49 protein-coding genes (2 of these 49 cut by a window edge) are annotated in these 57671 nt (G+C 70.8%); 22 read left to right on the forward strand and 27 right to left on the reverse strand.

From position 1 onward, the window contains the following. From ACTWNK_RS26555 to prcB, 5 genes are all read right to left on the reverse strand, one after another. Positions 1–446, reverse strand: the start of a protein-coding gene (locus ACTWNK_RS26555; RefSeq protein ID WP_474307261.1) for an FKBP-type peptidyl-prolyl cis-trans isomerase. Its footprint begins 475 nt before the window's first position; 446 of the gene's 921 nt are visible here — the first part of the coding sequence; the start codon lies at positions 444–446; the stop codon falls past the left edge of the window. Positions 447–556: 110 nt separating this feature from the next. Further along, a complete protein-coding gene (gene pafA / locus ACTWNK_RS26560; RefSeq protein ID WP_474307262.1) occupies positions 557–1915 on the reverse strand; it encodes a Pup--protein ligase in 1359 nt (452 codons plus the stop codon). 85 nt (positions 1916–2000) lie between these two features. Next, complete coding sequence (locus ACTWNK_RS26565) at positions 2001–2525, reverse strand: hypothetical protein (protein ID WP_474307263.1); 525 nt, start codon at positions 2523–2525, stop codon at positions 2001–2003. Between the two features lie 171 nt (positions 2526–2696). Beyond that, positions 2697–3473 carry a proteasome subunit alpha gene (prcA, locus tag ACTWNK_RS26570; RefSeq protein ID WP_474310986.1) on the reverse strand — a complete coding sequence of 259 codons (777 nt, stop codon included), beginning with the start codon at positions 3471–3473 and terminating at the stop codon, positions 2697–2699. 26 nt (positions 3474–3499) lie between these two features. Continuing rightward, entirely contained in the window at positions 3500–4348 is an 849-nt protein-coding gene (prcB, locus tag ACTWNK_RS26575; RefSeq protein WP_474307264.1) for a proteasome subunit beta, read from the reverse strand. Positions 4349–4525: 177 nt separating this feature from the next. On the opposite strand from prcB, the gene ACTWNK_RS26580 reads away from it, so the two are divergent. From ACTWNK_RS26580 to ACTWNK_RS26600, 5 genes are read left to right on the forward strand one after another with little or no spacing between them, the layout of a single operon-like run. After that, complete coding sequence (locus tag ACTWNK_RS26580) at positions 4526–5905, forward strand: extracellular solute-binding protein (RefSeq protein ID WP_474307265.1); 1380 nt, start codon at positions 4526–4528, stop codon at positions 5903–5905. Between the two features lie 10 nt (positions 5906–5915). Continuing rightward, complete coding sequence (locus ACTWNK_RS26585) at positions 5916–6791, forward strand: carbohydrate ABC transporter permease (protein ID WP_474307266.1); 876 nt, start codon at positions 5916–5918, stop codon at positions 6789–6791. Then, complete coding sequence (locus ACTWNK_RS26590) at positions 6788–7612, forward strand: carbohydrate ABC transporter permease (protein ID WP_474307267.1); 825 nt, start codon at positions 6788–6790, stop codon at positions 7610–7612. The genes ACTWNK_RS26585 and ACTWNK_RS26590 overlap by 4 nt, the downstream gene beginning before the upstream one ends. Further along, positions 7609–8667, forward strand: coding sequence for an ABC transporter ATP-binding protein (locus ACTWNK_RS26595; protein ID WP_474307268.1), 1059 nt, complete (start codon positions 7609–7611; stop codon positions 8665–8667). Before ACTWNK_RS26590 ends, ACTWNK_RS26595 begins: the two co-directional genes overlap by 4 nt. A 20-nt stretch (positions 8668–8687) precedes the next feature. Continuing rightward, on the forward strand, positions 8688–9884 hold the full coding sequence (locus tag ACTWNK_RS26600) for a CehA/McbA family metallohydrolase (protein ID WP_474307269.1): 1197 nt from the start codon (positions 8688–8690) through the stop codon (positions 9882–9884). Between the two features lie 198 nt (positions 9885–10082). Here ACTWNK_RS26600 and ACTWNK_RS26605 read toward each other — a convergent pair whose 3' ends face one another. Continuing rightward, on the reverse strand, positions 10083–10292 hold the full coding sequence (locus ACTWNK_RS26605) for a ubiquitin-like protein Pup (protein ID WP_474307270.1): 210 nt from the start codon (positions 10290–10292) through the stop codon (positions 10083–10085). A gap of 245 nt (positions 10293–10537) precedes the next feature. Between ACTWNK_RS26605 and ACTWNK_RS26610 the strand changes: the two genes are divergently transcribed. Beyond that, positions 10538–11473: a serine/threonine-protein kinase gene (locus ACTWNK_RS26610; RefSeq protein WP_474307271.1), complete on the forward strand. Its 936-nt coding sequence runs from the start codon at positions 10538–10540 to the stop codon at positions 11471–11473. Between the two features lie 11 nt (positions 11474–11484). On the opposite strand, the gene dop is transcribed toward ACTWNK_RS26610, so the two are convergent. The 3 genes from dop to ACTWNK_RS26625 form a co-directional block, all read right to left on the reverse strand. Further along, positions 11485–12999 carry a depupylase/deamidase Dop gene (gene dop, locus ACTWNK_RS26615; RefSeq protein WP_474307272.1) on the reverse strand — a complete coding sequence of 505 codons (1515 nt, stop codon included), beginning with the start codon at positions 12997–12999 and terminating at the stop codon, positions 11485–11487. A gap of 85 nt (positions 13000–13084) precedes the next feature. Then, positions 13085–14227 (reverse strand): acyltransferase family protein, encoded by a 1143-nt coding sequence (locus tag ACTWNK_RS26620; protein WP_474307273.1) that lies wholly within the window; start codon positions 14225–14227, stop codon positions 13085–13087. Between the two features lie 164 nt (positions 14228–14391). After that, entirely contained in the window at positions 14392–15159 is a 768-nt protein-coding gene (locus ACTWNK_RS26625; protein WP_474307274.1) for an IclR family transcriptional regulator, read from the reverse strand. 198 nt (positions 15160–15357) lie between these two features. On the opposite strand from ACTWNK_RS26625, the gene ACTWNK_RS26630 reads away from it, so the two are divergent. From ACTWNK_RS26630 to ACTWNK_RS26640, 3 genes are all read left to right on the forward strand, one after another. Beyond that, on the forward strand, positions 15358–16422 hold the full coding sequence (locus ACTWNK_RS26630; protein ID WP_474310988.1) for a polyprenyl synthetase family protein: 1065 nt from the start codon (positions 15358–15360) through the stop codon (positions 16420–16422). Between the two features lie 136 nt (positions 16423–16558). Then, positions 16559–17950 (forward strand): family 2B encapsulin nanocompartment shell protein, encoded by a 1392-nt coding sequence (locus ACTWNK_RS26635; RefSeq protein ID WP_474307275.1) that lies wholly within the window; start codon positions 16559–16561, stop codon positions 17948–17950. A 159-nt stretch (positions 17951–18109) separates the two neighbouring features. After that, entirely contained in the window at positions 18110–19513 is a 1404-nt protein-coding gene (locus tag ACTWNK_RS26640; RefSeq protein ID WP_474307276.1) for a family 2B encapsulin nanocompartment shell protein, read from the forward strand. Positions 19514–19586: 73 nt separating this feature from the next. Here ACTWNK_RS26640 and arc read toward each other — a convergent pair whose 3' ends face one another. Next, positions 19587–21359 carry a proteasome ATPase gene (gene arc / locus ACTWNK_RS26645; RefSeq protein WP_474307277.1) on the reverse strand — a complete coding sequence of 591 codons (1773 nt, stop codon included), beginning with the start codon at positions 21357–21359 and terminating at the stop codon, positions 19587–19589. Between the two features lie 194 nt (positions 21360–21553). Next, positions 21554–22402 (reverse strand): tRNA (adenine-N1)-methyltransferase, encoded by an 849-nt coding sequence (locus ACTWNK_RS26650; RefSeq protein ID WP_474307278.1) that lies wholly within the window; start codon positions 22400–22402, stop codon positions 21554–21556. Between the two features lie 140 nt (positions 22403–22542). On the opposite strand from ACTWNK_RS26650, the gene ACTWNK_RS26655 reads away from it, so the two are divergent. Beyond that, positions 22543–23646, forward strand: coding sequence for a GNAT family N-acetyltransferase (locus tag ACTWNK_RS26655; protein WP_474307279.1), 1104 nt, complete (start codon positions 22543–22545; stop codon positions 23644–23646). An 8-nt stretch (positions 23647–23654) separates the two neighbouring features. Here ACTWNK_RS26655 and ACTWNK_RS26660 read toward each other — a convergent pair whose 3' ends face one another. Together ACTWNK_RS26660 and ACTWNK_RS26665 are read right to left on the reverse strand one after the other, a co-directional pair. Beyond that, positions 23655–24008: an effector-associated constant component EACC1 gene (locus ACTWNK_RS26660; protein ID WP_474307280.1), complete on the reverse strand. Its 354-nt coding sequence runs from the start codon at positions 24006–24008 to the stop codon at positions 23655–23657. A gap of 44 nt (positions 24009–24052) precedes the next feature. After that, on the reverse strand, positions 24053–25225 hold the full coding sequence (locus ACTWNK_RS26665; RefSeq protein ID WP_474307281.1) for a DUF4145 domain-containing protein: 1173 nt from the start codon (positions 25223–25225) through the stop codon (positions 24053–24055). 46 nt (positions 25226–25271) lie between these two features. Between ACTWNK_RS26665 and ACTWNK_RS26670 the strand changes: the two genes are divergently transcribed. Beyond that, positions 25272–27881 (forward strand): AAA family ATPase, encoded by a 2610-nt coding sequence (locus ACTWNK_RS26670; RefSeq protein ID WP_474307282.1) that lies wholly within the window; start codon positions 25272–25274, stop codon positions 27879–27881. 3 nt (positions 27882–27884) lie between these two features. Here the strand turns inward: ACTWNK_RS26670 and ACTWNK_RS26675 are convergent, their stop codons facing one another. Together ACTWNK_RS26675 and ACTWNK_RS26680 are read right to left on the reverse strand one after the other, a co-directional pair. Beyond that, positions 27885–29507, reverse strand: a complete 1623-nt coding sequence (locus tag ACTWNK_RS26675; RefSeq protein WP_474307283.1) for an FHA domain-containing protein — start codon at positions 29505–29507, stop codon at positions 27885–27887. Between the two features lie 187 nt (positions 29508–29694). Continuing rightward, positions 29695–30789 (reverse strand): site-2 protease family protein, encoded by a 1095-nt coding sequence (locus ACTWNK_RS26680; protein ID WP_474310989.1) that lies wholly within the window; start codon positions 30787–30789, stop codon positions 29695–29697. A gap of 151 nt (positions 30790–30940) precedes the next feature. Between ACTWNK_RS26680 and ACTWNK_RS26685 the strand changes: the two genes are divergently transcribed. From ACTWNK_RS26685 to ACTWNK_RS26705, 5 genes are all read left to right on the forward strand, one after another. After that, positions 30941–31801 carry a RecB family exonuclease gene (locus ACTWNK_RS26685; RefSeq protein ID WP_474307284.1) on the forward strand — a complete coding sequence of 287 codons (861 nt, stop codon included), beginning with the start codon at positions 30941–30943 and terminating at the stop codon, positions 31799–31801. 73 nt (positions 31802–31874) lie between these two features. After that, positions 31875–33059 (forward strand): sensor histidine kinase, encoded by a 1185-nt coding sequence (locus tag ACTWNK_RS26690; RefSeq protein WP_474307285.1) that lies wholly within the window; start codon positions 31875–31877, stop codon positions 33057–33059. After that, positions 33056–33739 (forward strand): response regulator, encoded by a 684-nt coding sequence (locus tag ACTWNK_RS26695; RefSeq protein WP_474307286.1) that lies wholly within the window; start codon positions 33056–33058, stop codon positions 33737–33739. The genes ACTWNK_RS26690 and ACTWNK_RS26695 overlap by 4 nt, the downstream gene beginning before the upstream one ends. Before the next feature lie 29 nt (positions 33740–33768). Continuing rightward, on the forward strand, positions 33769–34386 hold the full coding sequence (locus ACTWNK_RS26700; protein ID WP_474307287.1) for a TetR/AcrR family transcriptional regulator: 618 nt from the start codon (positions 33769–33771) through the stop codon (positions 34384–34386). Positions 34387–34511: 125 nt separating this feature from the next. Next, the gene (locus ACTWNK_RS26705; protein WP_474307288.1) at positions 34512–36158 is read left to right on the forward strand and encodes a carboxylesterase/lipase family protein; all 1647 of its coding nucleotides are present in this window, start codon (positions 34512–34514) and stop codon (positions 36156–36158) included. A 92-nt stretch (positions 36159–36250) separates the two neighbouring features. Here ACTWNK_RS26705 and ACTWNK_RS26710 read toward each other — a convergent pair whose 3' ends face one another. The 6 genes from ACTWNK_RS26710 to ACTWNK_RS26735 form a co-directional block, all read right to left on the reverse strand. Continuing rightward, complete coding sequence (locus ACTWNK_RS26710; RefSeq protein WP_474307289.1) at positions 36251–37276, reverse strand: ABC transporter ATP-binding protein; 1026 nt, start codon at positions 37274–37276, stop codon at positions 36251–36253. Further along, complete coding sequence (locus tag ACTWNK_RS26715) at positions 37273–38298, reverse strand: ABC transporter ATP-binding protein (RefSeq protein ID WP_474307290.1); 1026 nt, start codon at positions 38296–38298, stop codon at positions 37273–37275. Before ACTWNK_RS26715 ends, ACTWNK_RS26710 begins: the two co-directional genes overlap by 4 nt. Further along, a complete protein-coding gene (locus ACTWNK_RS26720; RefSeq protein ID WP_474307291.1) occupies positions 38295–39308 on the reverse strand; it encodes an ABC transporter permease in 1014 nt (337 codons plus the stop codon). Before ACTWNK_RS26720 ends, ACTWNK_RS26715 begins: the two co-directional genes overlap by 4 nt. A gap of 78 nt (positions 39309–39386) precedes the next feature. Then, on the reverse strand, positions 39387–41147 hold the full coding sequence (locus ACTWNK_RS26725) for an ABC transporter substrate-binding protein (protein WP_474307292.1): 1761 nt from the start codon (positions 41145–41147) through the stop codon (positions 39387–39389). Between the two features lie 45 nt (positions 41148–41192). Next, positions 41193–42194 carry an ABC transporter permease gene (locus ACTWNK_RS26730; RefSeq protein WP_474307293.1) on the reverse strand — a complete coding sequence of 334 codons (1002 nt, stop codon included), beginning with the start codon at positions 42192–42194 and terminating at the stop codon, positions 41193–41195. Positions 42195–42786: 592 nt separating this feature from the next. Further along, positions 42787–43278 (reverse strand): cellulose synthase, encoded by a 492-nt coding sequence (locus tag ACTWNK_RS26735; RefSeq protein ID WP_474307294.1) that lies wholly within the window; start codon positions 43276–43278, stop codon positions 42787–42789. Between the two features lie 161 nt (positions 43279–43439). On the opposite strand from ACTWNK_RS26735, the gene ACTWNK_RS26740 reads away from it, so the two are divergent. Further along, on the forward strand, positions 43440–43709 hold the full coding sequence (locus ACTWNK_RS26740) for a metal-sensitive transcriptional regulator (RefSeq protein ID WP_474307295.1): 270 nt from the start codon (positions 43440–43442) through the stop codon (positions 43707–43709). A gap of 135 nt (positions 43710–43844) precedes the next feature. Then, entirely contained in the window at positions 43845–45203 is a 1359-nt protein-coding gene (locus tag ACTWNK_RS26745; protein ID WP_474307296.1) for a rhodanese-like domain-containing protein, read from the forward strand. 18 nt (positions 45204–45221) lie between these two features. Here ACTWNK_RS26745 and ACTWNK_RS26750 read toward each other — a convergent pair whose 3' ends face one another. Both ACTWNK_RS26750 and metH read right to left on the reverse strand, forming a co-directional pair. Continuing rightward, on the reverse strand, positions 45222–45869 hold the full coding sequence (locus ACTWNK_RS26750; protein WP_474307297.1) for an HAD family hydrolase: 648 nt from the start codon (positions 45867–45869) through the stop codon (positions 45222–45224). A gap of 211 nt (positions 45870–46080) precedes the next feature. Then, positions 46081–49548, reverse strand: a complete 3468-nt coding sequence (gene metH / locus ACTWNK_RS26755; protein ID WP_474307298.1) for a methionine synthase — start codon at positions 49546–49548, stop codon at positions 46081–46083. 395 nt (positions 49549–49943) lie between these two features. Here metH and ACTWNK_RS26760 point away from each other — a divergent pair, with 395 nt between their 5' ends. Together ACTWNK_RS26760 and ACTWNK_RS26765 are read left to right on the forward strand one after the other, a co-directional pair. Further along, positions 49944–50798: a PAC2 family protein gene (locus ACTWNK_RS26760; RefSeq protein WP_474307299.1), complete on the forward strand. Its 855-nt coding sequence runs from the start codon at positions 49944–49946 to the stop codon at positions 50796–50798. A 350-nt stretch (positions 50799–51148) separates the two neighbouring features. Next, complete coding sequence (locus ACTWNK_RS26765; RefSeq protein WP_474307300.1) at positions 51149–51709, forward strand: hypothetical protein; 561 nt, start codon at positions 51149–51151, stop codon at positions 51707–51709. A 127-nt stretch (positions 51710–51836) separates the two neighbouring features. Here ACTWNK_RS26765 and ACTWNK_RS26770 read toward each other — a convergent pair whose 3' ends face one another. Further along, positions 51837–52934, reverse strand: a complete 1098-nt coding sequence (locus ACTWNK_RS26770) for a uroporphyrinogen-III synthase (protein WP_474310990.1) — start codon at positions 52932–52934, stop codon at positions 51837–51839. Positions 52935–53251: 317 nt separating this feature from the next. Here ACTWNK_RS26770 and ACTWNK_RS26775 point away from each other — a divergent pair, with 317 nt between their 5' ends. Further along, positions 53252–53716: a peptide deformylase gene (locus ACTWNK_RS26775; RefSeq protein ID WP_474307301.1), complete on the forward strand. Its 465-nt coding sequence runs from the start codon at positions 53252–53254 to the stop codon at positions 53714–53716. 113 nt (positions 53717–53829) lie between these two features. Here the strand turns inward: ACTWNK_RS26775 and ACTWNK_RS26780 are convergent, their stop codons facing one another. Together ACTWNK_RS26780 and ACTWNK_RS26785 are read right to left on the reverse strand one after the other, a co-directional pair. Beyond that, entirely contained in the window at positions 53830–54087 is a 258-nt protein-coding gene (locus tag ACTWNK_RS26780) for a WhiB family transcriptional regulator (protein WP_474307302.1), read from the reverse strand. Further along, entirely contained in the window at positions 54084–54758 is a 675-nt protein-coding gene (locus ACTWNK_RS26785) for a D-glycero-alpha-D-manno-heptose-1,7-bisphosphate 7-phosphatase (RefSeq protein ID WP_474307303.1), read from the reverse strand. The genes ACTWNK_RS26780 and ACTWNK_RS26785 overlap by 4 nt, the downstream gene beginning before the upstream one ends. A 135-nt stretch (positions 54759–54893) precedes the next feature. Here ACTWNK_RS26785 and ACTWNK_RS26790 point away from each other — a divergent pair, with 135 nt between their 5' ends. Further along, on the forward strand, positions 54894–56072 hold the full coding sequence (locus tag ACTWNK_RS26790) for a PfkB family carbohydrate kinase (RefSeq protein WP_474307304.1): 1179 nt from the start codon (positions 54894–54896) through the stop codon (positions 56070–56072). Here the strand turns inward: ACTWNK_RS26790 and ACTWNK_RS26795 are convergent. After that, a protein-coding gene (locus ACTWNK_RS26795) for an FAD-dependent oxidoreductase (RefSeq protein ID WP_474307305.1) crosses the window boundary here: on the reverse strand, positions 56001–57671 show its 3' portion. 732 nt of this gene lie beyond the right edge of the window; only the last 1671 of its 2403 coding nucleotides appear in the window; the start codon falls outside the window, past its right edge; it ends in the stop codon at positions 56001–56003. The genes ACTWNK_RS26790 and ACTWNK_RS26795 overlap by 72 nt on opposite strands.

Consider the following 57671-nt stretch of genomic DNA (forward strand, 5'->3'; position numbering starts at 1 on the left):
CGCGGCGCGTCGGTCTTCATGCCCTGGGCCTTGGCCTGCTCCAGCTCCTCCTTGGTGTAGGAGTCGTTGGCCACGACCGACATGAACCTGCCGCCGAGCTTGGTCTTGGCGAAGCCGTCCTGCAGCACCTGCGGCATCTGCTTGCCGACGGTCAGCGGCTCGGACTTCTTGGTGTCGTAGGTGGAGCCCTCAAGGATGTTGTCCTTGCCGTCCCAGCTCCAGACGGTGAGGTTGACGAAGACCGTGTCGCCCTGGGCGACGGCCGCACCCGAGCCGGGCGAGAGCACCTCGACCGTCGACTTGGTCGCCGGAGCTCCTGCGGGGAAGGTCACCGTGGGCTTGGCGCCCACATTGCCGGCCACCTTGACACTGGTGGGCGCTTCGGTGCCGCAGGCGGCTGCGAAGAGCAGGGGGACGGCGGCTAGTACGGCCAGGCGGCGGCGCATGGATGATCCCTCGGAAAAGACGGCAGGTTCGCGCCACCCTACCCGAACCCCGCGTACGCGCGAGGTAAACGGATCGCCCAAGATCGGCCACCGCCCGGCGGCCGATCCGGCTACATCCCGGCGATCAGCTTGTCCACCCTCTCGTCGACGCTGCGGAAGGGGTCCTTGCACAGCACGGTGCGCTGCGCCTGGTCGTTGAGCTTGAGGTGCACCCAGTCGACGGTGAAGTCGCGGCGCTTCTCCTGCGCCTTGCGGATGAACTCCCCGCGCAGCTTGGCCCTGGTGGTCTGCGGGGGCACCGACTTGGCCTCGAAGATCTTCAGGTCGGAGGCCACCCGCTCGACGGCGCCGCGCTTCTGCAGCAGGTAGAACAGCCCTCGGCGGCGGTGCACGTCGTGGTAGGCCAGGTCGAGCTGGGCCACGCGGGGGCTGGACAGCGGCAGGTCGTACTTCTTGCGGTAGCGCTCGATGAGCTGGTACTTCGTCACCCAGTCGATCTCACGGGCCACCAGGTCGAGGTTGCCCGAGTCGACCGCGTTGAGCGTGCGCTCCCACAGTTCGAGCACGCGGTGGGCGATGGCGTCGCCGCCGCGCCTGTCGACGAAGTCCTTGGCCTTGCTGAGGTACTCCTGCTGGATCTCCAGGCTGGAGGCCTCGCGGCCGTTGGCCAGACGCACCCTGCGCCTGCCCGTCATGTCGTGCGAGACCTCGCGGATGGCCCTGATCGGGTTCTCCAGGCTGAGGTCGCGCATCACGGTGCCCGCCTCGATCATGCGCAGCACCAGGTCGGTGGCGCCGACCTTGAGCAGCATCGTGGTCTCGCTCATGTTGGAGTCGCCCACGATGACGTGCAGGCGGCGGAAGCGCTCGGCGTCGGCGTGCGGCTCGTCCCTGGTGTTGATGATCGGCCGTGAACGCGTCGTGGCCGAGGAGACGCCCTCCCAGATGTGCTCGGCGCGCTGGGAGACGCAGTAGACGGCGCCGCGCGGCGTCTGCAGGACCTTGCCCGCGCCGCAGATGATCTGACGGGTGACCAGGAAGGGGATCAGCACGTCGGCCAGGCGGCCGAACTCGCCGTGCCTGCCGACCAGGTAGTTCTCGTGGCAGCCGTAGGAGTTGCCCGCGGAGTCGGTGTTGTTCTTGAACAGGTAGATGTCGCCGGCGATGCCCTCTTCACGCAGGCGCTTCTCGGCGTCGACCAGCAGGCCTTCGAGGATGCGCTCGCCGGCCTTGTCGTGCGTGACGAGTTCGATGACGTTGTCACACTCAGGGGTTGCGTACTCAGGATGGCTGCCCACGTCGAGATACAGGCGTGCGCCGTTGCGGAGGAAGACGTTGCTTGATCGGCCCCAGGACACGACCCGCCGGAACAGGTAGCGCGCGACCTCGTCGGGGGACAGCCTGCGCTGTCCCCTGAACGTGCAGGTCACGCCGTACTCGTTCTCCAGCCCGAAGATGCGACGATCCATCACCTCACACTATGCCCCAGGCCACGCCAGCGGGAGGGATCTTGGCCTGCTTTTCCACGCGCGGTGTCACGGGGCCGCCGGAGGGTCACGGCGTGTAGATCTCCTGGAGCTTCACGATCTCGCCCTTGTACACGGTGATCAGGGCCGGGCGCTTGGACTTGGCGACCGTCTTGACGAGGGTCGCGCGGCTGCAGCGCTTGTTGCCCAGGCCGGTGCGGCGGTCGACGGTGAAGCCGCCGAGGTTGGCGTCGCAGCCCAGCGCGCTGAGGTAGACGACCTTCTTGGCGATGGGCGAGGAGTACGCGGTGACGTCGCCCTCGGGCGGGCCGACGAAGTAGCCCTCGACCTCCTTGCCCTTCTTCCACTTGATCGGGACGTACTCGGCCCTGCCCGCGTGCACGTAGGTGATCCAGCCGCGCAGGATGCCGTTGCGGCGCGAGTGGATGCCCTTGGTGAAGTCGTGGCCGGGGTCGGCCTGGAAGGTGGTGCCGAAGGTCTTGGGCGCCTTGTAGTCGGGGATCTTCGCGGCGGCCGAGGCGGTGCCGGCGGCCGACAGCGCCAGCGTGGTGGCGGCGGCGGTCGCGGTGAGGGCGCGGGTGAGGGTGTTCATGCCTGCTTCGAGTCGTCGGGGGCGGCGTTGGTTGCGGTGATCCGGATCACAGAACACCCGGATCGCGGAGCACCCGGAGAACGGTCACCCGGGGAACAGTCGCCCAGGGCGCGGACGCGCGATGCCGCGGCCCGTGTGCGGGCCGCGGCATCGCGCGTGCGGGTTCGGGGATCAGTCCCCTGAGCCGTCGTCGAGGTCGCCCTGCGGAGCCGTGGGCGCGTCGTCGTCGGTGGCGGGCGCCGGGTCCGGCGCGGGAGCCGAGGCGGCCCCTTCGGCCAGCAGCCGCTCCAGACGCGGCCCGGTCAGCCGCAGGAACTTGCGGTGCTCGCGGTTGCGGTCGAGCAGCGCCACCTCCAGCTGCGCGGCCGGAGGGCGCTCGCCGCCCGGCTCGGTGAGCGCCGCCAGCGCCGCGTCCAGCGCCGCCGCCGCCGACAGGCCAGGGCTGAAGCGCTCCTTCAACCGGCCCGCGACGGCCTCGGCCTGACCGCCCATCGCGACGAACCCGGTCTCGTCGAACACCGAGCCGTCGAACGTCAGCCGGTAGATGTGGTCCTCCTCGGCCGAGTCGCCCACCTCGGCGACGACCAGCTCCACCTCCAGCGGCTTGATGGACTCGGTGAAGATCTGGCCGAGCTGCTGGGCGTAGACGTTGGCCAGGCCCCTGGCGGTGACGTCGTTGCGGTCGTAGGTGTAGCCGTTGATGTCGGCATAGCGCACACCGCCGAGACGCAGGGCCTCGAACTCGTTGTAGCGCCCGACGGCGGCGAACCCGATCTTGTCGTAGATCTCACTGATCTTGTGCAGGGCCCTGGACGGGTTGGGCGCGACGAAGACGAAACCGTCGGCGTAGTGCAGGACGACGACACTGCGTCCGCGCGCGATGCCCTTGCGCGCGTAGTCCGCCTTGTCCCGCATCTGCTGCTCGGGCGAGACGTATCCGAAAGGAATGGACACCGGTTGAGATCCTCTCAGGGTTAGCGCAGCGGGGCGGTGGGGCCGTCGGGGTTGCTCATCCTGGCGTCGACGACGGCCTGGACGTGGGCGGCCACCTCGTCGTCCGGCAGGCGCCTGTACCCGTCGGCGGTGATCACCGAGACGACCGGCCAGATGCGCCTGGTCAGGTCGGGCCCACCGGTCGCCGAGTCGTCGTCGGCGGCGTCGTAGAGCGACTGGATGAGGGCGAGCACGGTGTCCTCGGCCGAGGCGCCCTCGCGGTAGAGCTTCTTCAGCGCGCCCCTGGCGAAGATCGAGCCGGAGCCGATGCAGTGGTACTGGTGCTGCTCGTAGGGCCCGCCGCCGACGTCGTAGCCGAAGATGCGCCCGCCGTCGCGGTCGGGGTCGTAGGCGGCGAACAGCGGCACCACGACCAGGCCCTGCATGGCCATGCCGAGGTTGCCCCTGATCATCGTGGCCAGCCTGTTGGCCTTGCCCGAGACCGAGAGCGTGCGGCCCTCCATCTTCTCGTAGTGCTCAAGCTCCACCCGGTACAGCCTGGCCATCTCGATGCCGGTGCTCGCCGTGCCCGCGATGCCCATGCAGGAGTGGTCGTCGGTGCGGAAGACCTTCTCGATGTCACGCTGGGAAATGATGTTGCCGGAGGTGGCCCTGCGGTCGCCCGCCATGACCACCCCGCCCGCGCAGGTCGCCGCCACGATCGTCGTCGCGTGCGGGATCTGGTCGCCGACGGGGTTGGCCAGGACCTCACGGCGTTGCGGCATCAGGTCCGGCGCGTGCGAGCCCAGGAAGTCAGAGAACGACGAGCTTCCGGTGTTCTGGAAAAGCTGGTTCGTCAAGCCGGTCGGCAGATCCCTGTTATGTGCCACGCGACTCCCTCCAAACGTCGATTGCGTTAACGCGACCCTACTCATCTTGTGATGCTGCATGTACTCCCCCACATTCGCCCAGCGCGAACCAGCCCGGCGCGAACCGAAGTCGCTCACTTTACGACCGGGACGAGCCGTGCGAGTGTCGTGATGTCGGCATGTCCTGAGCGGGAGGCCATGATGCGACCCTTCACCCGGACCGCCTGCGCGGCGGCGGTGTGCGTCCTGGCCCTGAGCGGGTGCGGCGGCGGCGCCCCGGAGGGCGTCGGCGTCACGCTGACGATCGCGGCCAACGCCGTCTCCGGCGGCAAGAGCGCGGAGAGCGCCGACTGGATCAAGAACTGGGTGATCCCGCGCTTCGAGGCCGCCCAGCGCTCGGCCGGACGCCGGGTCACCGTGCTGTTCCAGCCGAGCGGCGTCGACGACGAGCAGTACAAGACGCGCATCTCGCTGGACCTGAGGTCGAGGAAGGGCGCCGACGTCATCGCCGTCGACGGCATCTGGGTCGGCGAGTTCGCCCAGGCCGGGTACCTCAGGCCGCTCAGCGAGGTCGCGGGCGCGGCCGTCGACGCCTGGGAGGGCTGGCGCCAGATCCCCGAGGCCGTGCAGGGCCTCGGCATCTTCGACGGCAAGAAGTACGGCCTGCCGACCGGCACCGACGGCCGCGTGCTGTTCTACAACAGGACGCTGACCAGACGGGCGGGCCTGCCCGAGCCGTGGCAGCCGAAGAGCTGGCAGGAGGTGCTGCAGGCGGGCCGCGCGCTCAAGCGCCTGCCCGGCGTCACGCCGTTGCAGATCAACGCGGGCACCGCGATGGGCGAGGCCACCACCATGCAGGGCGCGCTGCCCCTGCTGGCGGGCGCCGGAGCCGAGATCTACGCGGGCGGCAAGTGGACCGGCGCCTCCCGCGCGACCAAGGACGTGCTGGCCTTCTACCAGGCCCTGTACGGCCCCGAGGGCCTCGGCGACCCGAAGCTGCAGCAGGAGGCCAGGGGCCGCGACAAGTCGTTCGCCGCGTTCGCGGCCGGCCGGATCGGCGTCCTGGCCGAGAGCGACTACTTCTGGCGATCGGTCGTGGAGCCGAAGGCGGGCGTCGCGCCGATGGCCGATCGCGACGCGGTCGTCGGCTATGCCAGGATCCCGGCCAGGCAGCCGGGCGCGGGCATCAGGGGCCAGGACTTCGTCAGCATGTCGGGCGGAGCCGTACGCGTGCTCAATCCCTTCGGGGCCAGTCCGGCGCTGGCGTGGGAGTTGCTGTCGTTCATGCACTCGGCCGAGGCGACCAAGGCCGAGCTCGCCGGGCAGGTGCGGGTCACGGCGCGCGACGACGTCAACGCCGAGGTGCTCGGGTCCGATCCGATGCTGGCGTTCGTGGCCGAGCAGGTGCTGCCGATCACCGCGTACCGGCCGCCGCTGGCGGTCTATCCGCAGGTCTCGGCGGCGCTGCAGGAGGCCACGGCGGCCGTGGTCGGCGGCACGCCGCCGCAGGAGGCCGCCGCCGCCTACCAGGTGAAGCTGGCGCGGCTGGTGGGCGGGCCGCAGAACGTCGCGGGCTGAGGCGGGCCCGGTGGGCGGTGACGCGGCGGGGCTCGGCAGGGCCAGGGCCGTGGCGTTCGTCCTGCCCGCGCTCGTGCTCGTCGGCGTGTTCCTGGTCTTCCCCGCCCTGTGGACGATCTATCTGGGGCTCACCGACTACCGGCTCACCGGGGTCGAGGCGGCCGATCCCCAGGTGGTCGGGCTCGGCAACTACCAGGCCGCGCTCGGCGATCCGAGGTTCGGGTACTCGGTGTGGCTGACCGTGCTGTACGTGGGCGGTTCGGCGGTGCTCGGGCAGGCGGGGCTGGGGTTCGCGCTGGCGTGGACGCTGCGCGGGCGGCGGGGGCCGTGGCGCGGCGTCGTCGAGGGCGTGGTGCTGCTGTCGTGGATCCTGCCCGGCTCGGTGGTGGCGTTCCTGTGGATCGCGCTGCTCGACCGTGATGGCGGCACGCTGGGCGTCCTGCTCGGCCTGCCGGGGCTGGCCCCGCTGCTGGACCAGCCGCTGCTGTCGATCATCGTGTTCAACGTGTGGCGGGGCACGGCGTTCTCGATGATGCTCTATGCCGCCGCGCTGGAGAGCGTGCCGCCCTCGCAGCTGGAGAGTGCGAGGATCGCGGGCGCCGGGGTGGCCCGGCAGCTCCTCGACGTGGTGTTCCCGCACATCAGGCGGCACGTGCTGACGAACCTGCTGCTGATCAGCCTGTGGACGTTCAACGACTTCACGCCGTTCCTGCTGACGGCGGGCGGGCCGGACGGGCGTTCGGAGATCCTGCCGGTCTACGTCTACACGGTCGCGCTGCGCGGCGGCGAACTCGGCGCCGGAGCGGCCGTGTCCTTCCTCATCCTGCTGGTCAACCTGGTCTTCGCCCTGGGCTACCTGCGGCTGCTGCGCGGGCGGACGGCATGAGCGCGCTCGGGCACGCGGCCGGGCGGCTGGCGGCGACGGTGGCGCTCGCGGTGGTGCTGGCCTTCTTCGCGCTGCCCATGCTGTGGCTGGCCTCGGCGCCCTTCGACGCCTCGCCGTCGATCACGGTGTCGGTGCCCGAGTTCACCCTGCGCAACTTCGCCGCCGTGCTGGACAATCCGTACGCGCTCGGGTCGATCGGGAACTCGGTGCTGCAGGCGGGAGGCGCGGCGGCCGTCGTGGTCGTGCTCGCGGGGCTGGCCGCCTACGCGTTGTCGCGGGTGCGGGTGCCGGGGCGTGACGTGCTGCTGTACCTGTTGCTGCTGCTGTCGTCGGTCGTGACCGGCACGGCGGCCATGGTGCCGATCTTCGAGCTGGCCACGCGGCTCGGCCTCGTCGACACCCATCTGGGCGTCGTCCTGGTCACCTCCAGCGGACTGCTGCCCGCCGCGATCTTCGTACTGAAGGACTTCATGGACGCCACGCCCACCACCTACGAGGAGTCGGCCCGCGTCTTCGGCGCGTCGCCGCTGCAGATCCTCACGCACATCGTGGTGCCGCTGGTGCGTCCCGGTCTGGCCACGATCGCGGTGTGGGCGACGGCGGGGGTGTGGGGCGGCTTCCTGTTCCAGTTCGTGCTGCTGCGCTCGCCGGAGAAGGCGCCCGGCTCGGTCGTGCTCTACACCCTCTACACCGAGGGCGGCCTGCCGAGACTCGACCTCATCTCCACGTTCTCGCTGCTGTACTCGCTGCCGGTGGTGCTCATGTACCTGTTCGTCAGCCGCAGGTACGGCTTCCGCTTCCACGGAGGGATCAAGCGGTGATCTCCTTGCACGGCCTGACGAAGGTCTTCCCAGGCGGGGTGCGGGCGCTCGACGACCTCGACCTGACGATCGGCGACGGCGAGTTCTTCGCCCTGCTCGGCCCCTCCGGCTGCGGCAAGACCACCCTGCTGCGGGTGATCGCGGGCCTGGAGACGCCGAGCGGCGGCACGGTGCGCATCGACGGCGACGACGTCACCCGGCTGCCGCCGGGCAGGCGTGACGTGGCGATGGTGTTCCAGGATTACGCGATCTTCCCGCACATGGACGTGGCCGCCAACATCGCCTACCCGCTGCGGGTCAGGAAGCGGCCCAAGGTCGAACGCCTGGCCAAGGCCGCCGAGATCGCGGCCACGCTCAGCCTGTCCGACCTGCTCACCCGGCGTCCCGGCCAGCTGTCGGGCGGCCAGCAGCAGCGGGTGGCCCTGGCCAGGGCGATCGCCTTCCGCCCGCGCGCCTTCCTGTTCGACGAGCCGCTGTCCAACCTCGACGCCCGCCTGCGCCTGGAGGCCCGTACCTTCCTCAAGCGGCTGCAGCGCGACCTGGCGCTGACCACGGTCTTCGTCACCCACGACCAGGGGGAGGCGCTGGCGCTCGCCGACCGGATCGCCGTCATGGCGCAGGGGCGTCTCGTGCAGATCGGCACGCCGTCGGAGGTCTTCCACCGGCCTGCCACCCCCTTCGTGGCCGCCTTCATCGGCTCGACCCCGATGAACCTGCTGCCCGGCCTGGTTGCCGGGGGCGCACTGCACGTGGCGGGCGCGGTGCTGCGCGCGCCGGACGGGACGGCCGACGGCGAGGTGGTCTACGGGCTGCGGCCCGAGTACACCGTCCTGTCGGGCACGGCCGGGCCCGGGGCGTTCGCCGGGCGGGTCGCCGTGCTGGAGAGCCTGGGCACGACCACACTGGTCACCCTGGAGCTCGACGACCAGGACATATCGGCGCAGGTCGTGGTGCCCGAGGGCGAGGAGCCCGCGATCGGCTCGGCGGCGTGGGCGGCTCCGGTGCCGGGGCGTGGCCTGCTCTACCGCGACGGCGTGCTGGTGGCGACGGTGTGAGGTGAGGGAGGGTGAGGCGCGTGAGGGTGAGGCGCGTGCGCGGGGTCTGGACGATGGAGGACGCGGCCTCGGCCGCCGTGCACGCCGTGCCGTTCGAGGTGGGCACGCCCGCCTTCACCGTCAGGCTGGACTACGACCGCTCGCTCGGGGTGCTGGATCTCGGGTGCCTGGGGCCCGGCGGGTTCAGGGGATGGTCGGGCGGTGCGCGTGACGGCTTCACGATCGCGCCCGGCTGGGCCACGCCCGGGTACCTGCCGGGCGCGGTCGAGCCGGGCGTCTGGGAGGTGCTGATCGGGCTGCACCGGGTGCCGCCCGGCGGCCTGCCGTACTCGGTGGAGGTGGCCGGGCACGCGCGGGCGCCGCAGGGGCCGCCGGTGCGGGCGCTGCCCGTCGTGGGCGGCGCGGGCGGGCGCACGCGGGCCAGGCGGCTGCCGGAGCTCGGCGGCATGCGGTGGCTGGCGGGTGATCTGCACGCCCACAGCGCGCACAGCGACGGCGTGCTCGGCGTGGGGCCGCTGGCGGCGCTCGCCTCGGCGCAGGGGCTGGACTTCCTCGCGGTGACCGACCACAACACCGTCAGCCACTTCGCCGACCTGCCCGCCGCCTCCCGGGCGAGCGGTGTGGTGCTGCTGCCCGGTCAGGAGGTCACCACGGGTCTCGGGCACGCCAACGCGTTCGGGGCGCTGCCGTGGATCGACTTCAGGCTGCCGCCCGACGCCTGGGCGGAGACGGTTCGGGCGCACGGCGGTGTGCTCAGCGTCAACCATCCCGTGGCGGGCGACTGCGCCTGGCGTCATCCCATGGCGGTGCGGGCCTCGGCTGCGGAGGTGTGGCACGGCGGCACGCCCGACCCCTCGCTCGGGGCCGCTCTGGCCTGGGCCGCCGCCTGGCGCTCCGGCCTGACCGTGCTGGGCGGTGGCGACTTCCACCGCGCGGCCGAGGATGCGCCGCCGGGCACACCGACCACGTGGGTGCTGTGCGAGGACGACGACGTGCTCGGCGGCATCGCGGCGGGCCGTACCTGCGTGTCGGCCGGGCCCGGCGCTCCTCTGCTGCTGCGGCACGGCGGCGACTTCGTCGTGCGCGACGCCGACGGCCTCCTGCTGTGCGGGCCCGACCGGCGCACCGTGATCAGGCGCGATGACGTACGGCTGCCCGCCGCCTCGGGCGTGCATCTGCTGCGGACCCATGCGGGCCGGGTGCTGGCCCTGTGCTGAGCGGGCACAGGGGCTGCGGGCGGAAGGGTGGGTGAGTGCGGGGGGTGCCAGCGCGTCCCCCGGTGACGTCGGCGGGGACGGGCTCGTGCCGGGTGCGGCGTCGCCGTTGCGGGTGGGGTGGCCGGACCAGGGCCGATCAGATCACGGATGATCGACCGGCTCCGGAGCGGCCACCGCACACGCGGCGGCGAGCTCCCGCTACTCGCCGCCCTTCTGGACGTAGCTGCGCACGAACTCCTCGGCGTTCTCCTCAAGGACCTCGTCGATCTCGTCGAGAATCGCGTCGACGTCGTCGGTCAGCTTCTCCTGGCGTTCCTGCACGTCGCCTGTGGCCGACGCCTCGGTCTCCTCGACCTCGTTCTCGCGGCGGCCCGTCTGCTTCTGACCGCCGGTGTCCTTGCTCGCCATGTGGTCTACCTCCGATGTGGGGGACGGCTCCTGACGGATATCTTCCCCGAACCGAGCGACATTTCGCGCTTCCTGCCCCGCGATCTTCCGGACATCTTCCGGCAGGGCCGACATCCTGCCGAACGCCGGTGACGCAATCGTTATGCCGGGCCGGGAGCGCTCGTCCCGAGATCGCCGCGGGGTGCACCGTTCCAGCACCACAATGGTGGGCGACATGACCGGCACGCGGTGATGCGGGTGGTGCGTTGAAGACGGACGGCACGCGGATGCTCGGCAGTCGCTACCGGCTGCTGTCCCGGCTGCACGAGGGCGAGGGCGGCGTCCTGTGGCGTGGCCACGACCGGCTGCTGCGGCGCAGGGTCGTGGTCAAGGAGGTCGTGCCCAGGGCGTCGGGCGACGCGGCGACCCTGCGCGAGGCTCGCACCAGGGCGCTGCTGGAGGCCAGGGCCGCGGCCAGGCTCAACCACGAGGCGCTCGTCGCCGTGCACGACCTGGTCGAGGAGCACGGCAGGCTGTGGATCGTGATGGAGGCGCTGGAGGCGCTGTCGCTGGAGTACACCGTGCGCCATCTGGGCGGCCTGCAGGTGCGCTGGGCGGCGTGGATCGGGCTGCGACTGCTGGGCGGCCTGCGGCACGCGCACGGCGAGGGCGTGCTGCACCGGGCCATCCATCCCGGCAACATCCTGCTGACCGGCGATCGTGTGGTGCTGTCGGAGTTCGGCCTGGCCTCGCTCAACGGCGGGCCGCAGCAGCCGGAGGGCGGCAGGCGCAACGCCTCCAACGGCGGGCTGTGGGAGGCGTGCGCCGACGACTCGGCCGCGGCCTTCCTGGCGCCCGAGCGGCTGCGCGGACACCAGGCGACGCCGTCGGCCGACCTGTGGTCGTTCGGGGCGTGCATGTACTTCGCGGTGGAGGGCAGGCCGCCGCGTCCCACGGCCGAGGGCCTGTCGGTGCTCAACAGCGAGCCGAAGGTGCCCGAGCGTGCGGGCGCGCTGCTGCCGGTGCTGCGCGGGCTGCTGCACCGCAGCCCGGCCCAGCGCCTCACCGCCGACCACGCGGCCAGGCGCCTGACCGAGGTGCTGGCGGGCGAGGGCGTGCCGATGGCCAAGACCAGGCTGCCGAGCTACCCGGTGGCCAAGCAGCCGTCCTTCCTCACCCCGGCCTGCCTCACCGAGGAGTAGAGGGGCGGGCCTCAGTCGCCGCCGGTGAGCGCCGCCACCAGGTCCGCGGCCGTGCGGCAGCGGTCGAACAACTCGCCGACGTGCGCCTTGGTGCCGCGCAACGGCTCCAGCGTGGGCACGCGCTGCAGGGAGTCGCGGCCGGGGATGTCGAAGATGACGGAGTCCCACGACGCCGCCGCCACCGACTCGCTGTACTGGCGCAGGCAGCGGCCCCTGAAGTACGCCCGCGTGTCGTTGGGCGGGTTCTCGATCGCCCGCTCGACGGCCTCCTCGGTGACCAGGCGCTGCATGCGGCCCCTGGCGACCAGCCGGTTGTACAGGCCTCGGTCCGGCCTGATGTCGGAGTACTGCAGGTCGACCAGTTGCAGCCTCGGGTGCGACCAGGCCAGGCCGTCGCGGTTGCGGTAGCCCTCCAGCAGTTCGAGCTTGGCCACCCAGTCGAGCTCGCGCGAGAGCTGCATCGGGTCTTCGGCCAGCCGGGTCAGCACCGACTCCCACCGGTCGAGCACGTCCTTGTTGGCCTCCTCGGAGGCGGTGCCGCGCTCCTCGACGTACTTGCGCGCCTGCTCCAGGTACTCCATCTGCAGCTGGATCGCCGTCATCTTGCGGCCGTCGCGCATCGAGATCTCGTAGCGGCAGGTGGGGTCGTGCGAGACCGCGCGCAACGCCTGGACCGGGTTCTCCACGGCGAGGTCGCGGCTGAGGAAGCCGTCCTCGATCATCGCCAGGACCAGGGCCGTGGTGCCGAGCTTGAGGTAGGTGGAGATCTCCGACATGTTGGCGTCGCCGATGATGACGTGCAACCGGCGGTACTTCTCGGGATCGGCGTGCGGCTCGTCGCGGGTGTTGATGATCGGCCGCTTGAGCGTCGTCTCCAGGCCGACCTCGACCTCGAAGAAGTCGGCGCGCTGGCTGATCTGGAAGCCCTCGCCGCGTGAGTCCTGCCCGATGCCGACCCGCCCGGCCCCGCACACGACCTGGCGCGAGACGAAGAACGGGGTGAGGTGCCTGACGATGTCGGCGAAAGGCGTGGCCCTGCGCATCAGGTAGTTCTCGTGGCAGCCGTAGGAGGCGCCCTTGTTGTCGGTGTTGTTCTTGTAGAGCTGGATCGGCGCGTTGGTGGGGATCGCGGAGGCGCGCAGAGCGGCGTCGTACATGACGCGCTCGCCCGCCTTGTCCCAGATGACCGCGGCGCGCGGATTGGTGCACTCGGGAGTGGAGTACTCGGGATGGGCGTGGTCGACGTACAACCGGGCCCCGTTGGTGAGGATGACGTTGGCGAGGCCGAGGTCCTCGTCGGTCAGCTGGCTCGGGTCGGCGACCTCACGGGCGAGGTCGAACCCCCGGGCGTCGCGCAGCGGGTTCTCCTCCTCGAAGTCCCACCGCGCCCTGCGCGCTCTGGCCGCCGACGCGGCCAGGTACGCGTTGACGACCTGCGACGAGGTCACCATCGCGTTGGCGCCTGGCTGACCGGGTACGGAGATGCCGTACTCGGTCTCGATGCCCATCACCCGACGCACCGTCATGCGCACCCTCTGTTCGTCCGGATCGGTCTATCCGCCGTTTATATGCCCGAGCCTAGACCCTTCATCGTGCCCAAAGGCCAGACAGTTATGGCACAGATGCCTTTTGGCCCTGTACGGCGGGCACCACGGCGATCGCGGGCGGCGGCGTCGCCCGGCGTGGTTTGAGCAGTCGCTGGATCGGACGTTCGGCCCATGCGTAGACCAGATAGGACACCACCAGCGTGGCCACGACCGCGAGCGCGGCCACGATCCACGGCGGGAGCGATCCGGCGAGCACCGGGATGAGCGCCGCCGCCACGACCGAGTGCAACAGGTACAGCGGATAGGTCGTGGCCCCGAGCGCGGTCAGGACCGGCCGCGAGCGCATCCGCAGCAGGCCGAGCGCCATGGCCGCCATGACCGCGAAGACGAGCGTGACCGTGACGATCACCGAGACGTCCCCGACCGGCATGCCGGAGAACCCGGCCAGCTTGATACGCCCGTGCACGCGTTCGAGCGCCGAGTGCAGCGACTGCCCCCACGCCACCGCCACCAGCACCCACGGCAGCGGCGCCGAGCCGAACCTGTGCACCAGGTACAGCGCCATGCCCGCCACGAAGTAGGGCGCGTAGCGCGGCATGACGATCTCGGTGAGCAGCACGGGCGCGGTGACGTCGAGCAGTCCGGGCAGCCACTCCACCGCCACCGCGGCCGTCAGCCAAACCCCCATGAACGCCAGCGCCCTGCCGTAGGTGACACCGACCAGCACCAGCAGCGAGATCAGCAGGTAGAAGCGCAGCTCGGCCCAGAGCGACCAGTAGACCCCGCTGGCGTCGAGCACGCCGAACAGCCGCTGGGTCATCGTGGCGTTGACGAGGTACTCCCCCGCCGACAGCTTGGGGTCCAGCGCCTTGGCCGACGTCAGGCCGTACAGGGCGGCGACGGCGAGCAGGCTGAGCCAGTACGCCGGGTAGAGGCGCACCAGGCGTCCCCAGGCGAACGAGCCGATGCCGCGTCCCCAGATCGACATGAGGATGACGAACCCGCTGATGACGAAGAACAGCTCGACACCGAGGATCCCGAGCCCGGCCACGGGCGCGACGGCGGGGAAGAGCGCCGCGGGCGAGGCGCCCCACACGGACTTGTAGGCCACGAGGAAGTGGAAGGCGAGCACGGCCATGGCCGCCACGAAACGCAGCAGGTCCAGCTCGGCCAGGCGGCCGTCCCCGCGGGCGTGTCTCGCCGTCACCGGGGGGCTGACGTGAAAGCTTCATGCACGACCTCTTGGACGGCCTTTGTGGCTTCTGGGTTCCATGTGACTTTTGTGGCTTGAGTGACGGATGTGGCATGTGGGAGCACATGGACGTTCCACAGCTCCCCGCCCTCCCACCGGCCCGCCCGTGACCCCTCCCGTCAGCCCGCCAGGGCCGCCGTCACCGCCTCCGCCACCCTGCGGACCTCGGCGCCCAGCCGGTCCAGGCCCGAGGTGCCGGGACAGGCGACGCTCACCGCCATCACCACGCGCCCGTCGGTCCCGAAGACCGGCGCCGCCGCGCACGACAGGCCCGCGGTGTACTCGTCGCAGGAGTAGGCCACCCCGGCCGACGCCACACGCTCCAGCGTCTCGGCCAGGGCGCCGCGCTTGACGACCGTGCGCCGGGTGAATCGTTCCAGCACGCCGTGCAGGCGGAACGACTCACGCAGGTCGGCGTCGTAGGCCAGCAGCACCTTGCCCGCCGCCGTGCAGTGCAGCGGCGCCCTGTCCACCCCGTCGGAGGGCGAGGCCACCCGGCCCAGGCCGTACAGGCGCTCCACGTGCCTGATCTGCAGGCCGTAGGGCACCGACAGGTTGACGGTCTGCCTGGTGCGCTCGAACAGCGACAGCAGATGGGGCAGCACGACCGGCCGCCCTCCGGGGACCGTGCCCCTGCCCGCGGCCGCGAGCCTGGCACCCGGCGCGTAGCCGGTGCCGATGCGCTGGGCGAAGCCTTGCGCGCACAGCACCCCGAGCAGGCGATGCGCGGTCGACTTCGGCAGGCCCGTGAGCCTGCTGAGCCTGGCCAGCGCCACCGGGGCCTGACCTGCGCCCAGGCACGACAGGATCGCCATGCCCTTCTCCAGGCTGCCCGGCGGGTGGGTGTAGGCAAGGGACTGCGTCTGGCCTTCGAAAATCTCGATCACACCTTCGGCCTTTTTTGCCGACAACATTGCCTAACCTTGACTACCCTGCGCAACTGCAATAACACGTTGAGCGTTCCACTGGGCGAGATGACGGATTCTCCTGCCGGTGATCACTCGGTAGCTTCCCGCGTGTCAGTTCACGAGGCGGAAGGGTCAGGTCATGACACCAGCGGTCGTTGACTGCGGCGAGTGGGCGGAATGACGGCCGAGATGGTGCACCCTTCGGCCGCCGAGGTCACCGAGGACGTTCGGGCCAGGGTCGACGCCAGGCTCGCCGCCTTCCTCGACGAGCACGGCGCCCTCGTCGGCGACAGCGAGGTCGAGGCCGCACACGCCCTTTTACGGGAGTTCGTTCTCGGCGGCGGCAAGCGCTTACGCCCGTTGCTGTGCTTCTGGGGCTGGCGCGGAGCCGGCGGCGCCGACGGGCCCGAGATCGTCTCGGCGAGCGCGGCCCTGGAGATGTGCCACGCCGGGCTCCTCATCCACGACGACATCATGGACGGCAGCGACCTACGCCGCGGCCGGCCCACCCTGCACCGCGGCCTGGCCGCCAGGCACCAGGGCGCGGACGCCTTCGGCCAGGCCGCGGCCATCCTGCTCGGTGTGCTCGCCCTGACCTGGGCCGACGAGCTGCTGGCCGGATGCGGGATCGAGCAGGAGCGACTGCGCGCGGCCCGGCGCCTGTTCGACGCGATGCGCGGCGAGGTCATCACCGGCCAGTACCTCGACGTGCTGGCCGGGGTGCGCCAGGGCAGCACGGTGGCCCAGTCGCTGCAGGTCGTGCGCTACAAGACGGCCAAGTACACCGTGGAGCGGCCGCTGCAGATCGGCGGCGCCCTGGCCGGGGCCACGCCCGAGGCCCTTGAGCTCTACTCCAGGTTCGGCCTGCCGCTGGGCGAGGCCTTCCAGCTGCGCGACGACGTGCTCGGCACCTTCGGCGACCCCGAGCGCACCGGCAAGTCGGCCACCGACGACCTGCGCGAGGGCAAGCACACCGTGCTCATCGCCTACGCCACCCGCAACGCGGGCCGCGCCGATGCCGACCACCTGCGCGCCTGGCACGGCAATCCCGGGCTCACCGAGGAACGCGCGGCCGAGCTGCGCACCATCGTGGCCGCATCCGGCGCCCTCGACCACGTCGAGCGGCTGATCGAGGCGCGCGTGCGGCAGGCACGCCAGGCGCTGACGGCCGCCGGGCTCGACACCGAGACCGAGCAGGCCCTGGCCGCGCTGGCGGCCCGCCTGACCGACCGCGACCGCTGATCACCCCACCGGCCCCACAAGCCCTCCCAGGCCCCCCACACCCCCGCCTGGCCCCCTCTGGGCCCCTCTGGCCACCCCGCACGTCTCTGTCCGGCACCACCGCTCTCCCCCTCATCGCGACCATCAGGAGGCAGACATGACCGAACAAGCTCTCGACGACGGCCAGTCCCAGCTCAGTCTCGGCACCGCCGCGGCCAGGAACCTGGCCACGACCACCAAGTCGGTCCCGCAGATGCAGGAGATCACCTCGCGGCACCTGCTGCGGGTGTTGCCATGGGTGCAGGCCATCGGCGGCGTCTATCGGGTCAACCGCCGCCTGACCTACGCGCTGGGCGACGGCCGGGTGAGCTTCACCTCCACGGGCGCCGACATCAGGGTGATCCCCGCCGAGCTGTGCGAGCTGCCCGCCCTGCGTGGGTTCGACGACGCCGACGCCCTCGCGGCGCTGGCCGGGCGTTTCACCCAGCGTGAGCACGCGCCGGGCGACCTGATCGTCGAGGCGGGCGCCCCTCGTGAGGAAGTGGTGCTGATCGCGCACGGCAAGGTGAGCAAGCTGACGCCGGGCGCCTACGACCACGACACCGTCCAGGGCGTGCTGGCCGACGGCGACTACCTGGGCGATCAGGTGCTGAGCGGCGCCGAAGGCGAATGGGACGTCACCGCCAAGGCCGTCACCGCGACCACCGTGCTCACCCTCTCCCGCCAGGCCCTGCAGCAGCTGCTCGACCAGTCGCCCGAGCTGCGCGCCCACCTGGAGCAGGGCGCGGGCGGTCCCGAGCACGCGCAGAACGACCACGGCGAGGCCGCCATCGCCCTGGCGGCCGGCCACGTCGGCGAGGCCGTGCTGCCCGGCACGTTCGTCGACTACGAGCTGACCCCCCGCCAGTACGAGCTCAGCGTGGCCCAGACCATCCTGCGCGTGCACTCGCGGGTGGCCGACCTCTACAACGAGCCGATGAACCAGACCGAGCAGCAGTTGCGCCTGACCATCGAGGCGCTGCGCGAGCGCCAGGAGGACGAGCTCGTCAACAACCGCGAGTTCGGCCTGCTGCACAACGCCGACCTCAAGCAGCGCGTCCACACCCGCACCGGACCGCCCACCCCCGACGACCTGGACGAGCTGCTGGCCAAGGTCTGGAAGGACCCGGCGGTCATCCTGGCCCATCCCAAGGCCATCGCCGCCTTCGCCCGCGAGTGCAACGCACGCGGCCTCTACCCGGCCAACGCCGAGTTCGGCGGTCACAGCGTGCCCGCCTGGCGCGGCATCCCGCTGCTGCCGTGCAACAAGATCCCGGTGTCCGACCGCGGCATCACCTCGATCATGGCGATGCGGGTGGGCGAGGCCAACCAGGGCGTCATCGGCCTGCACCGCACCGGCCTGCCGGACGAGTACCAGCCCGGCCTTTCGGTGCGTTTCATGGGCATCAGCGAGCAGGCGATCATCTCCTACCTGGTCACCACGTACTACTCGGCCGCCGTCCTGGTGCCCGACGCGCTCGGCATCCTGGAGAGCGTCGAGATCGGCTGATCCGGCCCGCGGCTCCTCCCCCACGGCCGAGCCGTCCGTTCCGTCTGTCTTCTTCTCCTCCTCCGAACGCCGAGCGGGCCCCTTCGTCTGTCGTCGCGGGCCCGCTCGCCGGGTCCACCGGGCTCGGCGCCACCATCACGCACCGGCAGGAGTACCTCTGTGACCGACCGCACCACCCCCGCGAGCGCCGCCGGGACCGATCCACGATCCAACGGCCGGCTGAGCCTCGGCACCGCGGCCGCGCGCAACCTGGCGACGACCACCAAGTCGGCGCCGATGATGCAGGAGATCAGCCCCAGGCACCTGCTGCGGGTGCTGCCCTGGGTGGAGGCGGTGGGCGGCGTCTTCCGGGTCAACCGCCGTCTCAGCTACCAGATCGGCGACGGCAGGGTCAGCTTCACCCAGACCGGCGCCGAGGTCAGGGTGATCCCCGCCGAACTGGCCGAGCTGGCCCCGCTGCGCGGCTTCGGCGACGAGGACGAGCTCGCCGCCCTGGCCGCCAGGTTCGAGCAGCGCGAGCACGCCTCGGGCGACGTGCTCGTCACCGCCGGGCAGCCCGTCGAGGAGGTGCTGCTGATCGCGCACGGCAAGGTCGCCAAGACCGCGCCAGGCGAGTACGGCGGCGAGGCCCAGGCCGGCCGCCTGGCCGACGGCGACCACGTCGGCGAGCAGCTCCTGACCGGCGGCGAGCACGTGTGGCCGTTCTCGGTCACCGCGCTGACCTCGTGCATCGTGCTCGCCCTGCCCCGCGCGGCCCTGCGCGACCTGCTGGAGCGCGCCCCCGCCCTGGCCGCCCACCTGTCCCCCACGACCACCCACCACGCCCAGAACAAGTACGGCGAGGCCGCCATCGCCATGGCCGCCGGACATGTGGGCGAGGCCGTGCTGCCGGGCACGTTCGTCGACTACGAGGCGGCGCCGAGGCAGTACGAACTCAGCGTGGCCCAGACCATCGTGCGTGTGCACACCAGGGTGGCCGACCTCTACAACGAGCCGATGGACCAGATCGAGCAGCAGTTGCGCCTGACGATCGCCGCCGTGCGCGAGCGCCAGGAGTACGAGCTGGTCAACAACCGCGAGTTCGGCCTGCTGCACAATGCCGACCTCAAGCAGCGCATCCACACGCGCACCGGACCGCCCACCCCGGACGACCTGGACGAGCTGCTCAGCAGGCGCAGGAGCACGCACTGCTTCCTGGCCCATCCGCAGGCCGTCGCGGCCTTCTCGCGTCAGTGCAACGAGCGCGGCGTCTACCCGGCGACCACACAGGTGCCGGGCGGCACGGTCATCGCCTGGCGCGGGGTGCCGCTGCTGCCGTGCGACAAGCTGCCGATCACCAAGGGCGTGACGTCGATCCTGGCGATGCGCCTGGGCGCCGACGAGCAGGGGGTGATCGGGCTGCGCCGTACCGGGATACCGGATGAGCGGGAGCCGGGGGTTTCGGTGCGGTTCGCCGGGATCTCCGAGCGGGCGATCCTGTCCTACGTCGTGACGGCCTACCACTCGGCGGCCGTGCTCGTGCCCGACGCGCTGGGCGCGCTGGACAGCGTCGAGGTCGCCTGAGGTTCGGGGCCGCCGAACAGCGGAAAGGGCCGCTCGGGGGTGAACCCGGCGGCCCTTTCTGCTGTGCCCGGTCCTAGAGGTACTGGCCGGTGTTGGCGACGGTGTCGATGGAGCGGCCGGCTTCCGTGCCCTGCTTGCCGGAGACCAGCGTGCGGATGTAGACGATCCGCTCGCCCTTCTTGCCGGAGATGCGGGCCCAGTCGTCGGGGTTGGTGGTGTTGGGCAGGTCTTCGTTCTCGGAGAACTCATCCACGCAGGCCGCCAGCAGGTGCTGCACCCGCAGGCCCTTCTGCCCGGTCTCCAGGAACTGCTTGATCGCCATCTTCTTCCCGCGGTCCACGATGTTCTGGATCATGGCGCCGGAGTTGAAGTCCTTGAAGTACAGGACCTCCTTGTCACCGTTGGCGTAGGTCACCTCGAGGAAGCGGTTCTCCTCGCTCTCGGTGTACATCCGCTCGACGACCCGCTGGATCATCCCGGCGATCGTGGACTCGCGCGATCCCTCGTGCTCGCTCACGTCCTCGGGGTGCAGGGGCAGCTCCGAGATGAGGTACTTGGAGAAGATGTCCTTGGCCGCCTCGGCGTCCGGCCGCTCGATCTTGATCTTGACGTCCAGGCGGCCCGGCCGCAGGATCGCCGGGTCGATCATGTCCTCGCGGTTGGAGGCGCCGATGACGATGACGTTCTCGAGCCCTTCGACGCCGTCGATCTCCGACAGCAGCTGGGGAACGATGGTGTTCTCGACGTCGGAGGAGACGCCGGACCCTCGGGTACGGAAGATCGAGTCCATCTCGTCGAAGAACACGATCACCGGGGTGCCCTCGGAGGCCTTCTCCCTGGCCCGCTGGAAGACCAGGCGGATGTGCCGCTCGGTCTCGCCGACGTACTTGTTGAGCAGCTCGGGGCCCTTGATGTTGAGGAAGAAGCTCTTGCCGGACTGGCCGGTCTTCTCCGCGACCTGCTTGGCCAGGGAGTTGGCCACGGCCTTGGCGATGAGCGTCTTGCCGCACCCGGGGGGGCCGTAGAGCAGCACGCCCTTGGGGGGACGCAGCTTGTGCTCGCGGAAGAGGTCGGCGTGCAGGTAGGGCAGCTCGATGGCGTCCCTGATCTGCTCGATCTGGCGCATGAGGCCGCCGATCTCCTCGTAGGAGATGTCCGGCACCTCCTCCAGCACCAGCTCTTCGACCTCGGACTTGGGGATGCGCTCGTAGACATAGCCCGAACGAGGTTCGAGCAGGAGTGAGTCTCCGGCGCGGATCGGCTGGTCGAGCAGCGACTCGGCCAGGCGGACGACCCGCTCCTCGTCGGCGTGCGAGATGACCAGGGCGCGCTCGCCGTCCTCGAGCAGCTCCTTGAGCATCACGATCTCGCCGAGCTCCTCGTAGCCGAGTGCCTCGACCACGTTGAGCGCCTCGTTGAGCATGACCTCCTGGCCACGCCGCAGGGTGTCGACGTCGACGGCGGGGCTGACGTTGACCCGCAGCTTGCGGCCGCCGGTGAACACCTCCACGGTGCCGTCTTCGCGCGCTTCGAGGAAGACACCGAACCCGGACGGCGGTTGCGCCAGCCGGTCGACCTCCTCCTTGAGCGCGACGATCTGGTCTCTGGCCTCCTTGAGCGTTGCGACCAGGCGTTCGTTGTGACCGGTCACGGCCGCGAGATTCGCCTGCACCTCATGGAGCCGCTCTTCGAGGACCCTCGCCTGACGGGGGGATTCGGCTAGCTTGCGACGCAGCGCGGTGATCTCCTCCTGGAGGAAGGAGACCTGTGTTGAAAGATCAGCGACCTCCCGTTCGCGCTGCGCGGCTCGAGCCTCAGCATCATCGCGAGCTGCCACGCCCGTCACCTCCTTCCGAGTCGAGGACGACTACCTAGGACCTTACCTATGTCGAGCCTTTCCGTAACCTGACCGGGCAGTGTTCGTGGAGTTACAGACTGCGCCCGGTGATTAATCCCTATTGGTGCGTTTAGTCGTGGCAGCATATGAACACGGCAATCTGTTCCCGTGTCACGCACCAACGCACCGCCGTGGCCAAATTGTCATACTTCCTCGGTGCTTCCCTTCGGACGCCTGCGCCGGGGTGGTGGCGCCACCCCGTCCGCCATGCGACGGGCCATGACGAGGAACCCGGTGTGCCCGATCATCCTGTGGTCAGGACGTACGGCGAGCCCTTCGAGATGCCAGTCGCGACTCAGGGTCTCCCACGCATGAGGCTCGGTGAAACTCCCGTGGTCGCGCAGGGTTTCCGCGACACGCGACATCTGGGTCGTCGTCGCCACATAACAGCAGATCACACCACCCGGCGTGAGGGCCTTGGCCGCGGTGTCGACACACTCCCAGGGGGCGAGCATGTCGAGGATGACGCGGTCGGCGTCGCTCTCGTCGATGGATTCGTTGAGGTCGCCGACCACCAGGCGCCAGTTGTCCATCGGGCCGCCGTAGAACTTCTCCACATTGCCCCTGGCGATGTCGGCGAAGTCCTGGCGGCGCTCGTAGGAGGTGAGCGTGCCCTCCGAGCCGACCGCGCGCAGCAGGTAGCACGTCAGAGCTCCCGAGCCCACGCCCGCTTCGATCACCTTCGCGCCGGGAAAGATGTCACACATACCGACGATCTGGGAGGCGTCCTTGGGGTAGATCACCGCCGCGCCGCGCGGCATCGACAGCGTGTAGTCCTGCAGCAGGTGCCTGAAGGCGAGGTACTGGGTGCCGCCTGAGGATCGCACGACCGAGCCCTCGGGCTGGCCGATGAGGTCGGCGTGAGGAATCGCCCCCTTGTGCGTGTGGAAGACCCCTTCGTCCTTGAGAGTGATCGTGTGACGCTTGTTCTTGGGGTCGGTCAGCTGGACCTGATCCCCGGCCTGGAACGGCCCGTGCCTGCGGAAACCCATGGCGCAAAGGGTATCGGGATCCGGCGTGGCGGAAGTCCCGCCCGCCGGGCCTGACGAGCCTCTGCCGCCCCCGTCGAATCCCCCGAACTCCCCGGAAATCGATTCGCCGACCGGCGGGGATCGCTGGTAAGCAAGGAGGCATGTTTCCCCGAGACGTCATCGCGGCCGGCCCCGTGGTGCTTCGCCCCCACATCCTCGACGACGCGCCCGCGATCGAGGCCGCCTGCGCCGATCCCGCCATCGTCGAGTACATCGGCTCGGTGCCCACGCCGTACACGCGTGAGGACGCCCTGGCCTATCTGAAGATCGCCGAGGAGAAGTGGGCGGCGGGCGGCGCCGAGTTCGCGGTGACCGATCCGCAGGACGGGCGCTGGCTGGGCAACATCGGGCTGCGTACGCCCGACTTCAGGGGCAATTCCGAGATCGGCTACTTCCTCGGGCCGCAGGCGCGCGGCAACGGCCTGGCGGCGGTGGCCACGCGGGCGCTGACCGAGTGGGGGCTCGACCGGGGCGTGCCGAGGGTGGCGCTGCTGGCCGACGTGGAGAACATCGCCAGCCAGAAGGTCGCCTACGCGGCCGGGTTCAAGCTGGAGGGCGTGCAGCGCGCCGCCGAGAGCAGGCGTGACGGCACCAGGCGCGACATGGCCTCCTTCGCCAGGCTGGCCGGGGTCGGCGGCGAGCCGGAGACGCCCTACCTGCCCTTCTTCGAGGACGGCGTGCTGAGCGACGGGGTGGTCAGCCTCGAACCGATGACGGTGGCCGAGGCCGGGGCCTACCACCGGCTGATGAGCGATCCCTCGGTCGCCAGGTACAGCCTGATGCCGCCGGGCACGCTGGAGGAGGTCGTCTCCAGGTGCCGCTACACCGGGCACTGGTGGCTGGCCGGGCAGCGCGCCGAACTCGCGATCAAGGACGCGTCGACGGGCGAGTTCGCCGGGCACATCCAGCTCATGCAGATCAGCCCCGTGCTCGGCCAGGGCATGCTCGGCTACGCGCTGCGCGAGGAGTTCCGCGGCAGGGGGTTCGTGACGCGTGCGGTCGAACTGGTGGTGGACTGGGCCTTCGAGCACACGTCCCTGCACCGCGTCGTCGCCGGGACCGACACCGGCAACACCGCCTCGCACCGCGTGCTGGAGCGGGCCGGGTTCGTCAGGGAGGCGCTGCACAAGGAGTTCCTGCCCTACCAGGACGGCACCCGCGGCGACGACATCGAGTGGCTGCGGGTACGGCCCAAGGCCGGGTGAGGTCGCGGTCAGGCGCCAGGGGCGAGGGCGTCGCGCAGCAGGGACTCCACCTGGCGTACCAGGGATTCCACATTGAGGGTTCCCCGGAACTCCAGCTCGGTCACGTCCGGGCCCACGCGTAGTTTGAGGGTGACGTCGCGCTCGCGGGTGCGCAGCCAGAACTCCACCGTCCTGGTCAGCGCCGTCGCGCCCGCCTGGTCGCGGACGTCGACCAGCAGTTCGGGCACTCCCCCGCCGAGTTCGCCCGGCGGCGGCGGCCCCTCCTGCGCGCTGACCAGGCCGCGCAGCGCGTCGACGTCGCGCAGCCAGTCGTCGAGCGAGCGCAGGGCGTCGGGATCGGCATCGATGGCGATGACCGGCATGCGGCTACCCCTGTCTCAGGTTCGCGGGTTTCGGGATCGCGGGTTCAGGTTCGCGGTTTCAGGATCGCGGCCGTGGTGGCCGAGGTGACGCGGATGAGATCGGCGGGCGCGAGTTCGAGTTCGACCCCGTGCCTGCCGCTCGACACGTAGACGCTCGGCTCGGCCGCCGAGGTGACGTCCAGGACCGAGGGAAGGTACGGCAGGGCCAGCGGGCTGACGATCTCGGCCGCGACCGACCTGCCGATCGCCGCGACGTCGGCGAGCCCGGCCAGCCTCGCCCCGGCCGCGCCGAACGCCCTGGCCGCCGCCGCCACGTCGACCACGCCGTCGGACGGCGCCACGGCCACGACCGTGTGCCTGTCCACGTGGAGCACGACGGCCTTGAGCAGGCGGCCGGGCTCGACGCCGAGCGCCTGGGCGACGGCGGTGCGCGACTTGGTGTGGGAGGGGTCGTGGGGGTGGCGGTGCACGGCGAATGGGATACCGGCTTTGCGCAGGATCCTGATGACCGGCGTTTCCTTCACCGCTTTATCCGACATTTCGTCGTTTATTGGTGTCGGTCGCTTAAAGGCGGACTCGCCGCGCCGTACCCGGAAATCTTGGTATTTGCGGGCTAGAACATAGATGTAGTCGACAAACGCCTCGGCCAGCTCCACCGCGTCCTCGGCGTCGGCGCGGCGCAGGGCCTTGCCCGCGCCCAGGTGCGCCGCCTCGTTGCCGAGTTCGCGCAACTCCTCTGCCCAGCTGCGCAGCCTGCCGTCGATGAGGCCGAGGCGGTGCAGTTCGCGCAGGCCGTGGAAGAGCGTGCGAGCGCGTACGCCGTGATCCAGGCACACCGCCTCCAGCAACCGCCGCACGTGCACGACCGCCGACGCGGGCGATCCCGAGCGCAGGCAGCCGCGGGCGTCGGTCAACTCCCGGCGCACGACGGGCGGCACGGCCGCGGCGATCGGACGGCCCGCCACGGGCCACAGCACCTTCGCCGGGCGGGGCGGCAGGTCGTCAGGATCGCCTTCGGGGGCCATCTCGCCCGTCAGCAGCAACATCACCTGGTCGCAGATCTGGCAGACGGCCGGTGAATAGGGGCGTAATTGTTCGGGCAGAAACGCCTTGTGCAGCCCGTCGGCCTCGCGCGCAAGGGTGCGCCGATCGCAACTCGGGCAATCGACGTCGAATTTGGCGCCCCATCGGCCCACATGCGGAACATAGACGATCACTTTGTGTATCACAAGGGCGTAGCATCCCTCCTATGCACGGGAGGCCATGATGAAAAGCTGGCCGTTCGCCGGACGACAGCAGGAACTCGAGCACCTGGTGCGGCTCGCCCGCGACCGCACCACCCAGGGTGTGCTCGTCGCGGGCCCCGCCGGGGTCGGCAAGACCACCCTGGCCAGGGAGGTGCTCACGCACTTCCGCCCCGACAAGGTGACGCTGCTGCACATCCGCGCCACCAAGGCCACCAGCGGCATACCCAACGGCGCGCTCGCCGACCTCATCCCGCGCGACCATCCGCCGCACCTGGCCAACACGCTGCGCTGGGCCGAGGAGGAGGTGCTCGCGCACGCCGCCGGCCGCGTGCTGGTGCTCGGCGTCGACGACGCCCACCTGCTCGACAGCCACTCGGCCCACGTGATCGCCTCGCTGGTGCGCTCGCGCCGGGCCAGGATGGTGGCCACGCTGCGCACCGGCGAGCCCGCGCCCGACGCCGTCACCGCCCTGTGGCGCGACGGGCACGTGCGCCGCTTCGACGTCGACCCGCTCAGCGACGAAGACCTGACCTCGGTGCTGCGCGCGGCGCTGCGCGGCGAGCCCGACGACGCCACCGTGCGCAGGCTCGGCGAGATCACCGAGGGCAACGCGCTGTTCCTCGTCGAGGTCGTCGGCGCGGCCAGGGCGTCGGGCGCGCTGCGGCTGACGCACGGCATGTGGAAGCTGACGGGCGACCCGCCGCTGGCCCCCCGCCTGGTCGACCTCATCCACGAGCGCATCGGCGCCCTGTCGGGCGAGCTGAAGGACGTGCTGGAGTACGTCGCCTTCGCCGAGCCGATCGGCGTGCGCACGCTGAGCGACCTGGTCTCCGAGCGCGCGGTGCTGGAGGCCGAGGAGCGCGGCCTGATCCGCGTACGGGTGGATCGTTCCCGCGAGAGCGCCAGGCTGGCCCACCCGCTCTACGGCGAGGTCGCCCGCGAGCGCTGCCCCGAACTGCGGCGAAGGCGCCGGCACTCGGAGCTCGTCGCGGCGCTGGAGCGCACCGGGCTGCGCCGCCGCGAGGACCCGCTGCGCGTGACGGCCCTGCGACTGGCCGGAGGGCTCGGCGCCGCGCCGGAGCCGCTGCTGGCCGCCACCCAGCTCGCCTGGTCGGCCCACGACTACCCGCTGGCGATCAGGCTCGGCGAGGCCGCGCTGGCCGCCGGCGGCGGGGCCAGGGCCGCGGTGCTGCTGGCCACGCTGCTCGACTACGCCCAGCAGCCCGACCGGGCACGCGCCCTGCTCGACGCCACCCCCGAACCCGCAGACGAGGGGCTGGCCGTCCAGCTCATCCTGGCCAGGGCCAGCAATCTGGCGTGGGGGGTCGACCGGCCCGGCGAGGCGCTCGACCTGCTGGCCCAGGCCGAAAAAGAGCTCAGGACGCCCGCGCACCGCCATCAGATCGCGGTGCGCAGGCTGGCCCTGACCGCATCGGCCGCACGGCCCGGCGACGCGCTGCGCCTTTCGGAGCGGCTGCTGGCCGAGCACCTCGGGCCCGCGCTGCGCGCCCAGGTGCTCTCCTCACGCGCCTTGTCGCTGTGTTACGCCGGTCGCACCGAGGAGGCGCTCGCCTGCGTGCACGAGGCGCTGGCCGACGCCGCCGCCTGGCGCGACGACATCCCCGCCCTCGTCTCGCCGTTGCACTCCACGTGGGCGCTGTGCGGGGAGTTCTCGGGCGACCTCGCGGTGATGGACCAGGCCATCGCCTCCATGCAGGCGGCCGTCGGCGGGCAGCGCGGCTGGTCGAGGGGCGAGGGCTCGCTGGCCCTCTCCCGGGGGCACGCGGCCACGCTGCGCGGCCATCTGGGCGCCGCCCTGCTCATCCTGCACTCGCCCGCCAACCACGACACCGCCGTGACCGTGGGCGGCTGCATGGGCGCCTTCGCCGCGGCCCAGGCGCTACGCGGCGAGAGCGCCGCCGCGCAGGAGACGCTCGACGCCTCCGTCGCGCGCAACCGGGCCACCTGGACGGCGTTCACCCGGTGGGTCACCCAGACGCAGGTGTGGATCACGGCGGGCGCCGGGGACACGCCGGGAGCCGTCGAGCTCGCCCTGTCGGCCGCCGCCGAGAGCGGGGATGCCGGGCTGCTCGGCTTCGAGTTCGTCGCCCTGCACGACGCCGTGCGCCTGGGCTGTCCCGCCCCGGCCGTCCATCGGCTGGAGGAGCTCGCCCACCTGCACGACGGCCCCCGCGTACGGCTGGCCGCACGGCACGCCAGGGCGCTGGCCGACGGCGACTCGCGGGCCCTGCTCGACGTGGCGGCCGGGTTCGACGAGCTGGGGCTGCGGCTGCACGCGGCCGAGGCGGCGGCGCAGGCGGCGGCCCTGCTGCGCCGTACCTCCCATGTCAGGGCGGCACGCGCGGCGGCGGCCGAGGCCTGGTCGCTCGCGGGAGCGTGCCAGGGGCCCGACACGCCCGCGCTGCGCGACCTGGCCGCGCCCGACCTGACCGCACGCGAGCTGCAGGTGGCCCAGCTGACCGCGGCGGGCCACTCCCACCGTGAGATCTCGGGCCGGCTCAACATCGCGATGCGCACGGCGATGAACCACCGCAACACCGTCTACGCCAAGCTGGCCGTCAACTCGCCCGAGGAGCTCGCGCGCAAGCTCAAGAGGTTCGGCTGAGGCTCAGCCCTGGCGGTGCGCCTCGAACCTCATCGTCCTGGACACGCCGATCCGCACGGTCGTGCCCGGGGCGATCGTGACGGGCTCGTTGGGCGGGATGTCGTAGAAGTTCGGATCGCCCGGCGGCTGGATCTGGGTGCCGTTGACCGAGCCGAGGTCGACCAGGTTGACGTCCCAGCCGTCGAGCGCCACGCGCAGGTGCCGTCGCGAGACCGACCCGTCCGGGCTGGTCACCTTGGCCGGCCTGGCCGTGCCGCCCGACACCTCGGGCGCCCGCTCGGGGTCGCGGCCGAGCAGGTAGTCGCCTTCGAGGCTGAGCGCCATGCCGTCGTCGAGCACCAGCACGCCGAGCGGCGGCCTCGGCCCCTTGTACGGCACGAGCGTGCGCTGCACCAGCGCGATGCCGCACACCGAGCAGTAGGGGACGCGCGGGTCGTTGAAGTGGCCGTTCTTGCAGTCGACGCCGTAGACGAGCGGGCGGGCGTCGTGCTCGTGCCCGTCCTCGTCTCCCCTGTGCACCTGGGTGGGCGGTCCGTCGAAGGGCGGCCTGTCGTGCTCGCCCGAGCCCTGGCCGGGCACGTGCTGGCCGAGGTCGTCGTGCGGGAACGCCTCGTGGTGCGCCTGGGGCAGCGGGGGCGGCGCGAAGGGCGAGGGCGGCTGCTGCATCGGGTACGGCAGCGGCGGGCCCTCCTGCTGGGGCTGCGACTGCTGCGACTGCTGGGGCTGCTGGGGCTGCGACTGGTGCGGGTCGGGCAGCGGCGGCTCGCCCCATGCCGGTCCCTCGTGCGGCTGGACGTGCGGGCCCTGGGGGCCGTGCGGTCCATGGGGTCCCTGCGGCCCTGAGTGGGCCTGTGGCGGCAGTCCGGCGGGCGAGGCCTGCTGGGGCACGGCGGGGCCCTGGCGGCCGGGAGGTGCGATCTGGAAGTCGGGCTCGAAGTGCAGTGCGGTGTCGGGGAGCTCGCTGGTCTCGATCGGCGGGCGCTCCCGCTCGGGGGGCTGCGGCGGCTGCTGCTGGGGGCTCTGCTGGTCGGCTTCGGGGGCCTGCTGGGGTGCGGGGCTCGCCTGCTGCGGGCCGGACGCGCCGATCGGGCCCGCGGACGGCTGGGCGCCGGGCACGCGCTGGGTGCTGAGCGGCGGGCCGGACGGCGAGGCGAAGGCGCCGCCGGGCTCGAAGGCGATGCCCGCGCCCATCACCACGCCGCCGTCCAGGCGCACGGCGGGATGGGGCTGGCCCGCGCCGGGCAGGCGCAGCTCGAAACGGTGCACGGGGCCGGCCACGAGCTGGCCGACCGAGGTGAGCGAGTCGCGGCCGGAGAGCCTGACCTCGCCGCCGCCGCCCTGCAGCGTGGCCGTGGCCGCACCGCTGACCAGCACGGCGACGCCGCCCTCGGCGGGACCGGCCACGGCGCAGGCCGCGGGCTCGTCCGCCATGGTGAGCAGGGCGCGCGCGACCTTGCGGGCCAGGGCCCTGCCGTCGCCGCCCGCCGCCGCGATCTCGCGCAGCGCCTCCAGCAGCTCCGAGCCCGCAGCCTCGCTCGCGTCGCACACGAGCAGCAGATCGCCCATCCTGGCGACCAGGCCGTTGCCAGGGAGCGGGCGCACCACCCCGATGCCCTCCACCGTCATGAGACCTCCTTCTCACACCCGGCGATGAGCCCGCGGTGCAGATCGCTTCCCTCGCTCACAGGACTCTTCTCCCCGGAAAATCCGGAGGATGAACGGCGCCGCGAGCCCGTCCGCCTCCGGCCATGCGGTATGACCGTGATCAAAGCGAAAAGTGTAGGCCAGTCATCTTCTCACCGGAACGCCCCGGTCAGACGCCGGAGAAGACCCTGTTGACGTCGATCGTGGCGAGGACGCCGTAGATCTCGCCCGTGCGTTCGACCAGGAGGTACTCCTGCGAGGGCGTCTCGCGCATCGCGTCGATGAGCTGCTCGCCCGTCAGGTCGGCGGCCAGCACCATCGAGGGCTCCAGCGAGCGGGCCAGCGACCCGGAGTTCACCCACGGCCTGCGGTGCTCGGGCACGGCCTCGACCGACGCCTCGTTGACGATCGCCTGCGGCCTGCCCTCGTGGTCGACCACGACGATCGCGCCCGCGTGCGCCTCGGCCGCACGGCGCAGCGCCTCGGCCAGCGGCAGTTCGGAGGTGACGGGAATGGCCCTGCGGGCCAGCGCCCTGGCGTTGACCTGCGGGATGCGGGCTCTGACCTTGGCCACGCGCAGCGACTGGCTGGCGCCGAACCAGATGAAGACCGCCAGCACGACCATCCACAGCACATAGCCTTCGAGCAGCGACTGCCCGCTCATCAGCGACAGCATGAACGGCAGTCCGGCCAGCAGCACCGCGAGCCCACGGCCGGCCCAGGCGGCGGCGACCGTGCCCGAGACGGAGTTGCGCGTCAGCTTCCACACGCCCGCGCGCAACATGCGCCCGCCGTCGAGCGGCAGTCCGGGCAGCAGGTTGAACACACCGACGATCAGGTTGGCGATCCACAGCTGGCGGGTCAGCACCTCCAGGATGCCGCCGTCGTTGACCAGCAGCACGTCGGCCCCGAACCCGAGCCCGGCCAGCAGCAGCGACAGCAGCGGCCCCGCGAACGCGATGACGAACTCCCTGCCGGGCGTCTCGGGCTCCTTCTCGATCTCCGACACGCCGCCCAGCAGGTAGAGCGTGATGCGCCGCACCCGCAGGCCGTACATCTTGGCCACCACGCTGTGGGCCAGCTCGTGCAGCAGCACCGAGATGTAGAGGAGCACGGCGAAGGCGAAGGCGACGGCGTAGGCGGCGGCTCCCGACAGCTCGGGCAGCATGGCGTTGAAGAACTCGCCGAAACTGATCGTGATGAAGGCCGCCACGATGAACCACGTCCACGACACGTAGACGGGGATGCCGAAGGGCCGCCCCATCCGCAGACCGGAGAACTCCTGACGCGGGCTTTCCGACACTGGCGGTTCACCACTCCTTGGTACGGGCCGTGCTGGACGACAAACGACTGTCCGCCTTGATGCTACGCGCCAACCGACTCTAACTGTCGGCCCCGTGACCTACAGTGCCTGCATGACGCTGACCGAGCCCGCGATCATCGGAGCGCTCTCCCCCTCACGGGCGGGCGACTTCATGACCTGCCCGCTGCTCTACCGCTTCCGGGTGATCGACAGGCTTCCGGAGAAGCCGTCGCCCGCCGCGGTCAGGGGCACGGTGGTGCACGCGGTGCTGGAGCGGCTCTACGACCTGCCGGCCGAGGGGCGTTCGGTGGCGGCGGCGCTGGAGCTGCTGGGTCCGCAGTGGGAGCGGCTGCTGGCCGAGGAGCCGGAATACGCGCAGATGTTCGCCGACGCGGCCGAGCAGGAGACGTGGCTCGCCCAGGCGCGCGGCATGCTGGAGCGCTACTTCACGCTGGAGGACCCGACCCGCCTTGAGCCGGCCGAGCGCGAGCTCTATGTCGAGGCCGTGCTCGACAGCGGGCTGATGCTGCGCGGCTATGTCGACAGGCTCGACGTCGCGCCGTCGGGGGATCTGCGGGTGGTCGACTACAAGACGGGCAGTGCGCCCGGCCGTGACTTCGAGGCCAAGGCGCTGTTCCAGATGAAGTTCTACGCGCTGGTGCTGTGGCGGCTGCGGGGCACGATCCCGAGGCTGTTGCAGCTGGTCTACCTGGGCGGGAGCGGCGAGGTGCTGCGTTACTCCCCCGACGAGGCCGACCTGCTGGCCACCGAGCGCAAGGTCTCGGCGTTGTGGCAGGCCATCCAGAAGGCTCTGGAGAGCGGCGAGTGGCGGCACCGCCCGAGCCGTCTGTGCGACTGGTGCGACTACCAGGCCCTGTGCCCGGCCTACGGCGGGACGCCGCCTCCGGTCCCCGCGCGCCAGCCGGGCGACACCGTCCGCGCCACCCGCAGGGCGGCGACGGACGAGCTCTAGGGGGAGAGCGGGCGCCGAGAGCTCCTCCCGGAGGAGGAGGAAGGGGGCTCTCACCTGTTCTTACATTGGTTTGGTGCGCACCACCCGGACCCTGGTCGTGGATTCGATATTGGCCGTCGTGTTCGGCCTGGCCTGTCTCGTGCTGTTCCTCGGCTCGGAACCCGACGTCTGGCTGACCTCGCAGGGGCTGCCCGCGGGCGCCCTGCGCGAGCCGGACGCGCTGGGCAGCGTGCTGACCGTGCTGGTCTGCCTGCCGGTGGCGTTGCGCAGGGTGCGGCCGTTCGCGGCGTTCTGCGTGGCCCACGTGCCCGGGCTGCTGCTGACGGGGCTCGGCTACGACTCGCCGCTGCTGGTGCTGCCGATGCTGGTGCTGCTGTACTCGGTCTCCTCACGGCGCGGCCTGGCGGTGAGCCTGGCGGCGCTGGCCATCGCCACGGTGGCCTACGCGGCCGAGGTGTGGCTGAGCCCGATCACCCTCGCGTGGTCCGATCACGTCCTGGTGCTGGTGGTGGCCGTCGCGGTCTGGGGCGCCGGGCGCAGTCTGCGGTTGCGCCGGGCCTACCTGGAGGAACTGCGGGACAGGGCGGCCCGGCTGGAGCGCGCCAGGGAGGCCGACACGCGGGCGGCCCGCGCGGAGGAGCGCTCCCGGATCGCGCGTGAGCTGCACGACGTGGTGGCCCACCACGTGAGTGTGATGACGGTGCAGGCGGCGGCGGCGCGCAAGGTGCTGGCGAGCGACCCCGAGCTGGCCAGGGAGGCGCTGGCCGCGATCGAGGAGCTGGGCCGCACCGCGATGAGCGAGATGCGCGGCCTGGTGGGCGTGCTGCGCACCGAGGGGCACACGACACCGGCCGAGCTGGGCCCGCAGCCGGGTGTCGGCGACCTGCCGACGCTGGTCGAGCAGATGCGTGAGGCCGGGCTCAGCACCCAGCTGTGGCTGGAGGGCGGCACCGGCCCGCTGCCGCCCGGCATCGACCTGGCCGCCTACCGGCTGGTCCAGGAGGGCCTGACCAACAGCCTGCGGCACGCGGGCGCGGGCGCGCGGGCCTGGGTGACGCTCAGGAGGGAGGCGGCCGAGCTGCTGGTCCAGGTGGAGGACGACGGCGCCGGGCCGAGCCCGGTGTCCGACCGTACGGGGCACGGTCTCGTCGGCATTCGCGAGCGGGTCGCACTCTATGGTGGAATCCTGAGGATCGGTCCACGGTCAGGGGGCGGTTTCGAGGTGCGGGCGACCTTCCCGCTGAGGGATGAGACATGACGATCAGAGTGCTGCTGGTGGACGACCAGCCACTGCTGCGCACGGGGTTCCGGCTCATCCTGGAGGCCGAGTCCGACATCACGGTCGTGGGCCAGGCGGGTGACGGCAAGGACGCGCAGGAGCAGTCCAGGGTGCTGCTGCCCGACGTCGTGCTGATGGACATCCGCATGCCGGGCGTCGACGGCATCGAGGCCACGCGGCGCATCGTGCGGGACGCGGTGGCGGGGGCGCACGTGCCGAAGGTGCTGGTGCTGACCACCTTCGACCTCGACGAGTACATCGTGGAGGCCCTGCGTTCGGGCGCGAGCGGCTTCCTGCTCAAGGACGTGCCGCCGGACGAGCTGGTGCAGGCGATCAGGGTGGTGGCGTCGGGTGACGCGATCGTGGCGCCGAGTGTGACCAGGCGCCTGCTGGACAGGTTCGCCACCAAGCTGCCTTCGGCGTTCGAGCAGGCGACGCCCGCCAGGCTGGACCGGCTGACCGAGCGCGAGCTCGAGGTGCTGCGGCTGATCGCCAAGGGCATGTCCAACGCCGAGATCGCCGCCAAGCTGGTGGTGAGCGAGACGACGGTCAAGACGCACGTGGGCAACGTGCTGACCAAGCTGGGCCTGCGCGACCGGGTGCAGGCCGTGGTGCTGGCCTACGAGACCGGCCTGATCACCCCCGGCGCCCTCCCGTAGGCGGGCCCCGCCCGTGAAAGGATGGGCGGGTGAGCGTCGAAGCGGACCCCAAGGGGGAGCGGCGCCGTCGCGGCCCCGGAGCCAGGCAGAACAGAGCGGCGACGGAGGCCGCGCTGATGGAGGCCGCGTTGCGCCTGCTGGAGCGCGACGGGGTGCTGGCCGGGCTGAGCCTCCAGGCGGTGGCCGACGAGGCCGGCGTCAACCGGGGGCTGATCCACCACTACTTCGGCAGCCGCCAGGCACTGCTGCGCGCGGCCCTGGAGGCGCGCAAGAGCGCGGGCGAGGAGCCGTTCGAGCAGGTGCGCGAGGAGCGGTCTGCCGACAAGGAGGCGTGGTCGTTCGCCGCGCACGCCCGTGATGCGAGCTATGCGCGTGTGGTCTCGCTGCTGGCGCTCGACGGCGACGAGGAGTTCGACCCGCTGCCCTACCTGGAGCGCCGCCTGGCCGATCTGCGCGCCGAGGCCGATGCCGGGCGGCTGCCCGCCGATGTGGACGCCGAGGCGATCCTCGTCATGTGGGACAGCTTCGTCTACGGCTACTTCGTCATGCGCACGGCCATCGCCAGGCAGCTCGACGTCACCCCCGAGGACCTGGACCACCGCGTCCGCACCACCTACAACCAGCTGACGGGCCGCACCGACCCGTGACCCCGGCGCCTCGCCCCGCTCCCCCTGACGCCCGCATCAACAGTTAGCGTTTCGCTAAGAAAAGTCTTGACCCGCCACCTGTCCCCATGTTTGCCTTTAGCGAATCGCTAAGCACGGGAGACCTCATGGCACACACGACGAGCAGGCCGGCCGCGGCGCTGGCGGCCCTCGCCCTGATCGCAGGCGGCATCACAGCCGGTACGGCACACGCGGCCCCCACCCCCGCCCTCACCCAGCCGGTCACCACCACCTCGGGCCCGGTCAGAGGCATCGACGACGGCGCCACCCACCGCTTCCTCGGCATCCCCTACGCCGCCCCGCCCGTCGGCCCCCTGCGCTGGAGTTCACCCCAGCCCCCGAAACCCTGGACCGCACCGAGGAACGCCGTCGCCTCGGGCAACCGCTGCCCCCAAGGCGGAGCGCCGGGCGCGGCCAGCGACACCGAGGACTGCCTCTACCTGGAGGTGACGGCCCCGGCCAAGGCGAAGAAGCGGCCCGTCGTGGTCTGGCTGCACGGCGGTGTGGGCGTGGTGGGAGCGGGCAGCGAGTACGACGCCAGGCGTTTCGCCCAGGGCGGTGACGTGGTGGTGGTCGCGCCGAACTTCAGGATCGGCGTGCTGGGCGCGCTGCAGCACCCGGCGCTGGACCCGGGTTCACGCCACGGCGACTCGGGCGCCTGGGGTGTGGAGGACCAGGTGGCGGCGCTGCGCTGGGTCAAGGCCAATATCGCGGCCTTCGGCGGCGACCCGGGCCGGGTGACGATCGCGGGCGAGTCGGCGGGCGCGACGGCGGTGTGCGGCCTGCTGCTCGCCCCCATCGCCAAGGGCCTGTTCCACCGGGCGATCATGCAGAGCGGCCCCTGCCACCTGCGCTGGGCCAAGGACGCCCTGTTCGAGGGCACCCCGGCCAACGACGGCCGATCGGCCACCCGCAAGGAACGGATGAAGGGCAACCTCGACGCCGCCCGCAGGCTCGGCTGCGGCGATGTGGCCAGGGCCGCGGCCTGCCTGCGCGCGGTGCCGGTATCGAAGATCATCAAGGTGCAGACCGAGGGCGTCGACGTCGGCGCCGGATCGGGCACGCCGCGCCTGCGGACCAACGAGCGTCTCGGCATCGGCAGGTTCAACCGGGTTCCCGTGCTGATCGGCGCGACGCGTGACGAGAGCCGCTACTTCGTCGGGCTGCGCTTCGACGGGATGAAGGGCCGCCCGCTCACCGCCGCCGAGTACCCGGGCGTCCTGCGTGCGAGCTTCGGCTCCGACGCGCCGAAGATCCTCAAGAGGTACCCGATCGGCAAGGACGTCAAGCCGGGCGAGGCCCTGTCGGCCGTCTACACCGATCACGGCTGGTTCTGCTCGACGCTCACCACGGCGACCGCGCTGGCCGGGCACGTGCCGACCTACACCTTCGAGTTCGCCGACGAGCCCTACGCCACCTTCCCCGGCCTCAGCTTCAGGCCCGGCGTCCCGCACGGCTCCGACGTGCCGTACCTGTTCGAGTACAACGGGACCTCGTCGCTGACGAAGGAGTCGATGCGCAGGCTGGCGGGGCAGATGATCGGCTACTGGGCGCGGTTCGCGGCGAGCGGCGACCCGAACGGGGCCGGGCTGCCCGCGTGGCCGCGCTGGAAGGCGGCGCCGGGGAAGGCTGCGTCAGGGAAGGCTGCGTCGGGGAAGGCGCTGTCGCTGAACTCGGCGGGGCCGGGCCCGCGCACGCGTGACGTGGCCGCGGCGCACAGGTGCGGGTTCTGGGATCGCCTCTATCCGAGATAGCCCCGCAAGCGGACGACATCCGAGACAGCCCCTGCAAGCCGACGACCCCGGCTCCCCCGTGAAGGGAGGGCCGGGGTCGTCGCGTGCGTGCGTCAGGCGGTGACCGCCTCGCCGCCCTTGTCGGCGGGCTGTACGACGTTCTCGGGGAAGTGGCAGGCCACCTGGTGTCCCGAGTTGATCGTCTCCAGCGGCGGCTCGACCGTCTTGCAGATCTCCTGCGCCTTCCAGCACCGCGTGTGGAAGCGGCAGGCGGGCGGCGGGTTGAGCGGGCTGGGCACGTCGCCCTGCAGGCGGATGCGCTCACGGCCCTGGCTGCGGCCCTTGGGATCGGGCACGGGCACGGCCGACAGCAGCGCGTTGGTGTAGGGGTGCATCGGCGAGGTGTAGAGCGACTTGCGGTCGGCGATCTCCACCATCTTGCCGAGGTACATCACCGCGACCCGGTCACTGATGTGCCGCACCACCGAAAGGTCGTGCGCGATCACCACATAGGTCAGGTCGAGCTCGTTCTGCAGGTCTTCGAGCAGGTTGACGACCTGGGCCTGGATCGACACGTCGAGCGCGGAGACCGGCTCGTCGGCGATGATCAGCTTCGGCTTGAGCGCGAGCGTGCGGGCGATGCCGATGCGCTGGCGCTGACCGCCGGAGAACTCGTGCGGATAGCGGTTGTAGTGCTCGGGGTTGAGCCCCACCAGCGCGAGGATGTCCTGTACGGCGCGCTTGATACCGTGCTCGGTCTTGATGCCCTGGATCCGGAAGGGCGCACCGACGATCGCACCGACCGTGTGCCGAGGGTTCAGCGACGAGTACGGGTCCTGGAAGATCATCTGTACGTCACGGCGCAGCGGCCTGATCCGGCCCTGCGACATGTGCGTGATGTCGTGCCCCTGGAAGACGATCTTGCCGCCGGTGGGCTCGATCAGCCGGGTGATCAGGCGGCCCGTGGTGGTCTTGCCGCAGCCGGACTCGCCGACCAGGCCCAGCGTCTCGCCCTTGACGACGTCGAAGCTGATCCCGTCGACGGCCTTGACCGCCCCGACCTGGCGCTGCAGCAGCCCCTTCTTCACGGGGAAGTGCTTCTCCAGGCCCTGCACCGACAGCAGTGGCTCTTGCTTCACGACGTCTCCAGGTTCGGCTTGATCTCGGTCTCCCAGATCCCGCGGCGCTCCTCGCTGGACAGATGGCAGCGCACCAGGTGGCCGCGCTCGGTCTGCAGGAGCTCGGGCACCTCGGTGCTGCCCTTGCCGCCCGTGCGCTCCTCGAAGTTGCAGCGCGGGTGGAAGGCGCACCCGGAGGGCACGTTGATCAGGGAGGGCGGGGAGCCCTTGATCGGCAGCAGGCGATCGGTCGGCTCCCTGTCGAGCCGGGGCATGGATCCCAGCAAACCCCAGGTGTAGGGGTGCTCAGGCCGCTCGAAGATGTGCTCGGCCGTGCCGTACTCGATGGCCTTGCCTCCGTACATCACCAGGATGTCGTCGGAGAGCTCGGCGACCACACCGAGGTCGTGCGTGATGATGATCAGCGCGGCGTTGAAGTCGCGCTGCAGGTCGCGCATGAGGTCGAGGATCTGCGCCTGGACGGTCACGTCGAGCGCGGTCGTCGGCTCATCGGCGATGAGCAGTTCGGGGTCGCACGACAGCGACATGGCGATCATCGCGCGCTGGCGCATACCGCCGGAGAACTCGTGCGGGTAGCTGTCGACGCGCTTGTCCGGCTGCGGGATGCCGACGCGGCCGAGCATGTCGATCGCGTGCTTGCGCGCGACCTTCTTGCTGACGTTGTGGTGCACCCGGTAGGCCTCGATGATCTGCTGACCGACCGTGTAGTACGGGTGCATGGCCGACAGCGGGTCCTGGAAGATCATCGACATCTTCTTGCCGCGCAGCGTGCGCACGTGGTCGGCACTCGCGCCGACCAGCTCCTCGCCGTCCAGCCAGATCTCGCCCGAGATCTTGGCGCGGCCGCCCTTGTGCAGGCCGAGGATGCCCAGGCTGGTCACCGACTTGCCCGAACCCGACTCGCCCACGATGCCGAGCGTCTTGCCCCGCTCCAGGCTGAAGGTCAGGCCGTCGACGGACTTGACCAGACCGTCGTCCGTCGGAAAGTGGATCTTGAGATCCTTGAGTTCGAGGAAACTCACGAAAGCCTCACCCTCGGGTCCACGACCGCGTAGAGCAGGTCGACGATCAGGTTGGCGAACACCACGAAGAACGCCGCGAGCATGGTGACGCCCATGATCTGCGGAAGGTCGTTCTTACCGATGGCGAGGACGGCGTACCTGCCGACGCCCGGTAGCGAGAAGGTGCTCTCCGTGAGGATCGCGCCGCCGAGCAGCAGGCCGAAGTCGAGACCGAAGATCGTGACGATGGGGGTGAGCGCGGCGCGCAGGCCGTGCTTGGCGATGACCGTACGCTCGCGCAGGCCCTTGGCCCTCGCGGTCCTGATGTAGTCCTCGCCCATGGTCTCCAACATGCCCGAACGGGTGAGCCGCGCATAGGCGGCGGCGTTGAGGAAGGCCAGGGTGACCCAGGGCAGGATCAGTTTGTAGGCCCAGTCGACGGGATTCTCCGTGATGGGCGTGTAGGAGTTGCCCGGCGCCGTGATACCCAGCGTGTAACTGAACACGACGAGCGACACGATGCCGGTGAAGAAGATGGGCAGTGAGACACCTGCCAGGGCGATGCTCATCGCCGCCCGGTCGAAGAAGGTGCCACGTCTCAGTGCCGAGAGCACGCCGACGGCCACGCCCGAGACCAGCCAGATGACCCCCGCCCCCAAAGCCAGCGACAGGGTCACGGGCAATCGGTCGATGAGGTCGTCCCAGACCGGCTGGTTGGTGATGAAGGAGTAGCCGAAGCACGGAGCCGGGCACTGCTCGACGGTTGCGCCCGTGTCGTACTCCGAACCGAGGAAGACACCCTTGATCCAGCGCCCGTACTGAGTCACCACGGGGTCGTTGAAGCCGAGCTTCTCCGCGGTGAGTGCGATCGTCGCTTCGTTCGCGCCTCTGCCGATGTAGCGGCTGGCGAAGTCCTCGGCCGTCGCGCCCGCCATCCGCGGGACCACGAAGAAGATCGAGAACGTGACCATGCTCACCACGATGAGCATGAGCAGGGCGCCGATCAGACGCCGGATGATGTAAGTGACCACAGTCTCCCCCGGCTCCGGAGGCCGGCCTCGTGGGCCGGCCTCCTTATGCCTTGGCTTGCTGAACGGTTAGCCGACTACTTACTCGCTGAGGCCCAGCGCCGTGTAGTCGTACATGTCGAAGGCGCCGGTGATGAACTGGTTCGTCACACCCTTGCCTCGCATGAGCAGACCCTTGGCGTAGACCGCGGGGAGCACGTAGGCGCCGTCCATGACCTTCTGGTCGATCTGGCCGTACAGGGCGTCACGCTTGGCGACGTCCTGCTCGATGTAGGCGGCGTCGAGCAGCGAGTCGACGTCCTTGTCGATGATGCTCAGGTTGTAGTTGCCGGACTCGCGGATCGTGCGGCTGTCGACGATCGCCGACAGGAAGCCGAAGCCGTCGTTCCAGTCGGCGCCCCAGCCGTGGGTGGCCAGGCCGATGCCGTTGGACTTGGTGAACTCCGGCTTGCCCGCGTAGAGGCTGAAGTAGTCGGAGGTCGGGTAGCCCTTCAGGGTCACCTTGATGCCGACCTTGGCCAGAGCCTGCTGCAGCGACTCGGCGGCGGCCTTCTCCTTCGGGCGGTCCGAGCGGAACGTCATGTTCGTCTCGAAGCCGTCAGGCTTGCCACAGGCGGTCAGCGCGGCCTTGGCCTTCTCCGCGTCGCCGGTGCCGGTCGGGTAGGTCTCGACCTTCTTCCAGCCACCGATGGACGGGGGCATGAGGCTGCCGGCGATCTCGCCGCCGATCTCGCCTCCGTAGGCGTTCTGCAGGCCGACGCGGTCGGCGGCGTAGATCACGGCCTTGCGGCACTCGAGGTTGGCGAGGTCGCCGTTACCCATGATCGCGATGTACCAGGTGCGGGCTGCGGTGGGGTTGTCCGTGCGGGCCTTGAGCGCCGGGTCGGCGATCGTACGGCCGAGCGCGGCCGGCTGCATGCCGGAACCGGCGAGGTCGACGTGCAGGTCGCCCGAGGCGATCTGGTTGTCGATGTCGTCGGCGTTGACGCCCAGGGCGATCTCGTACTTGTCGGGAAGCGCCTTGCGGTTGGGGTCGGTCGCCTGGTCCCACTGGTCGTTGCGGACCAGGACGTAGCGCTTGCCGGCCTCGACGGTCTCGAACTTGTACGGGCCGGAGGACACGACGTGGTCGCGGTACTTGGCGCCGGTGTCCTTGGCCTGCGGGACCGGAACCGTCATCGGCAGGGCGGCGAAGTTGTCGAAGCCACCGAAGGGACGGTTGAGGTGGAAGACGATCGTCTGGTCGTCCGGGGTCTCGATCGCGCTGTCGAGGTTCACGTCGGGCGTGGTGTAGACCGACTTGAAGTCCTTGGGCCAGGCGAGCCAGTCGTTGAGGTACGAGGGGCCGTGCGTGAAGGTCTTCTTGTCGAAGGAACGCGCCACCGCGTACTTCACGTCCTTGGACGTGATCGGGGTGCCGTCCTCGAACTTCAGACCGGCGCGCAGCTTGTAGGTCCAGGTCTTGCCCTCGTCGCTCGCCACGCCCAGGCTCTCGGCCAGGTCGGGGACGAGCTCACGGCCGGCGCCACCGGGCGCGGCCTTGTAGGTGACCAGCGGGCGTCCGTAGATGCGCAGCAGGTTCCACGACATGCCGTAGTAGGTGTCGCCGGGGTCCACCGAGTCCCAGTCCTCGGAGACGGCCATCTTCAGCGTGCCACCCTTCTTCTCGGAAGGGTTGAACACCGCCTCGAGGCCGGCGTTGAAGGCGTCGGCCGCGGGAGCGGCCGCCGTGGCAGCGGTCTCGCCGGGCTTGGGAGCCTCGCCGCCACCGCCACAGGCCGCAAGTGCCAGGGCCAGGACCGTGCCGGTGGCCGCGAGGGCCAGGCCAGATCTCGTTTTCATTTACTAGTACCCCTTTGTCGGATTAGGGCCATCGTGAGGTGAGGGTCAGCGAGAGGACTTCGGGTCCAGCGCGTCGCGCAGGCCGTCGCCGAAGAGGTTGAACGCCAGCACGGTGATGAAGATCGCCATGCCGGGGAAGAACATGAAGTGCGGGACGTTGTAGTACTTCACCGCGTCCGAGAGCATGCCGCCCCACGTGGCGGTGGGCGGCTGGATGCCGACCCCCAGGAAGGACAGCGCGGCCTCGAACAGCACGTTCGTCGGGATGAGCAGCGTCGAGTAGATCAGGATCGGCGCGATCAGGTTCGGCAGGATCTCGCGGAACAGGATGTACGGCCCGCGGGCGCCGAGGCTGCGGGAGGCGTCGACGAACTCGCGCTCACGCAGCGACAACGTCTGGCCTCTGATGATGCGCGCGATGTAGGACCAGTTGAAGAACCCGATCACGAAGATCAGCAGCAGGATGCGGAGCGTGTCGCCCTTCACCCCCAGCTTCTGCTCGAACTGGGCCAGCACACCCACCAGGGCGAGCGCGAAGACCAGGAGCGGGAAGGCGAGGAAGACGTCCATGAGACGGCTGATGACGGTGTCGACCCAGCCGCCGAAGAAGCCGGCGATGACACCCATGATCGTGCCGATGACGACCGAGAGCATCGTGGCCAGGAAGGCGATGAGGAGGGAGATCCTCGCGCCGTAGACCACCCGGCTGAACAGGTCGCGCCCGTTGAGCGGCTCCAGGCCGAACAGGTGCTCCGCGCTGATCCCCGTGCCGCCCTTGGGCATCATGGTCGAGGTGTCGATCATCGACTGGTTGAACTCGTTCGGGTCCTGCCCGAACCAGCCCACGATCACCGGCGCGAAGACCGCGACCAGGACCAGGAAGATGACGACTCCCGCACCCGTCAGCGCCACCTTGTCGCGCTTGAGGTGCATCCAGGCGATCTGGCCGAGCGAGCGGCCCTGGATCGCCTTACGGTCTGCTCCCGCCAATACGGATTCCGGAGTGGCCGTCTCGGCCGAGCTCGGGACATCTAGCGGTGCGGCCATGCGCCCTCCTCAGTAAGCCGCATGACCAAGGTGCTGTCCGAGTTGATGCCCGCGCTTAGCTCAGCCATCAATGCGGCCCCCTGGGTTCCAGACGACATTGTCCGTCGGGCGGGTATCCGGTCCGGATCCCTTGCGCCCGTCTCCTTGCAAGCGACCGCCGTGCGCGGTCTCAGGAGGCAGAATCCATGGTCTGAGCTGCGCTGACTAGCCCCTCAGGCCGCTATGTGGCTCAACTGTGATTGACGCGAAACGCATTCGTATTGATCTTGGAAGAAATGTCAAGAGGCCGTCCCGGTTACGTCTCAGTCCTGTGACATATCACTGGCCGGTAACCCCAAAGGTGGGATGAATTCACTGATCAGGGGGTGGTGCGAAAGGGGCGGGAGGGATAGATGTGACGGACGATGCCCACGCGCTCGGAGGGATAAACGCGAAATGCCATGCCCGGCGGTGAGACCGGACATGGCACGAGGAGCGAAGGCGACCGCCAGGTGAGGGGCGGCGACACAAGGAGCCGAGATGACCACCCGACGGCGAGCCGGACATGGCACGAGGGGCCAAGGCGACCGCCCCGTGAGGGGCGGAATGCGGGTCAGCTGATGCCGCGGCGCTTGAGCAGGTCCTCGATGTCGGAGAAGTCGTCGTCGGCCGCCTTCTTCTTCGGCTGGACGGCCGCGCGCGGAGCCGGCTGCTGGGCCGCCTGGGCGCCGGAGGGGGCGGGCACGCCCGCCTCGCCGCCCCGCCTGGCGGGCTTGGCCTTCTTCTCCGCGCCGCCGCCCGCCCGCGACCTGAGCACGCCCGAGACGACGAACAGCACCGCCGCGAGCCCGGCCAGCGCCACGCCCGTCCACACGACCGGATTGAACACCAGACTCGTCACGAACCCGACCGCCGTCGCGCCGATCTTCCACAGCGCGTCCAGCGCGCCGGTCAGATAGGCGGCCATCGGCAGCAGCGACCACGCCGCCAGCCGCAGCCCCGCGGCGGCCCCCTTGCGCCGCAGCAGCAGGAAGCTGAAGACCAGCCCCGCCCCCGTCAGCCCCAGGCACAGCGGGAACCAGGCGATCGAACTAAACGTATCCATGGCGGAGCGCCCCTCCATCTCGACCAAACGCCTTCCATCCTGGCACGCGAAGCCGCCGCACCCTCTCCTCCCAGAGAACGGATCTCCCCCTAGGGGACGCCGCCAAGCCGTCTCAGGGTGGCCATTGGCATGTTTTGTACCCCCGGGGGTATGTTGGGGGCATGGAGCTGAACGAAACGATGGTCGGCGACGCCACCACCAGGCTGAGGCGGGCCCACGGGCAGCTGGCCGGGGTCATCGCGATGATCGAGGCCGGCGAGGACTGCGTGAAGGTGCTCACCCAGCTGGCCGCCGTCTCCAAGGCGCTCGACCGGGCCGGGTTCAAGATCGTCGCCAGCGGCCTGCGCCACTGCCAGGACGCCCAGGCCAGAGGCGAGGAGCCGCCCATGAGCCAGGAGGCCCTGGAGAAGCTCTTCCTCTCCCTGGCCTAGGCCCCTGGCGCAAAGGCCCTGGCGAACAGGCCCGCCCGACTCGGCGCGACGAGTCCTCTGGTTCGGTCCCCCTCCAGGGGGACGTGTGTCATCCGTATACCCCCCTGGGTATGCATGTCTGGGAAGGACTCCGTCATGGAGATCGTCTCAATCCGCACCGAAGGCCTGGGCGACCAGAGCCACCTGCTCGTGCACGACGGCAGAGCCGTGCTCGTCGACCCGCAGCGCGACATCGACCGGTTCCTCGCCGAGGCCGACCGGCGCTCGGCCGAGGTCAGGTTCGTCCTGGAGACGCACCTGCACAACGACTACGCCTCCGGCGCGGTCGAGGCCGCCCGCCGCAGCGGCGGTGAGCTGGTCCTGCCCGCGGGCGCCGCACCCGCCTACCCGCACACGCCCGCCTTCCACCTGGAGGACCTCGACGGCGGGCGCGGCCTGACCGTCAGGCCCGTGCACACGCCGGGCCACACGCCCGAGCACACCAGCTACCTCGTCCTGATCGACGGCGAGCCGGTGGCCGTCTTCTCCGGCGGCAGCCTGCTCGTCTCGTCGGCCGGGCGGCCCGACCTGCTCGGCCGGGACCGGGCCAGGAGCATGGCGGGCCTGCAGTACGGCTCGGTGCACCGGCTGGCGGGGCTGCCCCCGCACGTGGAGCTGCTGCCCACGCACGGGGAGGGGTCGTTCTGCTCGATCTCGGGCGCCGCCTCCCACACCTCGACCATCGGGGCCGAGCTCAAGGGCAATCCGCTGCTGGCGCTCCCGGACGAGGAGGCGTTCGCCCAGGCCCTGCTGGGCACGCCGCTGCCCATCCCCGCCTTCTACGCGCACATGGCCGCGGCCAACATCGCGGGCGTCGGGCCGATGCCGCCGCTGACCGCGCCCGAGCTGGACGCGCACGTGGCCGCCGCCGAAGGCGTGCTGCCCGACGGCGCCGACGTCGTCGACATCAGGCCGAGGGCCCGTCAGGCCGAAGGCCTGCTGCCCGGCTCGCTCGCCGTCGAACTGCGCGCCGACTTCGGCACCTGGACCGGCTGGCTGGTGCCCAGGGGCACGCCCATCGTCCTGGTCGCCGAGCCCGGTCAGGACGTCGCCGAGGCGATCACCCAGCTGGCCAGGATCGGCGTCGACGACGTCGTCGGCGTGGTGACGTCGCTGGGCGAGGCGACACGCGAAGGCACGGGCGGCTACGACCTGGCCGGGTTCGAGCTGCTCGACCTGGCGGCGTTCGCCGAGCGGCTGGCCGGAGAGCAGCTGCTCGACGTGCGGGCGCCCGCCGAGTTCGCGGCCTCCTCTATCCCCGGTGCGATCCACCGCTTCCTGCCCGACCTGGCCACCGAGGGCGTGCCCGCCGAGCTGGACAGGGACCGTGAGGTGTTCATCGCCTGCGGCACCGGCAGGCGTGCGACGATCGCCGCCAGCCTGCTGCTGGCCGAGGGCTACCGGCCGGTCGTGCTCACGGGCGCGGGCGTGCGCGAGCTGATCGGCGTGCTGTGAGGCACGGCCCGCAGGGCGCTACTCCCCCGGCACCAGACGCCTGAGGACGTCCACCGACACCTCGGTCAGGGACGAGACGACCAGACGGCCGGGCGCCTGCTCGATGGGCAGCAGGCTGGGCACGGCCACGACCGCGCACCCCGCGGCCGTGCCCGCCGCCACGCCGTTGGGCGAGTCCTCCAGGACGACGCAGCGGACCGGCTCGACGCCGAGCCGCTCGGCGGCCGTCAGGTACGGCTCGGGGTCCGGCTTGGTCCGGCTCACGTCGTCGGCCGTGACCACGGTGGTGAACCTGTCGCGGCCCACGTGCCCGAGCACCGTCTCGGCCAGCTCCTTGAGCGAGGAGGTGACCAGCGCGATCGGCACGCCCTCGGCACGCAACGCCTCCAGCAGCTCGATCGCGCCCGGCATCACGTCGACGTGCAGGCCGACCCGGCGCACCATGCCGTCGAGCAGCCACTCCCGCACCTCCTGCGGCGCCACCCGGGAGCCGGAGACGCCGAGCATGTAGTCGACCGTGCGCTCCATCGAGCCGCCCACCAGATGCGTCTGGTGCTCGGGCGACCACTCGCCGCCCAGCCTGGCCATCACCTCGGTCTCGACCTGCAGCCACACCTTCTCGGTGTCGACCAGCAGGCCGTCCATGTCGAAGAAAACCGCGTCCACCTTGTCCCCGTTCCTTACCTTGTCATCTCGTAGGACAGCCCAGCACACCGCCGCGCGTGCCGGGGTACCGGGGTCGCCCTCCGCCTGCCCTTCTCCTGGTACGGCGACGCGTCCCCTCCCCCGCCACGTGCGCACGAGTGCCGTCCTGGACGGGCCCGGGGCGACGTCCGCGCGGGGGTGCTCGCCCTGGCCTGCCGTCATGGGAAGGGGGTCAGACGTTGAAGTACTTCGCCTCGGGGTGGTGGGTGACGAGGGCGGAGGTGGCCTGTTCGGGGTGGAGCTGGAACTCCTCCGAGAGCGTCACGCCGATCCGGCCGGGGTCGAGGAGCTCGAAGAGCTGGGCCTGGTCCTCCAGGTTCGGGCAGGCGGGGTAGCCGAAGGAGTAGCGGCAGCCGGTGATGTTGACCTTGAGCATGTCGTCGAGCGACTCCTCGCCGCCGATGCCGAGCTCGGATCGCACCCGGGCGTGCCAGTACTCGGCCAGGGCCTCGGTCAGCTGCACCGACAGGCCGTGCAGCTCCAGGTAGTCGCGGTAGGCGTCCTTGGCGAACAGCTCGGCCGTCGCCTCCGACACCCGGTTGCCCATCGTGGCGACCTGGAAGGCGACGACGTCGACCTCGCCGGAGTCCTTCGGCCGGAAGAAGTCCGACAGGCACAGGTGCCGGTCGCGGCGCTGGCGCGGGAAGGTGAAGCGGGTGCGCTCGGCGCCGCTGTCGTGGTCGAGGACGACGAGGTCGTCGCCGTCGCTCACGCAGGGGAAGTAGCCGTAGACGACGGCCGCCTCCAGCATGCCTCCGGTCTGCATGCGTTCCAGCCATCGGCGCAGCCTGGGCCGCCCCTCGCTCTCGACCAGCTCGTCGTAGCCCGGCCCCTCGCCGCCGCGTGCCGCCTTCAGCCCCCACTGGCCCATGAACGTGGCCCGTTCGTCGAGGAAGGCGGCGTAGTCGGCCAGCGCGATGCCCTTGACGATCCGCGCCCCGAAGAACGGCGCCTGCGGCACCGGGTTCGCCACGCTGACGTCGGAGCGCGCGGGCACGTCCTCGACGGGGGTACGGCTCAGCGTGGCGCCCGTCCGGACCCGCCTCTCGCGCAGCGGCGGCAGGCTCGCCCCCGCCTCGCCGCGCTTGACGGCCATGAACGCGTCCATCAGCCGCAGCCCCTCGAACGCGTCACGGGCGTAACGCACGTCGCCTTCGAACAGTCCGGCCAGGTCCTGCTCGACATAGGCGCGGGTGAGCGCGGCGCCGCCCAGCAGGACGGGGAAACGCCCGGCCATGCCCCTGGAGTTCATCTCCTCCAGGTTCTCCTTCATGACGACCGTGGACTTCACCAGCAGGCCGGACATGCCGATCACATCGGCCCGCTGCTCCTGGGCGGCGTCCAGGATGGCCGAGACCGGCTGCTTGATGCCCAGGTTCACGACCTCGTAGCCGTTGTTGGACAGGATGATGTCGACCAGGTTCTTGCCGATGTCGTGCACGTCGCCCTTGACCGTGGCCAGCACGATACGGCCCTTGCCCTCGCCCTCGACCTTGTCCATGTGGGGTTCGAGGTGGGCGACGGCGCCCTTCATCACCTCGGCCGACTGCAGGACGAACGGCAGCTGCATCTGCCCGGAGCCGAACAGCTCGCCGACCGTCTTCATCCCGTCGAGCAGGACGTCGTTGATGATCTCCAGGGCCGGACGCTCGGCCAGCGCGGCGTCGAGGTCGGCTTCGAGGCCCTTCTTCTCGCCGTCGACGATGCGCCGCTTGAGCCGCTCCCACAGCGGCAGCGCGGCCAGCTCCTCGGCCTTGCCCGCCCGCATCGCGGCCACGTCGACGCCCTCGAACATGGAGATGAAGCGCTGCAGCGGGTCGTAGCCCTCGCGCCGCCTGTCGTAGATCATGTCCAGGGCGACCTGGCGCTGGTCGTCCGGGATGCGCGACATCGGCACGATCTTGGAGGCGTGCACGATGGCCGAGTCGAGACCGGCGTTGACGCACTCGTTGAGGAAGACCGAGTTCAGCACCATGCGGGCGGCCGGGCTGATGCCGAAGGAGACGTTCGACAGGCCGAGCGTCGTCTGCACGGCCGGGTAGCGGCGCTTGAGCTCGCGGATGCCCTCGATCGTCTCGGCGGCGTCGCGGCGGCTCTCCTCCATGCCGGTGGCGATGGTGAAGGTCAGGCAGTCGACGACGACGTCCTCCACCCGCATGCCCCACTCGGCCGTCAGCACGTCGATGGTCTCGCCCGCGATGCGTGCCTTCTCCCCTGCGGTGCGGGCCTGGCCCTGCTCGTCGATGCACATGACGACCACGCTCGCGCCGTGTTCGCGCACGGCGGTCATCGTCTTGTGGAAGCGCGATTCGGGGCCGCGGCCGTCCTCGAAGTTGACGGAGTTCACGACCGCTCGGCCGCCCAGCATCTCCAGGCCGGCCTCCAGCACGGCGGACTCGGTGGAGTCGAGCATGATCGGCAGGGTCGAGGCGGTGGCGAACCTGAACGCCAGCTCCTTCATGTCGGCGACCCCGTCGCGGCCCACGTAGTCGACGCACAGGTCGAGCAGATGGGCGCCCTCACGGGCCTGCTCGCGTGCCATCTCCACGCACTCGTCCCAGTTGCCCGCCAGCATCGCCTCGCGGAAGGCCTTGGAGCCGTTGGTGTTGCAGCGCTCGCCGATCGCCAGGTAGGAGGTGTCCTGCCGGAACGGCACCGTCTGGTACAACGACGACGCGCCCGGCTCCGGCCTCGGCCGTCTCGGCGCCACCTCCTGGCCGCGCACCGCGCCGACCACCTGGCGCAGGTGCTCGGGCGTGGTGCCGCAGCACCCGCCGACCAGCGAGAGCCCGTAGTCGCGTGCGAACGTCACGTGCGCCGATGCCAGCTCGCCGGGCCCGAGCGGGTAGTACGCGCCGTCGGAGGTGAGCACCGGCAGCCCCGCGTTGGGCATGCACGACAGCCTGGCGCGCGAGTGGCGGGCCAGGTAGCGCAGGTGCTCGCTCATCTCGGCCGGGCCGGTCGCGCAGTTGAGCCCGATGACGTCGACGCCCAGCGGCTCGATCGCGGTGAGCGCCGCGCCGATCTCCGAGCCGAGCAGCATGGCGCCGTTGGTCTCGATCGTCACCTGCGCGATGACGGGCACGTCGCGGCCGGCGTCGGCGATGGCCCGCCTGGCGCCCACGACCGCCGCCTTGACCTGCAGCAGGTCCTGGCACGTCTCGATGATGATCGCATCGGCGCCGCCCTCGATCAGGCCCGCGGCGTTGTCGTAGTAGGCGTCGCGCAGCTCGGCATAGGGCTTGTGGCCGAGCGTCGGCAGCTTGGTGCCCGGTCCGACGGAGCCCAGCACGTAGCGGGGGTGCTCGGCGGTGCTCCACCGGTCGGCCGACTCCCTGGCCACCCGCGCGCCCGCCCTGGAGTACTCGAACACGCGCTCGGCGATGTCGTACTCGCCGAGCGCCGCGAGGTTGGCGCCGAAGGTGTTGGTCTCGACGCAGTCGACCCCTGCCTCGAAGTACGCGTCGTGCACGGCGGCGACGATGTCGGGACGCGTGACGTTGAGCACCTCGTTGCAGCCCTCGTGGCCTTCGAAGTCCTCCAGCGTGACCTCGTGGGCCTGCAACATCGTCCCCATCGCCCCGTCGGCGACCAGCACCCGATCCGACATGGCCTGACGAAAGCTCTGGAGGGTTGTCATCGACCCAGTTTATCCGGGCGATGATCGTCGAGGCAGGCGTGCGGGGATGACATGCGGACGGGGACGACATGCGGGCGGGGACGCGCGCGTGCGGGGATGACATGCGGGCGGGGACTCGCGCGGACCGGGAGGACGGACGACGGGGCCTGTGTGCCGGATCGCGTCCGGCGGTTGCCGCCCAAAGCCCGTGTGTCCAGTGCGCCCCGATATGCGGCACGGTTGCGCCTCGGGCGCTCCGCATATCGCTCCTAGCGCAATGTGCTGATCACGTCGGCGGACACGCGGTTGTACGTCGCTTTCGTCGTCTTCGGCGGGAGGTTGATCGTCTCCAGTCAGTGACGGAAACGGCTCCTCACGGCATAGGCTAGCCGTACTACAGCGAGAGGAGGCGGCGCGTGATCGAGCTCGAAGGGCTCCCCGAGCTCGTCGATCCGGTGCTCATCGCCGCGTTCGAAGGGTGGAACGACGCCGGCGAGGCGTCCAGCGGCGTGATCGCGCACCTCGAGAACGCGTGGAAGGCCGAGCCGCTGATCGCGCTTGACCCCGAGGACTACTACGACTTCCAGGTCACCCGGCCGATCGTCGAGATGGGCGACGGGCTGACCAGGTCCATCGTGTGGCCCACGACCAGGCTTTCGGTGGCACGCCCTCCGGGTGTCGAGCGTGACGTCGTCCTGCTGCGCGGCATCGAGCCCAACATGCGCTGGCGCACGTTCTGCGACGAGATCGTGGCCGTCTGCCACGAGCTGGGCATCGAGCTGGCCGTCATGCTGGGCGCGCTGCTCAACGACTCCCCGCACACCAGGCCCGTGCCGATCGTGGGCGCGGCCACCGACGAGGATCTCGCGCGCTCCATCAACCTGGAGCTGACCCGCTACGAGGGCCCGACCGGCATCGTCGGCGTGCTGCAGCACGCCTTCGGCACCGCCGGCCTGGCCGCCGTCTCGCTGTGGGCGTCGGTGCCGCACTATGTGGCCCAGCCGCCCAACCCCAAGGCCACCCTGGCCCTGCTGCGCCGGATCGAGGACCTGCTGGAGATCCCGATGCCGCTGGGCGACCTGGTCGAGGAGGCCAGGGCCTGGGAGAACGGCGTCGACGAGCTCGCCTCGCAGGACAGCGAGGTCGCCGAGTACGTCAAGGAGCTGGAGGAGCGCAAGGACGCCGCCGAGCTGCCCGAGGCCAGCGGCGACGCCATAGCGGCCGAGTTCGAGCGCTACCTGCGCCGCCGCGACCGCGACACGGACGGCTGACCATCCTCGGCACGACGCCGGACACGGGCCACCAGACCCGTCGCATTGCCATGAACACGGACACATCGCTTGGAGCTTTCTTCGCCATGCTCCGGCCCACGACCTCCTGACCAGGGCCGATCCTGCTCCCGCGATATTCTCAAAGCAATTTGCCGTAATTAGCAGCCTTACCGGATGGTTTCGTGAATAATCGGGGACTCGTTCCAGAATGTGGTGAGTTGGAACGCCAACTCGCAACGATTCCATAACCGGGAGAAACGCAGCTCCATAACATCGTCGAAAATGACGACTGCCACGTTGAACCTACCCATGTGACTGCGCACGTTAGGGCAACCATGGCGACTCCACCGATGGACAAGCACGTCGACCCCCATCAGCGGATCCAGCACACGAGGCTCCTCGTCCTGGAGATGGCGGTTTCCATGAAAGACAGCGGCTATTCCGCCAAATCCGGATCTGTCGACACATTTCTCGCACTCCTTCAAGACCGGCTCCCGCTCTGGCTGCGGAACCTGCACGAGCTGGAGCAGAAGGCGGGAAAGGGCAGCGTGTACTCCAACCTGCTGCCCATCGCCAGGTCCGGCATCGACTACTACCTGGAGGTCCAGTCGGCCGCACTGCCGGCCTTCACCTCACCGACCGTCACGGTCCGCTTCAGACAGGCCGTGCGCGCCAACGGGCTCGGACCACTGGCAGAGACGACCCCGCTGGCCGACTATCTCGCCGAGGAGCAGAAACTGGGCAGGGTGGCGGCCGACGTCGACCCCATGGCCAGTGCGCGCATGCTGCTCGCGGGCTGCTTCCGACACGCGTACAACGAGATGTTCATCGGCGCCGACTCCTGCCCGACCAGGGACGACAGCGCCGAAGAGATCATCCGCTCGCTCCGTCTCGACACCGTGCACGCCTGACCCCCCGCACTGCTGAGCGCTCCTCGCACCGGCTCTCAGCCGTACGGGGCGGCCAGGACCGCCCGAAGGCCCTGTCGTACGGCACCGCACCGCCGTACGACAGGGCCTTTCAGGCGGTGTGAAAGGGTCAGCAGGCCAGGCGGTAGCCGCGTTTGACGACTGTTTCGATGATTCCGGCGGGGCCGAGGGCCCGGCGCAGGCGGGTGATCGCCATCTCGACCGCGTGTTCGGCCGAGTCGCGCAGGGGGCCGCCGGGCAGGACCAGGCGTAGTTCGGATCGGGGTACGACGTGTCCTGGGCGTTCGGCCAGGCGTTTGAGCACGGCCATCGGCGCGGGAGGCAGCGCCTTGAGGCCGCCGTCGACGAGTACGGCATGTCCCCTGATCTCCACCCGATGCCCACCCGCGACCACCCTGGCGACGCCGTACTCCGGCAGGTGTTCGGCCAGCACCCTGGCCAGCGCCCCCAGCCTGGCCCGGTCGGGCAGCAGCACCGGCACACCGCGCGACAGCAGCGGCGCGGCGGCACGCGCCCCGACACAGGCCACGGCCACGGCGCCCCCGAACGCCGCCAGCACCTCCCGCTCCACCCCGTCCGCCCGCGCCGACCCCAGCAGAGCCAGTACGGCAGGCGCACTGGTGAAGGCCACCGCGTCGACGCCTCCCGAGACGACCTGCCCGACCAGCCGCCGCAGCGGGGAGTCGTCGGCGGCAGGCAGCCAGCGGTACACCGGCACCTCGGCGACCACCGCGCCCGCCGCACGCAACGCGCCGACCAGCCGGGGCAGCGGCTCGCCCGGCAGTACCACGACGACTCGGCGGCCCCGCAGGTCCTGGGCGAGCAGATGCCGCTTGATCTCCTCGATCGTCTCGCCCGGCGCGCTCCAGTGGTCGTCGAGCCCGGCCGCCCGCACCGCGCCCCTGGCCTTGGGGCCCCTGGTCAGCACCCTGGCGGCGGCGAGCCTGCCGGTCAGTTCGTCGTGCAGGCCCCAGCCCTCGGCCGCGGCCAGCCAGCCGCTCAGCCCGGCTCCGGTCGTGACCACCACGTCGTCGACCGGCGCGGCCAGGCAGAACCGGGTGGCCTCCAGCAGGGCGGTGTCGTCGGGCAGCGGCGCCAGCCTGATCGCGGGCGCGCCGACCACCTTGGCCCCACGGCGTTCGAGCAGCGCGCGGAGCTCGTCGGCACGCCCGGCCGCGGTCACCCCGACCGTGAACCCGGCCAGCATGTCCGGCGCGACGGCGATCGGAGGCCGGAGCACGGCGAGGCCTGTCACACGCGTCCTTCCGGCCTGGCGTCGTCTATCATGATCTTGTCCGCGGCCGGCACGGGGCCCGGATCGCAGGGGGAGAACGGCATGCGTTCGATAGTGCTTTCGGGGGGTTTCAGCACGGGGTCCCGCCTGTTACCGCTGTGCTACAAGCGCGCTCACATCGAGCGTTCGGCCGTGTGCGACCTCGTGGCGACACTCCCGTAACCGGGGTTGGGCGGCGCGGGGTCCGGGAATCTTGAACCTGTCCTTGTCCGCTGCCCGGGAGTCGTCGCGTGACCATCCGTGATTTCAGCGATCCAGTCCTGCGCGAGGTGTGCGCGCCCGTGGTCGACTTCGACAAGGCGTTGCGTGAGCTGGTGAAGTCGCTGACGCTGACCATGCGGGCGGGAGGCGGCCGGGCCGGGCTCGCGGCGCCGCAGATCGGCGTGCCGGTGCGGGTGATCGCCTACTCCTACGACGGCAAGTCCGGGCACATCGTCAATCCCCGGGTCGAGGTGTCGGAGCGGCGCATAGTCGCCGACGAGGCCTGCCTGTCGGCCCCGGGGCGGTGGCGACCGGTCGAACGCGCGTACATGGTGACCGCACGCGGGCGTGACATGTTCGGCAAGCCCGTGACGGTCAAGGCGCTCGGCGTGCTCGCCAGGGTGTTCCAGCACGAGGTCGACCACCTCGACGGCATCCTGTTCATCGACCACCTGCCCCGTGACGAGCGCGAACGCTTTCTTTCGGGCGTGTGAGCTGCGGAGGGTGTGACCTTCGGAGGGTGCGAGCTGCGGGTTCGCTCAGGCGTGTGACCTTCGGAAGGTGTGACCTTCGGAGGGTGCGAGCTGCGGAGGGTGTGAGCTTCGGGTCAGGGGCGCATGGCGGCGCGGAGGTCGCGGCGTTCGTCTGCCGAGGTGCCGCCCCAGACTCCGTCGATGCGCTCGGAGCTCAGCGCGTAGTCCAGGCAGCGGCGCCGTACCCTGCAGCGGCGGCACACGGCCTTGGCCGCCTCGGCCTGGGCGCGGCCGGCCCCTTTCTGCGACAACGGGAAGAACAGCTCGGGGTCCTCGCGCAGGCAGGCGGCCGAGTCCGCCCAGTCCGCGACCGAGCCTCTGCGCGGCCTCACCGGCGCCTGCGCCTGCTGATGTGCACCGGGTGGTCGGCAGGCCAGGCCGCGGCCAGCCCTGCGGCCACCCTGAGCCGGTGCGCCCTGCGGGCCAGGTGGTTGGCGTTCGGCGTCGGGATCAGCGCCCTGTTCACCGCGTCGGCCAGGTCGCGCGCCACCTCGGGCGCCTCGGTCAGCTCCCTCGCCAGCGTGTCCGGCGAGGGCACCAGGATGGCCCTGGCCCCGGCCGCCCTGGCCGCCTGCATGTCGGGCGTGACGTCGCCGACGACCACACAGTCCTCGGGCTGCACGCCCAGTACGGCCGCCGCCCGCAGCAGCAGGCCCGGCATCGGCCTGCGGCAGGCACAGCCTTCGGCCGCGTCGTGCACGCAGATGGCCCAGGCGTCGAACGGCCCCAGCAGTTCCTCCACCCGCTCGTTGACCTGGTGCAGCTCGTCCGGTGTGAGCAGGCCCTTGGCGATGCCCGACTGGCTGGTCACCACGCCGACCGGGATCTCCAGGCGGCGTAGCACGCGCAAGGCCTCCGTCGCGCCCGGCACCGGTCTGACCTCGCGCGGGTCCCGGTTGTAGGGCACGTTCTCGATCAACGTACCGTCGCGGCCGAACAGGACGGCCGCGACCTCGCGAAGCTCTGTCATGCGTTCGCGGCTACCCGTCGACCGGCCGGGCAAACGAAGCTCTCCCGTCTCCTGCCGAGAGCCTTACCCTTTTTCACGTATTGCACCGTTTGAGTAGTGGATGTCTCGGTAGCACGGATAGATGTCCCGACACGAAGGAAACATCATGAGCCTCCCCGTGGCCGCGCCGTGAGCGCCGGCCCCCTGGTCGTCGTCGGCGACACCCTGCTGGACGTCGACGTCGAAGGCGTCACCGAACGCCTGGCCGCCGACGCCCCCGTACCCGTCGTCGACGTCATGGAGGAACACGCCCGCCCCGGCGGCGCCGGACTCGCCGCACTGCTGGCCGCCAGGGACGGCGCCGAGGTCGTCCTGGTCACCGCCATCGGCGACGACCCCGCCGGAATGCGCCTGCGCGGCCTCCTCACAGGCCAGGTCACCCTGGTACGGCTGCCGCTGAACGGTCCCACGCCGTGCAAGACGCGGATCAGGGCCAGAGGGCAGACGCTGATACGCGTCGACACCGGCTCCGGGCGGGCGATCACCGCCGAGCCCGGCAGCCTCGCCGCCGCCACGATCGCGGCGGCGGGCACGATCCTGGTGGCCGACTACGGCAGGGGCATGCCCGAGTCGCTGCGCGAACCGCTGGCACGCAGCGGCGCGACCGTCGTGTGGGACCCGCATCCCCGCGGCACCTCGCCCCGGTCCGGATGCGCGCTCGTCACCCTGACCGAGGCCGAGGCCAGACTGCTGTGCGACCAGCCGCACCTGCCCGCGGGCCAGGCCGCACGCCTGCTCGTACGGCGCCTGCGGGCCGACGCCGTCTCGGTCACACTCGGCCGCATGGGCGCCGTACTCGCCACCAAGGCCGGAACCCTGACCAGGATCCCGGTGCCCGCGTACGCGCCCGGTCTCGACATCTGCGGGGCCGGTGCCCGTTTCGCCTCGGCCGCGGCACTGACCCTGCTCGGCGGCGGCGACCTCCAGGAGGCCATGGCGGTCGCGGTCGGCGAGGCGACCAGGTACGTGGAGGCGGGGGGCGCATCGGCGATCCGGGTGACACCGGGGGGAGACGGCGAGGCTGAAGGGATGCCGGGAGGGGTGGCGGGAGGGATGCCGAGAGGGATGTCGAGGGCGGGCTCGGACGGCGAGGCTGGAGGGGTGGCGACGGCGGGCTCGGACGTCCGGGCGGGAGGAGTGGCGACAAGGGGCTCGGACGGCGGGCCGGGAAGCGTGTCGACGACGGGCTCGGACGTCCGGGCGGGAGGGGTGGCGGCGGTGGGGGTGAAGCCCGGCTCAGACGTCGAGGCGTTCGAGGGGGTGGACGGCGGGGCCCTGCAGCACCTCGCCGTCCAGGCCGAAGCGTGAGCCGTGGCAGGGGCACTCCCAGGTGCGTTCGGCGTCGTTGAAGCCGACCACGCACCCCAGGTGCGCGCACACCGCCGACACCGCGTGCAGGATGCCCGCCTCGTCGCGGAACACCGCGCACCGCCTGCCCCTGTGCCTGACGACCGCGGCCTGCCCCGCACGCAGCCACGTCAGATCGGCCACCCCCGCCGAGCCGTACCTGTCGGCGACGAAGTGCGCGGCCACCGCCGCCTGCGCCTTGAGCAGCGGCCCCGCCTCCCGCACCGGATGCGCACGGCACGGGTCGAACAGCCCCGCCCAGGGCAACGTCCTGCCCTCGATCAACCTGGCCAGCAACACACCCGCCGCCACCCCATTGCTCATGCCCCACCCGCCGAACCCCGTCGCCACGAACGCATGCTCACCCCCCGGCTGCAACCGCCCGACGAGCGGCAGCCCATCGGTCGTGTAGTTGTCCTGCGCCGCCCACCTGTACGCCGCTTCGACCCCGAACCTGTCCCTCGTCCACGCCTCCAGCCTCGCGTACCTCTCCTCGACCCGCCCCTCCCCCGGCCTGAACGGCTCCCCCGCCACCATCAACAGCCGCCCACTCCGGCCGTACGGGGCGGTGGTGACCGATCGGCGTCCCTCCTCGGTGGTGAGGTACATCCCGTACGGGTCGTCGTCCGGGGCGATCGGCGCGGCGACGACGAGCTCACGACGCGGCGACATCCTGGCGTACAGGAGGGCACGATCGAAGATCGGATAATGCGTGGCGACAACCACATGGGCGGCATACACCTCCCGCCCGGCATCGGTCATCACCCGGCACGGCGTCGCCTCCCTTAGACCTACGACACGGGTGTGTTCGAAGATCCGGCCGCCTCGTGCGGTGATCGCTCTGGCCAGGGCGGTTAGGTACTTTCGAGGGTGAAGGTGGAGCTGGTCTTGGACTATGACGGCGCCTGCTGTGGGGTAGGGGAGGCGGGGTGGGGTGGCCGTGGCCGTGGTCTTGGTCTTGGTCTTGGTCGAAGCCAGGGCTGGGGCTGGGGCTGGGGCCGTTGGGGTGGGCAAGTGAGCGAGATCGGCTGCCGGGTGGGGTGAGAAGGCTGGGGATACTGTCTGGTGGGGGTGGGCGAGGGGCGTGGTCGGGTGGGGAGGGTGGGCTGGGGGTGTTGTTGGGTGAGGGCTGGTGGGGGGCGTGGTTGGCTGAGGAAGCGGGGCGGGGTTTGCGAGTGTGAGCACAGGCGGCGCGAGAGGTACAGGCGGCTTGAGAGGTACGGGCGGTGCGAGGGAGGTGAGGGTGGACGGTTCGGAGGCGGAGGCGGAGGCGAGCGGTGCGGAGGCGGATTTTTCAGCACATATCGCCGTGACGTCACCCGTGGTGCGCTTTTTACCGGAGTCGGCCTCGCGCTCTGCGGCGACCTCTCCCACAAGTTCCGGGGCACGCTCGGTCCCAGGCTCCGCCGTATACCCCGCCGTGGACTGCCCCGCAGGCTCCGTGGCGAGCTCTCCACCAGACTCTCCTGCGAACTTCGTCCCGGGCTCCCCCGCGAGCTCTCCACCGGCCTCACCTGAAGTACCCGCCGTCGCAAGCTCCCCCGCCGGCTCCGCGACAAG

This window comes from Nonomuraea sp. IBHARD001 (genome assembly GCF_056106265.1).

Coding starts and splice junctions, on each gene's coding strand:
- pafA (WP_474307262.1), bottom strand. CDS start 1,915: ATGGATCGTCGCATCTTCGGGCTGGAGAACGAGTACGGCGTGACCTGC.
- ACTWNK_RS26565 (WP_474307263.1), bottom strand. CDS start 2,525: ATGAACACCCTCACCCGCGCCCTCACCGCGACCGCCGCCGCCACCACG.
- ACTWNK_RS26580 (WP_474307265.1), top strand. CDS start 4,526: ATGATGCGACCCTTCACCCGGACCGCCTGCGCGGCGGCGGTGTGCGTC.
- ACTWNK_RS26590 (WP_474307267.1), top strand. CDS start 6,788: ATGAGCGCGCTCGGGCACGCGGCCGGGCGGCTGGCGGCGACGGTGGCG.
- ACTWNK_RS26605 (WP_474307270.1), bottom strand. CDS start 10,292: ATGGCGAGCAAGGACACCGGCGGTCAGAAGCAGACGGGCCGCCGCGAG.
- dop (WP_474307272.1), bottom strand. CDS start 12,999: ATGACGGTGCGTCGGGTGATGGGCATCGAGACCGAGTACGGCATCTCC.
- ACTWNK_RS26630 (WP_474310988.1), top strand. CDS start 15,358: ATGACGGCCGAGATGGTGCACCCTTCGGCCGCCGAGGTCACCGAGGAC.
- ACTWNK_RS26635 (WP_474307275.1), top strand. CDS start 16,559: ATGACCGAACAAGCTCTCGACGACGGCCAGTCCCAGCTCAGTCTCGGC.
- ACTWNK_RS26650 (WP_474307278.1), bottom strand. CDS start 22,402: ATGGGTTTCCGCAGGCACGGGCCGTTCCAGGCCGGGGATCAGGTCCAG.
- ACTWNK_RS26655 (WP_474307279.1), top strand. CDS start 22,543: ATGTTTCCCCGAGACGTCATCGCGGCCGGCCCCGTGGTGCTTCGCCCC.
- ACTWNK_RS26660 (WP_474307280.1), bottom strand. CDS start 24,008: ATGCCGGTCATCGCCATCGATGCCGATCCCGACGCCCTGCGCTCGCTC.
- ACTWNK_RS26670 (WP_474307282.1), top strand. CDS start 25,272: ATGATGAAAAGCTGGCCGTTCGCCGGACGACAGCAGGAACTCGAGCAC.
- ACTWNK_RS26675 (WP_474307283.1), bottom strand. CDS start 29,507: ATGACGGTGGAGGGCATCGGGGTGGTGCGCCCGCTCCCTGGCAACGGC.
- ACTWNK_RS26680 (WP_474310989.1), bottom strand. CDS start 30,789: ATGGGGCGGCCCTTCGGCATCCCCGTCTACGTGTCGTGGACGTGGTTC.
- ACTWNK_RS26685 (WP_474307284.1), top strand. CDS start 30,941: ATGACGCTGACCGAGCCCGCGATCATCGGAGCGCTCTCCCCCTCACGG.
- ACTWNK_RS26695 (WP_474307286.1), top strand. CDS start 33,056: ATGACGATCAGAGTGCTGCTGGTGGACGACCAGCCACTGCTGCGCACG.
- ACTWNK_RS26705 (WP_474307288.1), top strand. CDS start 34,512: ATGGCACACACGACGAGCAGGCCGGCCGCGGCGCTGGCGGCCCTCGCC.
- ACTWNK_RS26725 (WP_474307292.1), bottom strand. CDS start 41,147: ATGAAAACGAGATCTGGCCTGGCCCTCGCGGCCACCGGCACGGTCCTG.
- ACTWNK_RS26730 (WP_474307293.1), bottom strand. CDS start 42,194: ATGGCCGCACCGCTAGATGTCCCGAGCTCGGCCGAGACGGCCACTCCG.
- ACTWNK_RS26735 (WP_474307294.1), bottom strand. CDS start 43,278: ATGGATACGTTTAGTTCGATCGCCTGGTTCCCGCTGTGCCTGGGGCTG.
- ACTWNK_RS26740 (WP_474307295.1), top strand. CDS start 43,440: ATGGAGCTGAACGAAACGATGGTCGGCGACGCCACCACCAGGCTGAGG.
- ACTWNK_RS26745 (WP_474307296.1), top strand. CDS start 43,845: ATGGAGATCGTCTCAATCCGCACCGAAGGCCTGGGCGACCAGAGCCAC.
- metH (WP_474307298.1), bottom strand. CDS start 49,548: ATGACAACCCTCCAGAGCTTTCGTCAGGCCATGTCGGATCGGGTGCTG.
- ACTWNK_RS26765 (WP_474307300.1), top strand. CDS start 51,149: ATGGACAAGCACGTCGACCCCCATCAGCGGATCCAGCACACGAGGCTC.
- ACTWNK_RS26770 (WP_474310990.1), bottom strand. CDS start 52,934: ATGCTGGCCGGGTTCACGGTCGGGGTGACCGCGGCCGGGCGTGCCGAC.